This window comes from Leifsonia poae (assembly GCF_020009625.1).
Classification (GTDB): Bacteria; Actinomycetota; Actinomycetes; order Actinomycetales; family Microbacteriaceae; genus Leifsonia; species Leifsonia poae_A.
On the sequence record NZ_JAIHLP010000002.1, the window covers coordinates 3658219 to 3714055 of the forward strand.

Here is a 55837-nt window from a genome sequence, read left to right on the forward strand (position 1 = left end):
GGCCATCGTCGCGACGATCGTGCTGACGCTGCTGGCCGTTCCGCTGTACGGGGTCGCCCAGCGGGCGTTCGGCCGTTGGCTGTATCCGCAGCGCGTGCGCGCCATCGAGGCCTTGCGTCGGCTGCGTCCTCGCGTCGACCGGGGTGAGGCGGAGCCCGAAGCGGTGCAGGCGGTCCTGCGGGCATCCCTGCACGACCGCGACCTGGTCATCGCGTTCCCCCGGCCGGTCGACGGTGCGCTGCTCGACCTGACCGGCGCGGTCGTGGCGGCCACCCCGCTGACCGGGGAGGTGCGTCTTCGCGGCCAGGTGATCGGTGCGATCGTGCCGGGGTCGGCTGCGGTGAGTCGCCCTTCGAGGGCGGTGGCCGACGCTGCCGCCCCGTTCCTCGACGCCGTTCGCCTGCGTGCCGATCTGAAGCACGCCATGGCCGAGGTGGCCGCCTCCCGGGAGCGCATCGTGCGGGCGGGCTATGAGGAGAGGCGGCGGCTCGAACGCGATCTGCACGACGGAGCGCAACAGCGTCTGGTCGCCCTGGGGATGCGGCTGCGAGTGCTCCAGCGCAGCACGCGCGGCGGAACGGAGCTCGTCGAGTCGCTCGACGGCGCCGTCGCCGAACTCGGAACCGCCCTCGCCGAGCTGCGGCAGATCGCACACGGAGTGCGCCCGAGCACGCTGGACGACGGTCTCGCCTCGGCCCTCGCGGGGCTGGCCAGGCTCGCCCCCGCGATGATCGAACTCGACGTGCACGGAGGCGAGGTGCCGGATGCGGTCGGCACGACCGCCTACTTCGTCGTCAGCGAGGCGGTCGTCAACGCGTTGCGGCATGCAGAGGCCTCCCGCATCCGCGTGCAGGTCGGCCGTTGGGGCGAGCTCCTGCGGGTGGCGGTGGCCGACGACGGTGTCGGCGGTGCGGCCATCCGCCCCACCGGTGGCGTGTCTGGGCTCTCCGGACTGGAAGACCGGGTCGCGGCGCTCGGAGGCCGCCTCCGGGTGGTCTCGACGCCGGGTTCCGGCACGGTCGTCGAGGCGGTGCTGCCGTGCGGATCGTGATCGGGGAGGACTCGGCCCTGTTCCGGGAAGGCCTCGCCGCCCTGCTGGCCAGCGCCGGCCACGAGATCGTCGGGCGGGCAGCGACGGCGGCGTCGGCGGTGGCGCAGGTTCGCGCGCACCGTCCGGACATCGTCGTGCTCGACATCCGGATGCCCTCCGACGACGAGGGCGTCGCCGCGGCGCTGGAGATCCGGGAATGGGATCCGCCCACACCGATCCTGCTGCTCTCGCAGCACATCGAGACGCGCCGCACCGTCGAACTCGTCACGGCCGGGGCCATCGGCTATCTGCTGAAAGACCGCGTTCTCGACGTCGACGAGTTCCTCGCCGCCCTCGACCGTGTGGCCGCGGGCGGCACCGCCCTCGACCCGGAGGTGGTCGGCCGTCTGCTGGTCGCCGCACGCGCGACGACGGTGCTCGACGTGCTCACCCCGCGCGAGCACGAGGTTCTCGCTCTCATGGCCGAGGGCTGGTCGAATGCCGCCATCGGTCAGCGGCTGTTCCTCTCCGAGCGCACGGTCGAGACCCACATCAGCAGCATCTTCTCCCGGTTGGGGGTGCACGAGTCTGCCGACGGGCATCGCCGGGTGCGCGCGATCCTGACGTACCTCGAGGTGACGTCGGGTTGGTGACCGGGTGCCGCTATTTGCGGCGCGGTTTGCGAGCGGACCGGTCGTCGCGGGCATTCCAGTCGCCGCGATCGCTGCGGGTTCCTCGGTCATCGCGTTCTCCGCGGTCGTCGCGCCGAGGCGCGCTGCCCCGCTGGTCGGGGCGCAGACCGATGAGCTTGCCGCTGATGCGGGTGCCAGAGAGGCGGTCGAGCACATCCATCGGAAGATCGGCAGGCAATTCGACGAGCGAGAAGTCCGGGAAGATGCGGATGTGGCCGAAATCCTCCCGGCTCAGGCCGCCCTCGTTCGCGAGGGCGCCGACGATCTGACGGGGCTCCACTTTCTGACGTTTGCCGACCTCGAGCCGGTACGACGACATCGGCTGGCCGGCGGGCCGGATGCGGCGCTCGGGCCGGTCGGCACGGTCACTGCGCTCGCCTCGGTCGCCGCGGCCGGAACGGTCGTCACGGTCGAAACGTCCGCCGCGGTCGTCGGCGGTGCGCGCGTCGCGCTCGACCCGCTGCGTCAGCGCATCCTGCGGTGACAGCAGCAGCGGCTCGTCGCCCTGCGCCACGACGGCGAGAGCGGCCGCCACATCGGCCTCGGGCACATCGTGGTGCTCCACGTAGTGGCCGATGATGTCGCGGAAGCGGGAGATGCGGTCCTCCTGGGCGAGCGCCTCGGTGATCGCGTCGTCGAAGCGGGTCAGACGGGTGACATTGACGTCGTCCACCGTCGGCAACTGCATCTGCGTGAGGGGCTGGCGGGTGGCCTTCTCGATGGCGGTGAGCAGGCGCCGCTCACGCGGGGTCACGAAACTGATCGCGGCGCCGCTCCGCCCCGCCCGGCCCGTGCGGCCGATGCGGTGCACATACGACTCCGTGTCGATCGGGATGTCGAAGTTGACCACGTGGCTGATGCGCTCGACGTCGAGGCCGCGAGCAGCCACATCCGTCGCCACCAGGATGTCGAGCTTGCCCGACTTGAGCTGGTCGACGGTCCGCTCGCGCTGGGCCTGGGCGACGTCGCCGTTGATCGCGGCGGCGGAGTATCCGCGGGCTCGCAGCTTCTCGGCGAGCGTCTCGGTCTCGTTCTTCGTGCGCACGAAGATGATCATGCCCTCGAAGTTCTCGACCTCGAGGATGCGGGTGAGCGCATCCACCTTCTGCGGGTACGAGACCATCAGGTAGCGTTGCGTGGTGTTGGCCGAGGTCGTCGTCTTGTTCTTGACGGTGATCTCTTCGGGGTCGTGCAGGTACTTCTTCGAGATCCGTCGGATCTGCGCGGGCATCGTCGCTGAGAACAGCGCGACCTGCTTGTCGTCCGGGGTGTCGGCGAGGATGGTCTCGACATCCTCCGCGAAGCCCATCTTGAGCATCTCATCGGCTTCGTCGAGCACGAGGTACTTCAGTTCGGAGAGGTCGAGGGTGCCTTTGTCGAGGTGGTCCATGATGCGGCCGGGGGTGCCGACCACCACATGGACGCCCCGGCGCAGGGCCGAGAGCTGGATGCCGTAGCCCTGGCCGCCGTACACGGGCAGAACGTGCACCCCGCGCACGTGGGCGGCGTACTTCTCGAACGCCTCGCAGACCTGCAGGGCCAGCTCGCGGGTCGGGGCGAGGACCAGCGCTTGGGGCTTCTTCTGGCTCACGTCGAGGCGGGAGAGGATCGGCAGGGCGAATGCGGCGGTCTTGCCGGTTCCGGTCTGCGCCAGGCCGACGACGTCGCGCCCCTCGAGCAGGAGCGGGATCGTGGCGGCTTGGATGGCCGACGGGGTCTCGTAGCCCACATCTTTGAGGGCTTTGAGCACGGCGGCGTCGAGCCCGAGGTCGGAGAAGGTCTTCGCTTCGCCGGCAGTGTCTGCCTCGCTCGGCGGTGTTTCGGGGGACGTCATGGTGTTAACGGTAGCCCCCTGGCGGCCGGCCGGGGATTCCTGCGGCGCTCGGGACTCGTCGAACTCGTCTGCCGCGCCTGCCGAACTCGTCTGCCGGGCTCGTCGAGCCCGCTCGAACTCCCCAACGGCTCCACTCGAAATCGGCCGAGAACGGTCGAGTATGCGGAGAATCTGCGTACTCGACCGTTTCGGAGAGGCGGGGAAGAGTGGGTCAGGGGGTGAGGATGCTGCCGCGCGGGGGCTCGGTGGAGCCGATCGCGTCGAGGCGGCGGATCGTCTCCGGGTCGAGGTGCACCCGGCCGACGGCAAGGTTCTCGCGCAGATGCTCCGCATCCGCCGTGCCCGGGATCAGCAGCGTGTGCTCGTCGTGCGCCAGCAGCCAGGCCAACCCGACCTGCGCCGGTGTCGCGCCCACTGCTGCCGCGGTGGCGACGACCTCCGGGTGCTCGGCCACCTTGGGCAGTCCGGCGAACGCTGAACCGAGCGGGAAGAAGGGCACCCAGGCGATGCCGGTCTCGCGGCAGAGGTCGAGCACCGGCTCCGCCGACCGGTCGAGCACACTGTAGGCGTTCTGAACGCACACGATCTGCGCCGGCAGCGCGGCCCGTAGCTGGTCGGCATCCACATTGCTCAGCCCGATGTGCCCGATCTTGCCGGCATCGCGGAGGGCGAGGAGCTCGGCGAGCTGGCTGTCCAGGTCGACGGATTGGTCGCCGGAGGCGATGAGCCCGACGCCCGTGTCGCCGCGCCGCAGGTTGACGACGGCGAGGCTGTCGACCCCGAGGGAGGTGAGGTTCGCTTCGACCTCCGCGCGCAGCTGTTCGGGCCGTTGCGCCAAGGCGAGCCGGCCGAGGGATCGGTCATAGGTGGCGCCGACCTTGGTGACGAGCAGGAGCCGGTCGGGGTACGGCGCGAGGGCCCCCTGATCAGGCGATTGCACGTGGCGTCGCCGTAGAAGGCCGCCGTGTCGATGTGGTTCACGCCCTGCTCGAGTGCCGAGCGCAGAAGGGTGGTCCCGGCCTCGCGTCCGGCGGGGGAGCCGGCGGCTCGTTCCAGCTGCATCGCCCCGTAGCCGATCCTGGCCACGGGATGCCCGGCGAGCATCGCGTTTCCGCCCGGTGCTACGCGTGTCGGTTCGTTGTCGTCCGTCATCGTTCGTTCTCCGTTCCGATGCCTGTACAGGTATCCTGGAACCTAAGCGGAGGAACCTCCGGTCACTGATACGCTAGCACAGAAAACGGAGGACCCTCCGGTTGACCGATCTCACAAACGGCCTCCGAGTGGATGCGCAGCGCAACCGCCAGCGCCTCCTCGAGGTCGCTCGTCGGGCTTTCGCCACCGACTCCAAGCCCTCCCTGGAGTCGATCGCGCGCGATGCCGGTGTCGGGATCGGCACGCTCTACCGCAACTTCCCCACCCGCGACGCCCTGGTGGAGGCGATCTACCGCACCGAACTCGACCATCTGAGCGGACAGGCGGCCGAACTGCTCGCCCTGCACGCCCCCGATGTCGCGCTGCGGGCCTGGATGGACAGGTTCGCCGACTATGCCGTCGCTAAGCGGGAGCTGGCGGATGCGCTGCGCTCGATGACGGCGCCCGGCGCCATCACCCACACCACTTCGCGCGATCAGCTCGCGGGCGCCGTGCGGCCGCTGCTCGCGGCGGGAGCCGAGAGCGGGGTGCTGCGCGCAGACGTCGACGGCCTGGACGTAGTCGCGTCGCTGGTCGGTATCTTCCTCGTCGCCGCCGACCCCGCCCAGGCGACCCGGATGCTCGACCTGCTGATGGACGGACTGCGCACTGTGCCCGCCGCGTCGGACGCCCGCTGAGCGTCAGCTTTCGGGGATCGGCTCCTTGGGGAGCTTGCGCACCTTCGCGCGCCGCCGCCGCCGCTCCGGGATCATCGACCGCATCTCTTCGAGCCGGCCGAAACAGAGCAGCCGGTCGCCGGCCTCCAGCTCCACCGCGCCGCGCGGGTTCGGGATGACCGTGGCTCCGCGGTGCAGAGTCAGAACGGTGATGTCGCGGTCGCCGAGGCCGGAGTCCCGCATCTTCTTGCCCACGAGGTCGGCATTGCCGTGCACGACGAGCTCGGCGACGCCGTACCCGGTCGAAACACTGAGCCGCTGCCGCACGTCGATCTCGGGGAACGCCACCTGGTTGTCGATGAAGTCGATGATCGCCCCGGCCACATCCAAACCGGTCGCGGTCTCGATTCCCTCGAGACCGGGGGAGGAGTTGACCTCCATGACCAGCGGACCGTCGTTGCTCTCGAGCATGTCGACGCCGGCGACTCGCAGCCCCATGATCTGCGCCGACCGCACGGCCGCCTGCTCGAAGGCGGGGGTCAGCTCCACCGGCTCGACACTGCCACCGCGGTGCACATTCGACCGGAACTCGTCTCCGCTGGCCACCCGCCGCATCGCCGCGACGACGCGATCGCCCACGACGAGGGCACGGATGTCGCGCCCCTTGCTCTCCCGGATGAAGCTCTGGATGAGCACGTTCTGCTTGGTGGAGTGCAGGGTCTCGATGATCGCCTCGGCGATCTTCGCCTCCGGGGCCAGGATCACCCCGATGCCCTGCGTCCCCTCCAGCAGCTTGATCACGACGGGCGCGCCGCCCACCTTTTCGATCGCCATCCGCACATCCGCGCGGCTGTGAACGAACGCCGTCGCGGGCATCCCGATGTTGTGCCGCGAGAGGATCTGGGTGGCTCGCAGCTTGTCCCGCGAATTCGTGATCCCGTTCGCAGTGTTCGGGGTGTACACGTCCATCTGCTCGAACTGGCGCACGACGGCCGTGCCGAAGTAGGTGATCGAGTTGCCGATGCGGGGGAGCACGGCGTCGTAGTCGGAGAGCAGCTTTCCCCGGTACTGCAGGTCGGGTTCCTCGCCGGAGAGGTCGATCGCGAAGCGCAGTGTGTCGAGAACCTTCACCCGATGCCCACGTTGCTGCGCCGCCGCCCGCAGCCGTTGCGTGGAGTACGCCTGTGGGGCGCGCGACAGAATGGCGAGTTTCATGGGTGGGCCCCTGCAAAGATGGTGGTGTGAACGACGACCACCATTCAAGCACCATCGTGGGCTGGCGCGAATGGGTGAGCCTGCCCGGCGTCGGCATCCCCTGGATCAAAGCCAAACTCGACACCGGAGCCCGCAGTTCTGCGCTCCACGCCTACGACATCGAGGAGCTGCCCGACGATCGCGTGAGCTTTCGCGTGCGGCCGTGGCAGCAGGCCGACGAGGATGTGGTGGTCGAGTGTGCGGTGCACGACCGCCGTCTCGTTCGCAGTTCGTCGGGCCACAGCGAGCAGCGCATCGTCGTGCTCATGGAGGTGCGGCTGTCGGGGAAGACGGTGACGGCCGAGGTCACTCTGAGCAACCGTGACCAGATGGGGTTCCGCATGCTCATCGGTCGTGAGGCGCTGCGTCAGGGGTTCGTCGTCGACCCGGGGTCGTCGTTCCTCAGCGGCCGGGCGCCGCGTGAGGTGCGGCGGAGGAACCGCGGTCGGGTCTAGCGCGAGCGTTGTGGTCGAGGGGCGTCGCTCCGCCTTCAGTCGAGGTGGTCAAGGTATCGCAGGATGATGCCTTCGCGCAGCGCCCACGGGCACACCTCCAGCTGGTCGACCCCGAACGCGCGCATGGCCTCCCGCAGCACGACGCCACGGGCCACGATCTGGAATGTGCGGTCGGGGGTGATCCCGGGGAGCGCGGTGCGCGCCTCCGCCGGAATCTGGGCGAGTCGCGGAACCCAGTCGCTGAGTTCGGACCGCTTGAGCAGGCTGCGCTCGGTGCCGCCCGGTCCGGGAATCGTCGACCCGGCGAGGCGGGCGAGCGAGCGGATGGTCTTGGACGTTCCGATCACATGCTCGTTGCCGGTGCGGTTCGTGAAGGGGCGGACCGCCTCCTCGAGCAGGGTGCGGGCGTGGCTACGCAGCGCATCCACTTGGTCGGAGGTCGGCGGGTCTTCGTGCAGGAAGCCGATCGTGCTGCGGCCGGCGCCGAGCGGCACCGACACTGCTACCTCCGGATACTCGTCCGCCCCGGCGGCGATCTCCAGCGAGCCGCCACCGATGTCGAGCAGCAGGATGCTCCCCGACGACCAGCCCGACCAGCGGCGCACGGCCAGGAAGGTGAGGCGGGCCTCATCCTCGCCCGAGAGCACCTGCAACTCGACGCCGGTCTCGTCGCGGATGCGGTCGAGCACGAGCGCTCCGTTGGTCGCCTCGCGGATCGCGGAGGTGGCGAAGGGCAGGAGCTCGTCGATGCCTTCGGCTTTCGCCACGGTCATCGCCGAGGTGATCGCGGTGAGGATCGCGGTCGTGCCCTCGCCGGTGATCGAGCCGTCCGGGGCGATGTAGCGCATGAGACGCAGCACGGACTTGTGGGTCGCGGTCGGAATGGGGCGGGCGCCGGGGTGCGCATCGACGACGAGGAGGTGGATGGTGTTCGAACCGACGTCGAGAACTCCGAGGCGCATAGGAAAACAGTAGTGCGCGTCGGCCCCAGCGACGCGCTGCGCACCTCAGGGGCAGACGGGACGGGCCGTCACCGTTGCCGGCGACGGCCCGCGTGTGGTCTCACCAGGTCGAGTCGCCGCGCGTGAGGGCGTCGTAGCCGCCGTCGATGAAGATCACCTGTCCGCATAGGCGGCTGTTCTCTTCGCTGCCCAGCCAGGTGAGCAGATCGGCGGCGACCTCGGGGCCGAAGGGGCCGTTGAGGGGCATCGGCACCTGTCGGGTGAGCTGCTCGCGGCCTTCTTCGGTGCGCACGAGGTCGGCGGTCATCGGGGTGAGGACCACGCCCGGGGCGATCGCGTTCAGGGGGATGCCGGAGCCGGCCCAGTCGGCGGTCGGCGCGGTGCGGCGGATCCAGCGTGCCAGGGCGCGTTTGCTCGTCGAGTAGATGAGGAAGCCCGACTCGGGGGTCTCGGCGAGGGCGGCAGCGCGGGTGAGCACGGCCTCCTCGGTGCCGGTCTCGAACAGCTCGAGGAGCTCGTCGTCGTGCGGTTGCAGCGAGGCCATCGAGGCCACGGCCACGGCCCGCGGCGCGGGGGAGTTCAGCAGCAGCGGGCGCAGGCCTTCGAGTGTGGCCAGGGCACCGTAGTAGTTGACGCCGGCGGTGGCGGGGATGGGGGCGCTGAGCCCGGCGATCGCGTAGACCTCGTCGACGGTGCCGCCGGAGAGGCGACCGGCCTCCTCGACGAGCCGCCGGCGACCCTCGGCAGTGGTCAGGTCGACGGTGATGTCGGCGTCGCGCAGGTCGACGCCGATCACGGTGAGTCCGCGCGTGCGCAGCAGTTCGGCGGTCGCTTTGCCGATTCCGCTCGCTGCGCCGGTGACGACGGCTGTTCTGGTCATTTCTTGTCCTCTTTCAGTTCGGGATCGGGATCGGGTTCGGGATCGGGATGAGTCGAGTCGCTCGCGCTTCGAGCGGGCGGCTGGAGGCTCTGGGCGAAGGCGGATGCATCGTCGCGGAAGCGTTCGAGCAGGCTGGTGAACCGGGCGCGTTCGTCGGCCGACCAGTCGCTCAGCAGGTCTGCCATCATGGCGTCGCCGGTGTCGATCAGGGAGGCCACCACGTCTCGTCCGTGCTCCGTGAGTCGCAGGAGCGTCGCGCGGGCGTCATCCGGGTCGGCCGTCTTCTCCACGAGGGTTTCGGCGCCGAGGCGTGCGGCGATCTTGGAGACGGCGGAAGCGCCGACGTGCAGACGCTCCGCCAGGTCGCTCGGGCGTATCGCACCGTCTCGGGCGAGCACGGTGATCGCGACGATGCTGGTCGGGTCGAGGTCGTATCCCACGCGGCGCGCCAGGGAGTTCATGAAGTCGCCGGAACTCCAGAGTGCGAAGACGTCGAGGAGAGCGGCGAGCGGCTCGGACCGGTAGTCCAGCCCGGGTGTCTGCTCATCGTCCTCGGTCATGACACCTCCCAATTACTGTCGTGAAGACAGCATATGACGCCAGGCTGGAAGAGAGATGTGTGTTCGGGAAGGTATGGGCGCTATTCGCAGAGCGAGACACCGGGCGAGGTCAGGATGACCGAGCGATTCTGCTCCGCGAGGGCGTCCGAGTACGAGCCGGACGCATCCGTCTCGCTTTTCCAGCCGCACCAGGAGAAGCCGACGCCTGCCGTCGTCAGCAGGGATGCGGGCACGCTGAGCTGCACGAGCGCTGCCTTCACGGCGTCTGCACGCCGCAGGGAAAGCGCGGTGTCGGCGGTGTTGTCGGTGGCCTGGTCTTTGGACGCGGTGCCCGTGATGGTCACGAGCTGAGCGTTCTGCTCGATCGAGGGGACGAGCTGGGCGAGAACGGCCTGCGCCGCGGTCGGGTCGGCGAAGGTGGCGGTGTCTTTCGTGAACAGGAGGTCGCTGTTCCGGATGACGATCGGGTGGGACCAATCGGTCTTGGTCTGCACGGACTCGACGGGAACGGTGGTGACGGCGGGTAGCCCGGCGGTGGCCGAACCGGAGGCCGGTTCGGGAAGCAGGGAGAGTGTGCCGCCGGCGGCCTTGATGACGGCCGTCCAGATCGCGGCGAGGTTGCTGCGGGCGGGAATGGTCAGCGGCGTCTGGGCGCCGGCGACGTCGCCGAGGCCCGACCAGTAGACGGTGACTCCTGAGAGATCGGCGGGCAGCAGCTTGCGGGTCTGGAGGTCGCTGACGACCTGCGCGGGTTCGGCGTAGAGCAGGCCGCTGGTGGAGAAGTTGAGCGGATCGGTGGTCTGGAGGCCACTGCCCTGCACGAGAACGCCCATCGAGTGGGAGCCGAGGGTGCGGGCTGCCTGGTCGATGGCGTCGAGGAAGTCGACTTCGGGGGAGGACGCCTTGAGAGCATTGATGTATGAGGTGATCTGAGTGAGCTTGTTCCGCTGGTCGCTCTGGCAGACCACCGCATCCTGGGCGGTCGACCCGATCACCGTCGTGCCCATCACCTGCGGTTTGCCCGATGGGACGACGACCGTCACGCTTCCGTTGCTCTCGCCGACGGACTTGAGCTGGGCGATCGCGGAGGCGGCGAGGGCGGTGGTCGGCGCGTTCGCCGTGCTGCCGGCGACGACGCCCAGATTGCGCTTCTGCGATTGGTCGCAGGCTGCGCCGGCAGCGGTGACAGAGGCGCAGGCGGTGAGTCCGGCGGCGAGGGTGAGCACGGTGGCGACGGCCAGGCCGGCGCGAGCGAAGCGGGAGGTCACAGGCTGGTCCTTTCGGGTCGGGCGGCGGTCATTCGGTCAGCCGGCCTGGCGGGATCGCGGGGGTGATCTCGCGGGGGTCGGCGACATGACGGGCTTTCAGCTCCCGGATGATCTGGCTCGTGCTCTCCGGGTCGTGCTCGCGCTGGGCGAGCTTCGTGGCGAGCTGGGCGCGCAGGAGGTCGATGCGGGAGGCGAACGTGATGCGGGTGCCGGTGTAACGGACGGCATCCTCGTGGTCGAGGCGGAGCGCCTGCTGGGTGCCTTCGCGGGCGGCGACGGCTTCGCCGAGGAGTTGGTCGCGGTGCACTCGCAGCCTCTCGACGTGGGCGTGCGCCTTCTCGGTCGCACTGAGCAGCGGACGCGTGGTGAGCCAGGCGACCAGGAAGCTGACGAACCCGGAGGTCGCCAGCACGCCGAGCATCAGGAACGCCATGATCGTATCGGGGGCCGACCAGGAGAATCCGGTCGTCGCAGGTGCGGCCGTCGCGCCGGTGAGCCCGGTCAGGCCGCCGGCGTTCTGGGCGTCGATGCCGGCCTTGATCCGCGCGAGGGTGATCGCCGTGAGCAGCGCGCCCCAGATGACGGTGAGCGCGACGGCCACGATCGACCAGCGCCGCGCCATGACGCCGGCCTGGATGCGTCGCATGAGCACCGCGACGACGTGAGGCAGCGACACGACCGCCAACGAGATCCCCAGGGTGATCACGTACATCTGGAGCCCGATCGAGCCGTACTGGCTGTCATTGCGCAGCAGCAGCGTGAGCGCCTGCGACAGCAGCACGTAGTCGACGGTGATCATCGCGAGCAGCAGCAGATACACGAGGACATGCGCGAACGGCGATAGATGCCCGACCCGCGAACGGATGCGCGGCGGTTTCAGCACGATGTCTCTGGCCATGTCAGTTCCCCTCCCGATCAGGCGTAGGTGCGGAGCTGGGGGTCTTCGCCCAGCAGTTTGGCGTCGAGGCGGTCGGCGGCGAGCTCGGCGCGGCGGATGTCGTCCTCGCTGCGCAGGAGCGCGCGGCGGATGAGTTCTTCCCGGGTCTGCGCCTTCGCGACGCGAGCGGCGGCGATGGCCACATTGCGGGTGCGTTGGCGGTCGATGTCGGCCACGCCCGCCCGCTCGGAGGCGGCCAGTTCGTGCTCGAAGACCTCCAGGGTCTCCACGTCGACGGCGTCGCGCATCCGTCGCAACTGCCGGAGCAGCCGCCGGCGGAGCCCCCGCGTCGCGGGTACGGTGTAGTCGGCCAGTGGCCTGTCACGCTTGGGCATCGGTTCTCCCCTGCCAGAGTTCGAGAAGCTTGGTGTTCTCTTGGGCCGTCAGCCAGTCTGCGCGGCGCAGTGCGGGCGCGCCCCCGCCGGTGCGGTCGGTGGTGCTGGAGCGACGGAAGGCGCCCCAGTAGATGGCGATCTTCTCGTCCGAGTTGTCGTAGTACCGGCTGGCACGCAGCTTGGCGGCGGTGAACCGGGAGTGGATGAGGGCCGAGAGCTCGTCGGCGCGGTGGTGGCCGCGCCTGATCCGGCGCTCGAGCCGGCGGATCTCCTCGAATGCCGGGCCCCTGCCGCCGGCGATGGCTTCCCGGTCGGCGGCGGAGAGCCCGCTGGGGGAGAGGCCGGCGGTCTTGTCTTCATAGGCGTCGACGTCGGCTTCGAGGGCGCGCACGAGCACCCGGTATTCGGTCAGCTCACCGGCAATGTGCGCGAAGAACCGCTGCTCCTCGCGGCGGGCGTAGGCATTGGCGTGGGCTTGGATCGCCTGCACGGTCGGGGTCTCCACCGTTTCGTCATCGAACCGTGACCCGGACGCGCCCCCGGTCGCGCCGACCGCCGCATCCTCGCGGGCCTGCCGCTCGAGGCGCTTGCGGGCCAGCATCCCGACCCGGATCGGGGAGCGCGCGGCGCTGGGCGCACGATGCGACCGAGTCGTCATGAAGGTCCCTTCCGAAAAACACACACGTGTGGCGGAGTAGGGAGCGTACGCACGCGGCCTGGGAGCCGACTAGGGGAATGTCGGACAAACCCCGAGAGCCGGGCCGCCCGATCACACCGGGGCGGTCAGCCTCGCGGGTGCGTCGCGGGCAGGGAACAGGCGGCGATGTCGTGCATCTCCGTCACGGCGGCGAACAGCCAATCGTCGGTGTCGGAGTCGATCCGGGGGTCGAGTGGTGCGTCGAATGCGGAGGTGAGGGCGGAGACGACGAGGGCGGCGCCGAGGCGCGCTCGTTCGGGCGTTGTGCGCCGGGCGGCAAGTTCGGCCAGCTGGTGCCGGATCTCGGTGACGAGCAGGCGCAGTTCGGGCACGATCTCCGGGCGGCGCGCGAGCAGCTCGCGGAACGCCCACCGGTCGGCCTCGTGACGCGTGAGTGAATCGGTGATGCCTTTGAGGAGCCGGCAGAGGTCGCGCACCAGGTTCTGCTCGCCCGTTCCGGCGAGGAACTCTTCGCGCTGAGCGTCCGTGATCTGCACGACGGAGTGCCCGATGATCGCGGCGACCTTCGACGGGAAGTAGTTGAAGAAGGTGCGACTGGAGACGACCGCCTCGGAGCAGATCGCGTCGACCGAGGTGGCAGTGATTCCGTTCTGGGCGACGAGCCGCAGGGCGGCCTGGTGGATTGCGTCGCGTGTCTCCTGCTTCTTGCGCTCGCGCAATCCGGGGGCGGCGGCGGCCGGGGAGGTGGTGAGCGTGTCCGTCGCCATTCTCAACCCTCCCCGGTCGCCGGCCGGATGAAGCGTTCGAGCAGGGCCGCGAACTCCACGACCTCGTGCTCCTCCCACCCGTCGAACGAGTTGCCGAAGCGTTCGCGGTTCGCGGCGCGGATGGCCGCGAACCGCGCTCCGGCTTCGGGGGTGGGGGAGTACAGATCGGCCCGACGATCGTCGGGGTCGGGCTCACTGGTGATGTATCCGGAATCTTTGAGGATGCGCAGCTGCCGGCTCACTGAGCTCTTGTCCATGCCGGTCAGCTCGATGATCACGGCCGGCGCGACCGGGCATTTCGTGTTGACAACGCTCATGATCGCGTACGCGGACGGCTGCAGCTCGGGGTCGAAGGCCGACGCGTTGTCTGCCATCGTCGTGCGCACGGAGCGCATCAGACGGCTGATCGAGTCTTCGACCGATCCGACTGCGTCGCGACGTGCATCCGATTCCACGGATACCAGCGTAAGCCCGCTCATGCTCAGCTCCGATCGGCGGCACCCGCACTGTCGTGGCGGGCCCGCTCCTCCTCCTGCAGGGTTTCGCCGGCGGGGTCGCCAGCGATCTCGGCGGCGCTTGCCACGATGAGGGCCTCGGCCGCCGACTCCTGCTCGGCGATCTGCTCGACCGAGGTCTTCGAGCCCAGCTTCAGATTGGGCAGGAACGAGATGGCGATGATCGAGATGATCGCCAGCGGCACGGCGATCAGGAACACATCTGCGACCGCTTCGCCGTAGGCGGATTCGATCACCGTGCGGATGGGGGCGGGCAGTGTGCTGAGGTTGGGGATCGCGCCGCCCGAGATGCCCGACTTCGAGGGGTCGATGCCGAGTTTGGCCACACCGTCCAGCACCAGCGTTGTGATGCGGGAGCCGAGGACGGCTCCCATCACCGAGACGCCGATGGTGCCGCCGAGGCTGCGGAAGAACGCGACGGACGCGCTCGCTGTGCCGATCTGGCGGGGGTCGACGGCGTTCTGCACGATGAGCACGAGGTTCTGCATCACCATGCCGACGCCGGCGCCCATCACGAACATGTAGACGAAGACGAGCGCGAAGCTGGTGTCGTATCGGATCGTTCCCATGAGGGCGAGTCCGATGGTGAGCAGGATCGAGCCGATCACCATGTAGCGCTTCCACTTGCCGGTGCGGCTGATGACCTGGCCGATCACCACCGATGAGAGCAGCACGCCGGCGATCATCGGGATCGTGAGCAGTCCCGACTCGGTCGGGGTCTTGCCGCGGGCGAGCTGCATGTACTGGCTGAGGAAGACCGAGGTGCCGAACATCGCGACGCCCACCGAGATGCTGGCCACGATCGCCAGCCAGAACGTGCGGTTCTTGAACAGGGTCATCGGGATGATCGGCTCTTTCGCCTTGAGCTCCACCAGCACGGCGAGGGCGAGCAGCAGCACAGCGCCGACGACCATGATGATGCTCGTCGCCGAGCCCCAGTCGAAGTCGTTTCCGGCCAGCGAGACCCAGATGAGCAGCAGCGAGACGCCGCCGGCGATCAGCACGGCGCCGAGGTAGTCGATGGTGACCTTGCGCTTGTGGGTGGGGATGTGGAGCGTCCGCTGCAGCACGATGATCGCGGCGATCGCGAACGGCACGGCGATGTAGAAGTTCCAGCGCCAGCCGACGGAGTCGGTGATCACGCCGCCGAGCAATGGGCCGCCGACGGTCGCGACCGCCATGATCGCGCCGAGCAGGCCCATGTAGCGGCCGCGGTCGCGCGGCGGGATGATGTCGGCCATCACGACCTGCACGAGGGCGGTCAGGCCGCCGGCGCCGAGGCCCTGGAGCACGCGGAAGAAGATCAGCATCTCTGTGGACTGCGAGAGTCCGGCGAGACCGGAGCCGACGACGAAGATGATCAGGGAGAGCTGGATGAGCAGCTTGCGGTTCGTGAGGTCGGCCAGCTTGCCCCAGATGGGCGTGCTCACGGTGGTGGCGAGCAGGGTGGCGGTGATCACCCAGGTGTAGCCGGACTGGCTTCCGCCGAGGTCGGCGATGATCTTCGGCAGTGAGCTCGAGACGACGGTGCTCGCGAGCAGGGCGACGAACATTCCGAGCAGCAGCCCGGAGAGCGGCACGAGGACCTGGCGTTTGGTGGTAGGCGGTGCACTCGGCGCCGTCGTGGTGGTTTCAGTCGTCACAATTCTCCCAATAGTTGATCGCGGTCAACTATAGTCAGGTTAATTGACATTGGTCAACTACTGAGAGAATGCTCAGGGCCAGACGGTGCGGCCGCCCAGAATCGTCTCGGTCACCGGGATGCACGCGACGGCATCCGGCGTCGTCACCGGATCGGCCGCGCGGGGGTCGGCTCCGAGGATCACCAGATCGGCCAGCTTCCCGACTTCGATCGACCCGATCTCATGATCGGAGAACAGTTGGAAGGCGCTGTCGATGGTCTCGGCCCGCAGGGCCGTCTCGACGGTGACGCGCTCCTCGGGCGCGAGGATCCGGCCCGAACGGCTGCGTCGCGAGACCGCGACATCCATGTTGCGCAGCGGCTCTGCCGGGGTGACCGTGCCGTCGTTGTGGAAGGAGATGCGGATGCCGGCCTCGGAGGCTGAGCGGGCCCGCATCCAGGCGGCGCCGTGCTGCGGGCCGAAGAGACCGTCGACGAGCACATCCCCCCAGTAGAAGAGGTGGTCGATCAGCAGGCTCACGGTCACGCCGAGGCGTGCCGCGCGGTCGAACTGCTCGGCGGTCATCGCCCCGACGTGCTCCAGCCGCAGCCGGTGGTCGTCCCGGGGCGACTCGGTCAGGATTCGCTCCCACGCGTCGAGCACCATATCGACCGCCTCGTCACCGTGCACGTGGCACGCCAGCTGCCAGCCGCGGTCGAAATAGGCGCGACTGATCGCCAGCACCTCATCCGGTGTGTAGTTGGCGCGGCCGTGGTGGTGGGAGGGCAGACCGATCGACCGGGTGGCGGGGGTATCCAGGTACTCGAACGAGGTGTCGATGTTCCCCACCCACGGTGAGCCGTCAGCCCACAACTTGATTCCGACCCGGCGGACCAGTTCGTCGCCGTCGCCGGGTCGCGCCGCGCTGATGCGCTCCGGAGTGGACATCTCGTAGAGGCGCAGGCGCGCGGTGAGCGAGCCGGCCTCGCGCGCCGCCTCCAGCAGAGGGTCCAGATGCGGGTCGTAACCGAGCTCGGCCACCGTCGTGATCCCCACGGTGTTCAGCCGACGGGTCGCCGCCCGCATCAGTTCGGCGTACTCCGCGGGACCGACCCGCAGTTTCGGGGCGAACAGCACCGCCACCGCGCCGGCCTCCAGAAGGCTCCCGTCGAGGGCGCCGTCGGCATCCCGCCCGAACGAGGCCCCGACCGGATCGGCGGACTCGCGAGTGATCCCCGCGGCTTCGGCGGCCGCGGTGTTGAAGTAGGCCGAGTGCCCCGAGTTGTGCAGGATCGCAAATGGCTTGTCGGGGGCGAGACCGTTCAGCCAGGCGAGGGTGGGCTCGGGGAGCCCCACCTGCAGCAGCGGATCCCAGCCGTTGAAATACGCGCCCTCGGGGCCGGCCTCATGCACCGCCCGCTCGATCGTGTCGAGAACGTCCGCGGCGCTCGCGACCGTGACCGGGCGGATATCCACGATCCCGGGTCCTTCCAGGATCGCACCGGCCACCGGATGCCCGTGCGCCTCCACGAAACCGGGCAGCAACACGGCCCCGTCCAGCTCGGTCACCACCGTGCCCGGCCCGATGAGGGCGGCCGCCGCATCCCGCTCGCCCACGAACAGGATGCGGTCGCCGCGGGTCGCGACCGCCGACGCGGTCGGCATGCCGTCGTCCATCGTGATCACCGCGCCGAGGAAGACTCGATCGGCGAAGGAGGGCTCGGGCTCGGGTTCGGTCGGCATGAGGCCGATCGTAGCGGTGCGGTGCGGTGCGGTGCGGCGCGGTGCGGCGCCGGTCAGGTGAAAGCCTGCGTTCCCAGCACAGCGAGCAGGGCGAGTTTCTCGGCGCCTTCCGAGCGGGGCGGTGCGGTGAGCACGAGCAGGCACTGCGACTGGTCTTCGGTGAACAGCACCTGGCAGTCCAGCTCGATCGGGCCGAGCTCCGGGTGGATGAGCGTCTTGTGGTCCTCGAACCGTTTGGCGACCTCGTGACGCTCCCACAGTTCGGCGAACTCCGGACTGGCTTTGAGGAGGGCGCGCACCAATTCGCCGGCCCGTGAGTCGGCGCCCAATGTGCTGTACGCCAATCGCAGCGCGGCGACCTGGGCGCGGCCCTGCCGGTCGCGGTCGTCTTCCGGGTAGCGGATGCGCTCGGTCTCGGGATGCACGAACCACCGATAGTACTCGCTGCGCTCCAAGCCGGTGAACCCCGACCGGTCGCCGAGCAGCGCCGCGGAGATCCGGTTCTGCACCAGCGTCTCGCCAAGAGAGGAGAGCACCAGCGCGGGGGAGTCGTCGAGATGGTCGAGCACCCGCTGGAGTGCCGGCGAGACATGGGCCGACCCGCTGAAGCGGCCGGGGACGTTGTGCCCGGCCAGACGGTACAGATAGTCGCGTTCGTCGTCGCTCAGACGCAGGGCCCGCGCGAGCGAGGCGAGCATCTGTTCGCTCGGCTGAGGTCCGCGCTGCTGTTCGAGCCGTGTGTAGTAGTCGGCCGACATCGCGGCGAGCTGGGCCACCTCTTCGCGGCGCAGTCCCGGTGCGCGACGCCGGGCGCCCTGCGGGAGCCCCACATCCGAGGGCTGCAGGGTCTCGCGGCGGGTGCGGAGGAAGTCGGAGAGCGCGGAACGGTCCATGTCCTCATCATGCGCTGCCGAGCCGCCCGCATCCAGGGATTGCGGATCCCCCGATGAACGCTCCTCTCCCGCGCCGCACCGCGCAGACGGACAGTAGGAACATGAACATCTCAGGGAACACCATCTTCATCCCCGGTGCGACGAGCGGAATCGGCCTGGCGCTCGCCCTCGCCCTGCGCGACAAGGGGAACACCGTCATCGTCGGAGGGCGTCGGGCCGAGCTTCTGGAACGGATCGCGGCCGAGCATCCCGGCATCGACACCGTGCGCATCGACACGACCGATGCGGAGAGCATCGCGGCCGCGTCGGCCGAGGTGATCGCCGCGCACCCCGAACTGAATGTGCTCGTCGCGATGGCCGGCATCATGAGGGTCGAAGATTGGCATACCGCGGCTGGTTTCGTGCAGTCGGCCGAATCCGTGATCACCACGAATGTTCTCGGGCCGATCCGTCTGATCGGGGCTTTCATCGAGCAGTTGCAGACACGACCGGATTCGACGATCGTCACGGTCTCCTCCGGTCTCGCGTTCACCCCGCTGCGGGCGACGCCGAGCTACAACGCGGCGAAGGCGGCGATCCACATGCTCAGCGAGAGCATCCGGTTGCAGCTGGCCGACACCAGCGTCCGGATCGTCGAGCTGGTGCCGCCCGCCGTTCGGACCTCCCTGCTCCCCGGACAGGAGAACAGTGAGGCGGCCGTTCCCCTGGATGAGTTCATCGCCGAGGTGGTGTCGCTGTTCGACACGCAGCCGGACGCGAAGGAGATCCTCGTGGAGCGTGTGAAGTTCCTGCGGTTCGGTGAGGCTCGCGGTGACTACGACGAGGTCGTCGCGGCTCTCAACCGGTCGGATCCGCACGGCCGCGACGGGATCAGATCGGCTGTGGTCTGAGGCCGTCGCCGATGACCGCGGCGACAGCGGCGGCCGAGGACCCCCTCCTCGCCGCCGCTGCCGTCGCCGCGGAGAGGAGCGCGAGGAGGTCCTCCAGGCCGAGGTCGGCGCGGATCGTCCCCTCCGCCTGCGCGCGGGTGAGCACTTCGCCGAACCGCTGCCGGAACCGTGTCGACGCCTCGGAGATCTCCTCTGCGGTGGCGTATCCGGCCGCTTCGAGCGCGACGACGAGGTCGTGTTTGCGGCGGGAACCGGCGATGGCCTCCGCCACGAACCGGAGGACGGCGGCGCCGGCGTCCCCGTCATCGACAGTGCCGGTTGCGAGTGCGTCGAGCTGTTGGGCGACGAGCGCGGCGAGCAGCGCGGACTTCGTGGGGAAGTTGCGGTAGAAAGTGCCTGTGCCGATGCCGGCGAGGGCCGCGACCTCGTCGACCGAGAACGCGGCGCCTTTCTGCTCGAAACAGTCGGCGGCGACGTGCAGGAGCCGCTCGCGATTCCTGACAGCGTCGGCGCGGGTCGCCGGTGGGGTGCTCGACAAACGGAACCTACCTTCCGTATTCTGATCGGAACGTCTGTTCCGTTTCCAACCCTAGGAGATTCCGATGTCCGAAGCCACCGAGACAGCACAGCGGTTCCTCGAGCGGACCGTCGCCGATCTGCGCACACTCGCCGACGTCTACGCTGAGCGGGCCGTGATCGAGATGCCGTTCGCTGCGCCCCTGTTCCCCGAGCGGAGAGAAGTGACCCGCGAGGAGCTGCGGGCCGGCTTCTCGCGCACGGGAGGCGCTCGATACACCCGCGTGAGCGGTGTCCGGATACACGAGACCGCCGACCCCGCCACCGCCGTCATCGAGTACCGGCTCCACGGCGTCACCGCACACGATGGGCGGGAATTCGCACTCGACTACGTGATGGTGATCACCACGGAGAACGGTCTGATCGTGCACTCGCGCGACTACTCGAGCGTCGTGCAGGCCGCTCAGGCACTGGGGATGACCGAGCGGCTCGTGGCGGCCATGACCGGCGCCGACTGAATGCCTTACGGGCGGCGAGGCGTCAGGCTGCGAAGACCACTCGCAGCCCGAGCCAGCCGGCCAGGTCGTCGATCTCCGCGCGCACCGCGCCCATCATCGAGCCGTCGAACGGAACGTCTTCGTGGAGGGCGTTCACCGTCAGTGTTCCGGCCATGCGGTCCGCGATCGCATCGAGCTTGCCGACGAGGCGGTCGTCATGCAGGATCGGCAGCGCAAACGAGCCCCAGCGGCGCTTTCCGGCGGGTTTGTACATCTCGAGCAGGTACTCGAAGTCGAAGACCTCGAGCGTTCGGATGCGGTCGTGGATGAGTCGGTCGAACGGGGAGAGCAGGGCCGTTCGCCCGGCGAAGGGGCGATCGAGCGCATCCGGATCGACCCGCCACTCGCGGCTGCTTCCGTCGAGCTGTGCCGGCTCACCGGCCTCGCCGACCATCACGGCCCGGGCGATGCCGAGCGAGCGCAGGCGCCGCTGATCGCGGAGACGTTTCGCCTCCTCCAATGGGAGCGGCTCCACACCGGCGGGATAGACGCGTTCGGCGAGATCGAAGGTGCGCTGGCGACCGATCCGGCCGGCAGTGGCCACCTCGCCACGAGCCACCAGGAACTCGAGCATCCGGGTGACGTTCTGGTTGTGGGTCCAGCCGCTCGACACCCACGGTATCGTGCTGGTGTCCGGGATATGGCGGGAGAGCAGCGGGCCCGCATCCCGAAGCCGGGCGAGCACATCGTTTCGGAACGTCTCGTTGGCCGCCAGCCAGACCCGGGCATCGCGGAACCGCACACCCTGGGCCATCTCGGCGAGGTGGAGCGGCAGATCCGAGATGGGTCGCACCATCGCGATCGCCGGACTGGTCGCCTCGTCTTGCGCCTTGTGCTCCCAGAGGGTTCGATCCTGTTCGATCGCCTTCTGCAGTTCTGCCGGCCGATGCGACGAGCCCAGCCGCGACCAGGCGATCAGATCGGCGCTCGGCGCGATGGTGGCCGTCGGGTCGAGCTGGAGGAAAGTGAGCTGCTGCACGAGCGGCAGCAGCCCGACCGGTCGCGCGGCATCGAGCCGCTGCGCCCGGATCGCGATGCGCCTGGCCTCGGTCTTGTCGAGCCGCAGCGGTGTCATGCTTCAACGCTATTCAGCGGTGTGGGCGGACGCAATGTCGGCTCGGGGAGAGACAGCCGTGGGCCGTTGGCGGGGCGGGCATCGGCGCGTAGTGTCGGGCCATGTCGAACTCCGTCGTGCATTTCGAGATCATCGGCCCGCACCCCGGGGCTCTGCGCAGGTTCTATGCCGACCTCTTCGGCTGGGATGCGCCGCCCGGCGCCCCGGTTGCGCCCGAGGTCTCCGAGGTGACGAGCTACTCGTTCATCGAGGCGCCATCGGAGGCGGAGAGCGGCAACCAGGGCGGGATTCCGGGCGGAATCGGCGGGGGAGACGGCTACGCGGCGCGAGTGGGGTTCTACGTCGGCGTCGCGGATGTCGAAGCGGCACTGGCCGATGCGGAACGTCTCGGTGGCCTGCGCGTGCTCGGACCGGCGGTGAATGCGGCGGGCGGCGTCGTCGTCGGGCACTTCCGCGACCCGGCCGGCAATCTGATCGGCGTCGCGGGGCCGATGTGACGCAGACCGCACGCGGTGCTGCTCCCCGCGCGGGTCAGGCGACCGCGGGGTTGCGGCGGGTCAGCGGGAGAAGCGCGGCCGCGAGCACGGCGACAGCGGACACCGCCAGCGCAACGGTGAAACCGCCGGTGACGATCGTCACAGCGATCGTCCCGAACACCGCCACGCCGAGCCCGTTCCCCAGGGAGAACCCGACCTCCTGAACGGCACCGACCTGCCCGGCCTGGTCGGGCGTCGTCGCGTCGAAGAGGGCGGTGGCGGCGAGCGTCCCGATCACGCCGAAACCGGCGCCGATCATCGCGAGCGGAACCACCATCACGGCCGGGTCGAACGCGAGCCAGGCCAGCCCGGCGGCCTGGAGGATCAGCGCGGACATCATCACCCCACCGCTGCTGAACCAGCGCAGCGCCGCCGGAGCGGCAACACCGCCGACCGCGATCGTGATCGCCTGCGGAAGCAGGATCAGGCCGGCGACCACTGGGCTCTCGCCCCGCACCTCTTGCAGGTGCACGCTCGTGAGATAGACGGTGGCCGCGCTCGCGCCGGTGCTCACCAGGATTCGGGCGTACGCGTCGGTGAACCCGGAGATGGTGAACAGGCGCACATCGATGAGCGGATCGGCCAGGTGCAGCTGCCGACGCACGAACACGACGAGCGCGGCCACACCGACGGCCGCCGCCACGGCTGCGGGAATCGGCGTCGCGATGAGGTGTTGAAGGGCGAAGACGATGCCCGCGAGCGCGACCACCGAGGTCAGTATGCTCGCCGCATCCCAGTGCGGTTGCGTCGGCGTTCGCGACTCCGGCACCAGCCAGAGCGCCAGACCGATCGCGATCACTGCGAGGGGAACGCAGCCGAGCAGGATCCAGCGCCAGCCGGGCCCCTCCGCGAGGAGACCGCCGACCACCGGTCCGAACGCGCTGCCCGCGCCGAATGTGGCCGTCCACAAGCCATAGGCGAGCACCCGTTCGCGGGCCTGGTAGTGCGATCCGATGGTGGCCACGACACTCGCCACGACCATCGCCTCGGCCAGGCCGAGCAGGGCACGGATGACGATGAGCAGCAGGCCGTCGGAGACGAACCCGCCCGCGAGGTTGAGCAGGGCGAAGCCGATCAGGCCGAGCACCATGATGCGCCGCCGGCCGAAGGCGTCGCCGGCGCGGGCGGCGACCACGAGCGTCGCCGCGAGGGCGAGCGGGTAGACGTCGATGATCCAGATGCCTTCGGCCTCGCTGAGCCCGAGATCGATGCGCATCGCCGGGAGGGCTGTCGTCGCCGCGGAGATCGTGAGGCTGCCGATGAGGATGCCGAGCAGCATCGGGATCATCGCCAGCCAGGCGCGCGGGGCACTGCGGGCGTGTGGTGGCGGAGCGGGCACGGTCACAGCGCGCTCACGGGAGGGACGGGAAACGCATCTGTCGGATTCTCCGAGTCGTCGAACGGTGGTTCCTGGAGGGCCCGGAGGACCTGCAGCTAGTCTTCCACGGCCGACCCTCCGCTGTCTGCCGTCCGACGGCCCAGTTCTGCCGGACTCAGGTGCTCGAGCTCGTCGAGGAGGGCGGTTCCGGCGGCGTCGCGGGCGATCGTCGTGCCACCACGGGCGCGCGGCTGCAGTGGAGGAATCACCCGCGCATCCGGGAATAGCCGCACGACACCGTTGTTGAACTTGAGTGAACACGACTCAAGTTTCGAGAATCAGGAGAAATCGTGCCCGAGAACTTCACCCCCGAGCCAGACGCGGGCAACTCGTTCGACGAGTTCCTCGCCCGCTATCTCGCGGGCGAACGTGCGCGCAGCGCGCGTTCCATCGACATCAGCCGCTTCCTGAGCCGGCGCACCCAGGAGATCCTTGCCGAGGCCGGACGTTTCGCGCTCGCCCACGGACACCGCGAACTCGACGCTCTGCACATCCTTCGCGTGATGGTCGAGGAAGAGCCCGCCGTCGACGCCGTGCGCCGGCTCGGCATCGACCCCGCCGCGATCGCGGCCGCCGCCGAGGAGCGGATGCCGCAATCCGGCGCCGTCGTCGACGTCGACTCCGCGTCGGTCACCCCATCCGCGCAGCGGGCGCTGTTCCACGCCTACCAGGTCGCGCGCGCCTCCGGTTCAACGTACATCGACCCGGAGCACCTCTTCTTCGCGCTCGTCATCGTGCAAGACTCCCCGGCCGGGCAGGTTCTGCAGGCGGCCGGTGTCACGGCCGATGCGCTCACCTCGGCCATGCGGCAGTCCGCGACGGTCGGGGCAGGATCCGCAGGGTCTGGGGAGCCCGAGACCGAATCCGGCTCCTCCGAGACGCCGATGCTGGACACCTACGGCACCGACCTGACCCAGCTCGCCCGCGACGGCAAGCTCGACCCGGTGATCGGCCGACTCGACGAGATCGAGCAGACCGTGGAGATCCTCTCGCGCCGCACGAAGAACAACCCGGTGCTGATCGGCGAGGCGGGTGTCGGTAAAACGGCCATCGTCGAAGGGCTGGCTCAGGCGGTCGTCGACGGAGGTGTGCCCGAGCAGCTGCAGGGCAAACGGATCGTCTCCCTCGACCTGGCCGGCATGCTGGCAGGAACCCGCTATCGCGGCGACTTCGAAGAGCGGCTCACCACACTGATGGACGAGATCGGTCAGCGCAAAGACAGCCTCATCGTCTTCATCGACGAACTCCACACGGTGGTCGGGGCGGGCGGTGCCGGTGACGGAGGCGGGATGGATGCGGGGAACATCCTGAAGCCGCGGCTGGCCCGAGGCGAACTGCACCTGGTCGGCGCGACGACGCTCAAGGAGTACCGCCGGATCGAGAAGGATCCGGCCCTGGAGCGCCGGTTCCAGCCGGTGACGGTCGGCGAGCCCAGCGTCGACGACGCGGTGCAGATCCTGTCGGGTCTGCGCTCCGCCTACGAGCAGCACCACGGGGTGCGCTACACCGACGACGCGATCCGCGCGGCCGTCGAACTCTCGGCCCGCTACGTCTCCGACCGGTTCCTGCCCGACAAGGCGATCGACCTGATCGACCAGGCGGGCGCGCGGCTGCGCTTGTCGCTCGGCAAACGCGTCGATGCCGCCGACCTGCTCACCCGCCTGGCGTCGCTGGAGGCCGAGAAGAACTCGGCCGTCACGGCGGAGCACTATGAGGAGGCGTCGCGGCTGCGCGACGAGATCGAGTCGGTGCAGGCCTCGCTCGACTCGCTGAGCGCCAAACCACGCCCGGATGCGGTGGTCGGCGAACCCGAGATCGCTGCGGTGATCTCGCGCGCCACCGGCATCCCCGTCTCCCGCATCGGCGATGCCGATCGTGAGCGTCTGGCACGTCTGGAGGCGGAGCTGCACGAGCGAGTGATCGGGCAGGACGACGCGGTCATCGCCGTGGCCAAGGCGGTGCGGCGAAACCGCACCGGACTCGGCGACGAGCACCGTCCGGTGGGAAGCTTCCTGTTCCTCGGCCCGACCGGCGTGGGGAAGACGGAGCTCGCGAAAACGCTCGCCGCTTCCCTTTTCGGCGACGAGAAGGCGATGCTTCGGTTCGATATGAGCGAGTTCGGCGAACGGCACACGGTCGCGCGTCTCGTCGGCGCCCCTCCGGGATACGTCGGCTACGACGAGGCCGGCCAGCTGACCGAGCGCGTTCGGCGCAACCCGTACTCGGTGGTGCTGTTCGACGAGATCGAGAAGGCGCACCCCGACGTGTTCAACCTGCTGCTGCAGGTGCTGGACGACGGGCGACTGACCGACGGGCAGGGGCGCACGGTCGACTTCCGCAACACGGTCGTCATCATGACATCGAACCTGGGGTCGGAGTTCCTCGCCTCCCGCGGCGGTGCCCTGGGCTTCGTGCCGGTGGGGGCTTCCGCTGATGCAGCCGGCTTCGCGTCGGAGAAGGATCTGCGCGACCGGGTGATGGGCAAGCTTCGCGAGGCGATGCGCCCCGAGTTCCTCAACCGCATCGATGAGATCGTGTTGTTCCGCAAGCTGGACGAAGGGCAGCTGCGCGACATCGTGCGCATGCTGCTCGGAGCGACCGCCGCCCGCCTGAGCGCGCGCGACATCCGTCTCGAACAGACGGACGCCGCGGTGAAGTGGATCGCCGAGAACGGCTATGAGCCCGAGTACGGGGCTCGGCCGTTGCGCCGCGTGATCCAGCGCGAGGTCGACGACCGGATCGCCGATCTGCTGGTGAGCGGTGACCTCGTCGATGGTGGCCTGGTGCGGTTGGATGCGCGGGACGGGAAGCTGACCGTCGGCGCCGAGCGCCCGGCACCCGCCCTCGCGGCCTAGTACCCGCCTCCTGTCTTCAGGAGCCCCGCTTCCTGTTTTCAGGAGCCCAGCTTCCTGTATTCAGGAGCCCCGCTTCCTGTTTTCAGGAGAAGGGGGCGGGGCCGGACCGGTGAGTCCTGAAAACAGGATCGGGCGGCGATCGGGGGCGGAGACGCCTGAGAAAAGGAGCGCCTCCCGGGTCGAGTCTTCGGGCCCGCCACGCAATAGGGGCGGCGCACGAGGGTCGGCAGAGAACGGCGCCGGTGGATCAGTGATCCGCCGGCGCCGTTCCGTTTCAAGCGAGCGCGGATTCAGGCGAGCGCGGATTCAGGCGAGCGCGGAGCCGTTGGAGAGAGCGTGGAACGTGCGGTCATGGAAGACCAGCGGACTTCCGGTCTCGCCGTGCTCGATCTCCAGTACCTCGGCGAGGATCAGGGTGGACCCGCCCACCGTGACCGTTCGGAGCGGGCGGCAGCGCAGCGCGGAGGCGGCGCCGCGCAGCACAGGCTCGCCGGTGTCGAGAGTCGTCCATCCCTGGTCGGGTGTGAAGCGGGGTGCACCCGAGACGGCGAACGCCCGGGCGAGCTCCGCCTGGGTGGAGCGGAGCAGGTTCACCATGAACGTCGGGGCGGACAGCACCGCTCCCGCCGAACCGGCACTGGAGGTGACCGAGAAGGCGAGTGCCGGCGGGTCGGCCGAGACGGAGGCGACGCTGGAGGCCGTGAGTCCGACCGGGCCGGAGGGGGCTTTCGCGGTCACGACCGCGACACCGGCCGGATGGCGGCGGAAGGCGGTCTTGAACCGGGCGACCAACTCGGCGGTCTCGGCTGTCTCGGCGGTCGCGGTCGCGGTCTCGGTCGCGGTCTTGGGGCGGTGGGGGTGTCGTCTGGCACGGATGCTCCTCTGCTGCGGTTCGGGCGGGAGGCGAACCGGGCGACAGCCACGGTAACATCTCAAGTGAACTTCAGATCAAATCGAGGAGGGACCATGGCACACGAGCTCTCCACCGACGACCTGCTGCCGATCGGTCGGGTGGCCCGGCGATCGGGGGTGCCGGTCTCGACGGTGCGGTACTACGACTCGCTCGGTCTGCTGCCCTCGGTGCGGTCGCCGGGGAACACCCGGTTGTTCCCGAGGCACGCGTTGCGCAGGATCGCGTTCATCCAGGTGTCGGTGCGGTACGGACTGTCGCTGGCCGCGGTCGCCGAGCTGTTCGCCGACCTCCCCGACGATCGACCGCCGAGCCGGGAGGCGTGGCGGCGCATCTCGGCGGCGTGGGCCGACGAACTGGCCCGCCGACAGGAGGTTCTGACCCGGATGCAGGACGAGCTCACCGGTTGCCTGGGCTGCGGCTGCCTCTCCCAGGATCGCTGCGTGGTCGTGAACTCGCAGGACAAACTCGGGGAGGACGGCGCCGGGCCGCGCCGCGTGCTCCCGGCTGCAGCCGCGGCGCTCGGGCGGAATTGATCTCAAGTGAGGTTGAGATATTAGGGTGAGGGCATGACCTATGTGATCGCGCTTCCGTGTGTGGATGTGAAGGATCGGGCGTGTATTGATGAGTGTCCGGTTGATTGCATTTATGAGGGGGAGCGGTCGCTGTACATTCATCCGGATGAGTGTGTGGATTGTGGGGCGTGTGAGCCGGTGTGTCCGGTGGAGGCGATCTGTTACGAGGATGATCTTCCGCAGAAGTGGGCGGATTATTATCGGGCGAATGTGGAGTTCTTCGATGATGTGGGGTCGCCTGGTGGTGCGGCGAAGGTCGGCGTGATCGCCAAAGACCACCCCGTGATCGCCGCGCTGCCGCCGCAGGAGGCACCCGCCTGACCGGCGATCGCCCATCCGCGCCGATGTCCGACAGACGCTCGACGGGCGCTCGACCGGAACCGGCCGGGCCGTCAGGACGACGGCGCCGGCCGGCCCGGATGCCTCACATCCAGGTGCCGAACTTCTTGATGAAGAGGTTCTTGCAGAACTGGACGAGCAGGCAGTACGCGGTGAGCGTCGCGATCAGCCAGGGGAAGTACGTCCACGGCAGCGAGACGAGGCCGAGTCCGTGCCCCCACCCGGTGAACGGCAGCACCAGTCCGAACAGGCAGACCGCGCCGGTGGCGAGCAGCACGGGCAGGCTCGCCCGCGACTGCACGAACGGGATGCGGCGGGTGCGGAGCATGTGCACGATCAGCGTCTGCGAGATGATCGACTCGATGAACCAGCCCGACTGGAACAGGGCGGCGTGCGCCGGGCTGTTCGCCTGGAACACGAACCACATCAGGGCGTACGTCGTCAGGTCGAAGATCGACGAGATCGGTCCGATGCGGATCATGAACTGCGAGAGGCTCTTGGTCTCCCACGTGCGCGGCGACTTCAAGTCGGCTTTGTCCGCGCTGTCCCAGGGGAGGGTGAGCATCGACAGATCGTAGGTGAGGTTCTGCACGAGCACGACCAGCGGGATCATCGGGATGAACGGCAGCAGGGCGCTGGCGACGAGTACCGAGAACATGTTGCCGAAGTTCGACGACGCGGTCATCTTGATGTACTTCATGGTGTTGACGAAGGTGCGCCGGCCCTCGATCACGCCCTGTTCGAGCACGGTCAGATCTTTCTCGAGCAGGATGATGTCGGCCGACTCCTTGGCGATGTCGACGGCGGTGTCCACCGAGATCCCCACATCCGCGGTGCGCAGCGCAGGGGCGTCGTTGATGCCGTCGCCGAGGAAGCCGACGGTGTGACCGTGACTGCGCATCGCCTCGACAATGCGCGCTTTCTGCGTGGGGTTGACCTTCGCGAACACCGTCGTGGTCTCGGCGAGGGCGCCCAGCTCTTCCAGCGACAGCTCGTCGATCTGCGGTCCGAGCACGATGGTCCCGACTCCCAGCCCGACTTCGCGCACCACGGTGGCGGCGACGAGCGGGTTGTCGCCCGTGATCACCTTGACGGTCGTCCCGTGCTTGTGCAGCCGCGCGATGGCGGCGGCGGCCGACGCCTTGGGCGGGTCGAGGAAGGCGAGGAAGCCGACGAGCGTCATCGCCGTCTCGTCGTCGCGGGAGTACTCCGCGCTCCCGTCCTCGGCCGGCACCATCGAGCGGATGGCGACGGCGAGCACGCGCATCCCCAGCCCGTTCTGCTCCGCCACGAGCGCGTCGAGCTCAGCGAGACGCCCGGGGGTGAGATCGACCGTCTGACCCTTGACGAGCTCGGTGCTGCACTGGTCGAGCACCTCCTCCACGGCGCCCTTGGTGATGATGAGGTGCGAGAGGCCGTCGTCGACGACCACCGACATGCGCCGCCGCACGAAATCGAACGGCATCTCGTCGACGAGCGTGTACTCGGCCCGGATGCGGGCGAGCTCGTCGGGACCGGCCGCCGTGAGGACGGCGGCGTCGAGCAGGTTGCGCAACCCGGTCTGGAAGTGCGCGTTGGCGGTCGCGTAGCCGAGCGTCGTCTCGCTGGACCGGCCGGCGACGTCGAGGTGTCGTTCGAGGACGATGCGGTCTTCGGTGAGCGTGCCGGTCTTGTCGGTGGCCAGCACATCCATGGCTCCGAGGTTCTGGATGGAGTTCAGCCGCTTGACGATCACCTTGCGCTTCGCCATCTGCTTGGCGCCCTTCGCAAGGTTCGCGGTGACGATCAGAGGAAGCATCTCCGGCGTGAGGCCGACGGCGGTCGTCACCCCGAACAAGAACGCGCTCGTCCAGTCCTTGGTCAGGCCGTTGACGATGAACACGACCGGAACCATCACCAGCATGAACGTGATCAGGGTGAAGCTGACCTTCTTGATCCCCACGTCGAACGCGGTCTCGGGGCGTGCGCCCACGATGGCTGACGACATGCTTCCGAAGTAGCTGCGGCTTCCGGTTCCGACGACCACGGCCGTTCCCGAGCCCGAGACCACCGAGGTGCCCAGGAAGCCGAGGTTGGCGGCCGAAAGGATGTCGGATGCCTCGATGCTCTCGAGCGCCTCGACGCTCTTCTCGGCGGGGAGGGCCTCTCCGGTGAGCATCGCCTGGTTGATCTGCAGATCTTTCGTGCGCACGAAGCGCACATCGGCGGGGATCATGTCGCCCGCGGCGAGCTGCACGACGTCGCCGGGCACCACCTCCTCGATCGGCAGCTCACGGGTGACCGGACGACCGGTCTCGGTGCGGGTGACCGCGGTCGTCGTGCGGACCATCGCCTTCAGCTCCTCGGCGGAGCGGGACGAACGGTACTCCTGCCAGAACCGCAGGGTGGCGCTGACGAGCACCATGATCCCCACCGTCACAACGCCGGTGTAGTCCGGGCCGTCGACCGGGTCGGCGAAGATCACATCGGTGAACAGCATGACGACGACGAGGAAGAGCAGGATGATCACGAACGGGTTGGTGAACGTCTTCAGGAACTGCAGAACGGCGGGGGCCGGCTTGTCGTGGTCGACCTCATTGGTGCCGTAGCGGGAGCGACGCATGGCGACGGCGGCGTCGTTCAGCCCGTTCAAGGTGGTGGCCAGCGACTTGAGCGTTGCCTCCGGAGGAAGCAGCGCGGCATCCCTCAGCAGGTTCTGCTGACCGGAGGCGAGAAGACGGTTCGTGCCGTCGGCGAGACGACGGGCCGTCTTCGCCGTACCGCGCGTGTCGGGGGTGGGCGTAGTGACGTCCGTGACGTCGGTGCGGAATGTGCGCATGGTGGATCCAAACGTTCCGCGGCGAAATACCGCGTTGGAAGAAGAACAGAAAAGCGGATGCGCCCCGCAGAGTGACCGGTCAGAGAGCCGGGCGATACCGGTGACCGTTCGCCCTGCTCGGGCGGGGAGATCGACTATGGTCGTCGCTCATCGACGGTCACCTCCTTCTTCCTCGTTCGCGCAGCTCGACGCACACGGAAGACAGGAAGTCATGAAGGAACTTCTTTGCGCTACCTCCACGTAAGAGCTTTGACACTGCACGACGTGTCCCTTTGAGGGGGAAGCCACTTTGGGTGACCCCTTAAGCCGGGGAAACCTGTCCTAACCTTGGGCGTCTCTCGACGTCGTCAGATCAGTGGCCTGTGTTCGTGCAGGAGCCTCGCCTAACGAAGTGCTGCGTGGTGACCATAGCACACCGATCGCGGACCCGGCGAAGACCGCGGCAAGACCTCGGCCGATGGCCCTAGGGTGGGAGGGTGGGCATCCCCGATCCGGCACCCGACCCGCGCCCGACGCGGAGCCCGCCGCGATGGGCCGCCGAGGCGGCGGGAGCCGTCATCGCACTGGCGATCGCGGCGCTCGTCGTGGCCCGGCTGGCGTCGAGTGATCGATCGTGGCTGCTCTTCTATGACGGCGACTCGCTCGTGAACACTCTGATGTGGCGTTCACTGGTGACGGGTCAGCCGCAGCAGTGGGCGCTCTCGACCGTGCTGTTCGTGCCCGAGTTCGTCGTCTACGCGGTGCTCTCCCTGTTCGGTCTCGGCGTGAAAGCCACACTCACCCTGAACGCCGTCGTCAACCTTGTCGCGCTCTACGCGGCGATCCGCTTCGTCGCCGGCACGGGGGAGCGGGCGCGGCGGCCAGTGACGTTCTCGCTGGCTGCCTTCGCCCTCTTCGGCGTGCTCGCGATGCTGGAGACGTCGGCGAGCCGGGACTCGCTGGAACTGGCCTCCCTGATGACTACCACGACCTACTACAGCGCCACCGTCATCGCTGCGCTCGTGACCGTCGGGCTCGTGCGCCGGATGCTCGACAGAGGTGCCGCGCGACCGAGCCGGGTGGCCCTCGCGGTGCTCGTGGCGGTCATCGCCCTCTCCACGTTCAGCAATCCGATCGTCCTCGCCTGGGCGGTGATCCCGGTCGCGGCCGTGCTCATCGTGCTCGGGGCTCTGCGACGGGCTCCGCTGACCGTTGTGCGGTGGGCGACGCTCGGCATGCTCGCCGGCGCGGTCGTCGGGCTGCTGGCGCGCATCCCGGTTTCGTCGATGATCTCGAACAGCGGTGCGGGGTATGCGGACCCGTCCCGTGCCCTCGAATCGCTCCGCTCCCTCGGGGCGCTGATCGTGGATCGTGTGCATTCCGTCGAGGGCATATTCTCGCTCGGGCTCGTCGCCGTGCTGCTCGCTCTCGGCGTCGCCGCGACCGTGGCGGCCGCGCGAAAGGGCTGGTTGGCCGGCACATTCGTGGCCGCCGCATCCTGGGGGATCCCCGTGCTGGTCGTCGTTGGAGCGGTGGTGCTCGGCACGAACGCCCCCCGCTATCTGGAGCCGCTGTTCTTCGCGCCAGTGCTCGCCGTGACGGTGCTTCCCGGGATTCTTCCGCGGAAGGTGCGCGCGCCGCGGGCGGTGCTGGTCGTCGCCGGGGCGCTCCCGATCGTCGTGGTCGCGGTTGGCGCGCTGGTAGCGGTGCCAGGGCTCGTGACCGAGTCCGCGCGCGTCGACGCGTCGATCCGGTGTGTGGACGACTGGGTGACCGCGAGCGGGCGTGTCGGCGCCGGGCAGTTCTGGACCATCCGTGCCCCGAAGGCATACCTCGCCGATCCGAGCCGGTTGCTGCAGGTGGATGCGAACCTCGACAGATACGCCTGGCTCGTCAACCGGGCCGACTACACCGAGGAAGCGGTCTCGTTCCTGGTGAGCGACGCATCAGGCCCGCCGACCCTGCCGATGACCGTCGAACCCGGCCCGCAGCCGACGACGATCGACTGCGGCCGCTACACCATCACAGACTTCCACACGCCGCGGGTACGGCTCCGCTCCATCCACAGCTGACGGTGCAGGAGTGCACTCAGCGGCGGTGGACGGCCGACTCCGGCTCGAGCTCGGGGAAGGCCAGCAGCACCATCTCGACGAGGCGGTCGAGCGGGCGGGTCAAAGGGTCGGTGGCCGGCATCCCGAGCTCGAGTTCGTGTTCGTCGATCGCGGCGCCGATCTGCTCGTCGGTCAAGTTCTCGTGGTTGATCGTGACCCCGATGACCTCGGTGTCGGCGAACGCTTCGATGAGGGCGATCTCGGAGGCGGCGGAGGGCATGGGCATCGTCGGGTAGTCGTCGAGCATCCGACGGCCCGGCGCATGCTGCAGAATGACGCCGGCAGGCCGGCTGCCGCGCAGGATGTACGCGCTGGTCAGGTAGGCCGGGTGGCTCAGGGCACCCTGGCCTTCGACGATGATCACATCGGGGTGCTCGGTCTCGTCGGCCGCGACGACCTGCGCCTCGACCTCGCCCGAGCAGAACTGCGGAACGGTGGCGTCGAGCGCGACGGCGTATTTGGCGCCCTGGATGAGAGCGGTCTGCCCGGTGCCGACCATCACCGCTGTGATGCCGCGGGCGTTCAGAGCCTGGGTGAGCAGGGTGGCGGTCGTGCGTTTGCCGATCGCGCCATCAGTGCCCAGCACGGCGATGCGGGGGCATGCGACGTCGAAGATGCGGCCGGAGAAGAGCTTCAGATCTTTCTTCTCTTTGGGGCGACGGATATCGGTGATCGTCACGCCCGCGAGCAGCGCGGCGGATGCGAACTCGGCGTCGTCGTTCAGGAACTCGTGCAGGCCGTTGACCAGATTCATCCCCCGGTTGATCCCGTCGAGCAGGGCGTCGCGTTGCGGGGCGGAGAGCAGGCCGTCGGCGGGGGCCATGCCGAAGATCAGGGAGTCGGGAACCCTGCCGGCATAGGCGATGGCTTCGGCGAGATCGGCGAGCACGGGGATGCCGTTAGCGACCCCGTCGAGGTGGCGACCGGCATCCACGCCGGCGCAGGTGCTGTCGATCACGCTGACGATGTCGTACTTCTCGGAGAAGCGCACGAGACCGTTCGCGGTCTTGCCGTCCTGTTTGCCGAACTTGCCCTCGCAATAGACGACGGCCGAATGATGGGTGGGCATGACGCTCCTCTGAATGACTCAGAGGAGGCGACGGGATCGTGGCCGGGCGGGGGGACCCAACGGTCAGCGAGGCGTCTTCCCTGACGCTGGCGATGTGCCAACTCCCGAACCGTAGCAGCCCCGCCTGGGAGCCCCCCGGGCTGCGAGTCGGTGCAGCCGGCCCCGATCACTCCGGGCAGGCGTCGAGCACGGCGTCGGCCACCTCGGCGAGGTGGGCGAGGTCGTCGCGCTGTCGGGTGATCCGGTTGGTGAGATAGCTGAAGACGAGGTCTCGGTCTGGATCCGCCCAGGCGATGCAGCAATTGCTGCCATTGTGACCGAACGTTCGGGGACTGCTGCGGCTGCCCATCGGGCTGATCGACTCCGGGAGATGACGTGGGCCGCCGAGCTGGAAGCCCTCGGACCAGCGGATGGGGGAGTGCGCGAAGCGGTCGATGCGGCCCTCGCTGCTCGGCACGAGGGCCGCCTGCAGAGCGGCGGACGACAGGATGCGTCGGCCGTCGGCCGTGACGCCGCCATTCAGCAGCATCTCGTAGAAGACGGTCACGTCCCGCGCGGTGGTGGAGAAGCCCGCGGAGGGGATGATGGCGGCGCGGGTGGCGCGTCGGTTGACGACGGCGCGCACCGGGCGCGGCGCCGAGAGCGGCACATGCCGGAGCCACTGGTCGTCGGGGAGCCCGAGGTAGGTGTCGTGCACGCCGAGCGGTCCCAGCAGGAGCGACGACATCAGCTCGGGAAGCGGGATCCCGGTGGCACGGCGCGCGACCTCGCCCAGGATGAAGCCGAAGATCACGAATTGATAGGCCGGTGCCGAACCGGGCGGCCAGGTGGGGCGGGCGCGCTCGATGCGGCGCAGGGTGCGGGACCAGCCGGTCATCGCCAACGCGTCACCGACAGCGCTTCCGGCGGTGGCGAAACCGGAGCGGTGACGTAGCACGTGGCGAACGGTGATCGCCTCCTTGCCGTTCGCCGCGAATTCCGGCCAGTAGCGCGCCACCGGGGCGTCGAGGTCGATGACGCCGCTTTCGGCCAGGGCGTGGATGAGCACCACTGTGTAGGGCTTGCCGGCGGAGAATGTCCAGAAGAGGGCGGTCGGTTCGCAGCCGAACGACCGATCGACCACCGTGACACCGTGGCGGCGCACCACGAGTTGGGCTGTCGCTCCACGCGCTCGGACGAGGTCGACCGCGTGCCGCAGGGCGGCGGGGTCGAAGCGGGTGGGCGAGCGGTCGGACGACGGAATCGTCATGCTGCCATCTTCGCTCACCCGGGGGCGGATGCCGAGCCCCGGATGCGGGTATCGACCGACTCGACGAGCTCGGGGATGAAGCGCAGATCGCGCAGCGCGACGCGATCGCGGTCGTGTTCCTTTCAGCGGAGCGGGATTCGGATCGGTTCAGTATCCGAGGAGGCGGCCGACGACGACGAAGACGCAGATCAGGAACAGCGGGAGGTTCACACCGAACACCTGTTTGTACTCCCCGAGCGAGCGGTGGGCGAACGCCGCGCCGATCATGATGATTCCGAGACCGGCGGCGGCGGCCACGGTCAGATACGGGGCGATGCCGGTCGCTTGGGGGAGGATCAGGCCGACGCAGCCGAGGAGTTCGAGGGTGGCGATGGTGCGGATGAACGGCAGCGGGAACGGGGCGACGCCCGTCTGGCCGATCGCGATGAGGCGGTCTTTCGGAAGGGACGCTTTGGCGATGCCGGAGTAGAGGAAGACGACGGCGAGGAGCACCTGGGCTATCCAGAGCGCGATGTTCATGAGTCGATCCTGTTCTCGAATAGAAATGGTTGCCCTACATACCCACTATCGCCCCCGTGCAGCCCGCTGAACCGTCGACATTTGGTGCAAATGTCGGGGCGGGGTCAGTGCGGGGCGGGGCCAGTGCTGGCGCGGATGCGCAGTTGGGGTTCGACGGAGGCCGGCTCGAGGGTGGTGCCGGGGTCGGCGATGTAGCGCAGAAGGTGCTCGACGGCGAGCTCGCCCATCTGGCCGAATGGCTGGGCGACGGTGGTGAGCGAGGGGGAGCAGTATTCGGCGAGGGTGATGTCGTCCACGCCGACCACGGAGATGTCCTCCGGGATGCGGCGACCGAGCTCATGGAACGCGCGGATGACGCCGAACGCCATCTCATCGCTGGAGACGAACACGGCCGTGACGTCGGGGATGCGCCCGAGGATGAGGCCGTTCTGGTAGCCGGAGGCGGGGGACCAGTCGCCCTTGAGCTCGGGCGGCGGGGCGATGCCGGCCGCTTCGAGGGTGGAGCGCCAGCCTTCGCTGCGGCTGACCGCATCCAGCCACTCGCTGGGGCCGGAGACATGCCACACCGTCTCGTGGCCGAGGTCGAGGAGATGCTGGGTGGCGAGCCGGGCGGCGTGGGACTGGTCGACGGCGACGACCTCGGTCGAGGAGGTGCGCGAGCCGTCGATGGTGATGGTGGGGATCGCCCGGGTGAGCTCTTCGATTCCCCGGGTGACGTGGATGAGTGGGAGGGCGAGGATGATGCCTTCGACGCTCTGGTCGGCCAGGCGCGACATCGCCGCTTCGATGGCGGAGGGCTCCAGCGAGGGACTGGTGGCGGCGCTCACGGAGTACCCGGCGTCGCGGGCCGCCTCTTCGACACCGACCGTGACGGCGGTGCGGGAGAAGAAGCTGGTCTGCATCAGCACGATGCCGATGGTGCGGCTGTGCCCGGAGGAGAGGATGCGGGCGGCGTTGTTCTTGCGGTAGCCCAACTGTTCGACGGCGGCGAGCACCTTGGCTCGGGTCTTCTCCTGCACATTGGGGTGGCCGCTGAGGGCTCGTGACACGGTCTGGGCCGAGACTCCCGCCACCCGGGCGACGTCGGTCATGCCCGGCGGCTTCGGTGCCGGGCTGGTGTCGTTGGTCGTCATCGATTCCCCTCCGCTTGCGTTTCGCCTCTCATGATAACGGGCGCATCTGCGCGTTTGCGCATATTTTGGGGAGTTTCAAGCACTTCCAAGGTCCCGAGTTGTTATCGCTATCATTCTGTGCGACACTCGGTGCTCGTACCCGGATACGGGTGTCTGTGATCAAAGGAGAGGCAGTGAAGAAGTCAGGAATCCGCATGGCGGGCGTCGCCGGAGCGGTCGCCCTCGGGCTCGCGCTGACCGGATGTTCGGGCAGCGGCTCCGGGTCGGGCGACTCGGGCCACGCGACGGTCACGTTCTGGGGCTGGGCTCCGGGATACGCCGATGCTGTCAAGGCTTTCAACGCATCGCACAAAGATGTGACGGTCAAATACCAGGAAGTGCAGCCCGGATCCAAGGGCGGCTACCAGAAGATGCTCAACGCTGTGACCGCTAACAATGCGCCGTGTCTTGCGCAGGTCGGCTACGAGACGCTGCCGAGCTTCGCGGCCCAGGGCGCCCTCGAAGACGTGTCGACCTACGCGAACGCCGACAAGGGCGAGTTCCAGCCCGCGGCCTGGAAATCCGTCTCGGTCGGTGACGCCGTGTACGGCGCACCGGTGGACACCGGCCCCATGGGGCTGTTCTACAACAAGCAGCTGTTCGACTCGCTCGGGCTGTCGGCCCCCACCACTTGGGCCGAGTACAAGGCCGACGCAGAGAAGATCCATGCGTCCGACCCCAAGAAATTCATCTCGTCGCCGTATATGGACTACGACTACGCGGGCCTCGCCTGGCAGACCGGCGCCACCTGGTTCGGTGTCGACGGCGACGCCTGGAAGGTGACCCTCGCCTCCGACGCCAACAAGAAGATCGCCGACTACTGGCAGGGCCTCGTCTCCGAGGGTCTCATCAGCAGCGCCCCGATGTACGACCAGGCCTGGTACACCGGTCTGGGTGACGGCGACATCGCGACAGTTGTCGGTGCGGTCTGGCAGGCCGGTGTGATCAAAGGCGGCGCCGCAGACGGCTCCGGCAAATGGGCGGTCGCCCCGATGCCGCAGTGGTCGGCGGGCGACGACCAGGTCGGCAACGCCGGCGGATCGGCCACGGCGGTGCTGAAGGGCTGCAAGACGCCAGAGGCCGCCTGGGAGTTCGCGCATTGGATGAGCACGGACAAGACCACCTACAACAACCTGGTCACGAAGGCCGGACTGTACCCGGCCGCCACCGCGCTCACCGGCCTCCCCGCTCTCGCCGAGGGCGACGCGTACTTCGGCGGGCAGAAGATCTTCGACGTGTTCGCCAAGGCGGCTCCGAAGGTGAACCCCGACTGGACATGGGGGCCGGTGATGACGAAGACCGCCGCCGATCTCGATGACGGGCTCGGCAAGGCCTGGGCCGGTCAGGGCACCATCGCGGATGCCTTGCAGTCCGCTCAGGACAAGACCATCGCCGAGCTGAAGACCCAGGGTCTCACGGTCAGCCAGTAGTTCCGAGCGACGTGTCGGGGCGGACCGGACCGGGGACCGGTCCGCCCCGACACGCGTCGAGAGTAAGGAAGAATTCGTGAGCAACCTCGCCGTCGCGGAGCCCTCCGCGGCCACCGTCGCCCCGCCGCCGGAGCGCCAGAAGAAGCGGCACACCACGCTGGGGTGGCGAGCGCCGCTGCTGTTCCTCGGTCCGTTCGTCGTGCTGTTCGCCGCGATGTACATCGCGCCTATCGTCTACGCCGCGATCAGCAGTCTGTTCGTCGTCAAGCGTTCGGGTCTCGGTCTGACCGCGCCGACGCAGGTGTTCGAGCCTTTCGCCAACTATGCGCAGGCGTTCACCGACAAGGACTTCGTCGCCTCGCTCGGCCGGGTCGCGCTGTTCGGTGTGGTGCAGGTGCCGGTGATGCTCGGCCTGGCGCTGGTCCTCGCGCTGCTGATCGACTCCAAGTCGGCGCGGGGCAAAGGTTTCTTCCGGCTCTCCAGCTTTCTTCCCTACGCCATCCCGGGGGTGAGTGCGGCGCTCGTCTGGTCGTTCATGTACTCCACGCAGTCGAGCCCGATCAACCATCTGCTGGAGCCGCTCGGCATCCAGTTGCCGTTCTTCGACCAGGGCACGGTGCTCTGGTCGGTGGCGAACATCGTCACCTGGAGCTGGACCGGCTACAACATGATCATCATCTACGCGGCGCTGCAGTCCATTCCCGCAGAGGTGCTGGAGGCGGCGAAGATCGACGGCGCTTCGCCGCTGCGGATCGCGTGGAGCGTCAAGATCCCGATGGTGCGCAGCGCGATCGTCCTCACCGCCGTGTTCTCGATCATCGGCTCAGCGCAGCTCTACAACGAACCGACAGTGCTGCAGCCGATCTCCGGAGGTTCCGTGTCGTCCACCTTCACCCCGATCATGTCGGCGCAGGCCGCCGTCGCGGCGGGCAACTATCCGTATGCCGCGGCCCAATCGGTGATCCTCGCCGTGTTCGTCGGCGTGATCTCATTCCTGTTCTTCCGGCTGACCAGCAAAGGGGACAAGGCATGACCGCCACCCTGCAGAACCGGCGTGCCGTGCCGGCCGCCCGCTCCTTCGCGAGGCCCCGCCGCGACACCAGCCCGCTGAGCCGCGCCGTCGTGATGGTGCTGCTCGCCGCCTCGACGATCTACTTCCTCTTTCCGCTCTGGTGGTTGATCGTCTCGGCGACCAAGCCGTTCGGTCAGCAGTTCAGCGGCAATGGGCTCTGGTTCGACGGCTTCGGGCTGTTCGACAACATCGCCCGCCTGAGCGCGCAGAATGACGGCATCTTCTGGCAGTGGATGCTGAACAGCCTTCTCTACTGCGGTGTCGGCGCTCTCGTGGGCACGGTGCTCTCGGCGATGGGCGGATACGCCCTCGCGAAGTACGAGTTCCGGGGGAGGGGAGCGCTGTTCGGCGTGATCCTCGCCGCGGTGCTGGTGCCGAAGATCCTGTTCACCCTGCCGCTGTACCTCATGTTCTCGGGGGTCGGGCTGATCAACAATCCGCTCGCGGTGCTGCTGCCCAGCATCGTCAGCCCGTTCGGGGTCTACCTCGCCCGGGTCTTTGCCGCGCAGTCCGTTCCGGATGAGGTGATCGAGGCCGGTCGGCTCGACGGGGCGAGCGAGTTCCGCATCTTCCGCTCGATCTCGACGAAGATGATGATGCCGGCCCTGGTGACGATCTTCCTGTTCCAGTTCGTGGACATCTGGAACAACTACCTGCTTCCGGCGATGGTGCTCGGCGACGACCACATGCAGCCGGTGACCGTGGGGCTCGTGGGCTGGAACGCCAGCCATGTGGCCGTGCCACCGCCCCTGGTGGTGATCGGATCCCTGGTCTCGGTCATCCCTCTGATCGTCGCCTTCCTCGCACTGCAGCGGTTCTGGCGGGCCGGGATGACCGCGGGAGCGGTGAAGTGACGGTCGCGACCCGCACTGCCCTCCTCGACTACTCGACCGGCACGTTGCGGCGAGACGGGGTGGAGCACAGGGTGCTCTCGGGCTCCGTGCACTACTTCCGTGTGCATCCCGAGCAGTGGCGTGATCGCCTCGAACGGGTGGCGGCGCTCGGACTGAACACGGTCGACACCTACGTGGCATGGAATTTCCACCAGCGTCGGGCCGACGACGCGCCCGACTTCGATGGCTGGCGTGACCTGGAGGCGTTCATCCGCATCGCCGCCGAGGTCGGTCTCGACGTGATCGTGCGGCCGGGCCCGTACATCTGTGCGGAGTGGGACAACGGCGGGTTCCCCGCCTGGCTCACCGCGCGCACCGGAACCCGCACGCGTACCTCGGATCCTGCGTTCTTGCGTGCGGTGTCCGTGTGGTTCGACGAGCTCATCCCGCGGCTGGCGGCGCTGCAGGCCTCCCGGGGCGGACCAATCGTCGCCGTGCAGGTGGAGAACGAATACGGCAGCTACGGCGACGACGCGGACTATCTGCGCTGGCTTCGCGACGCGCTCGTCGAACGGGGCGTGACCGAGCTGCTCTACACGGCAGACGGTCCGACCGACCTCATGCTCGACGGTGGCACCCTTCCCGGAGTGCTCGCCACGGCCACGTTCGGCTCGCGGGCCGCCGAGGCGGCCTCTCTGCTGCGCTCGCGCCGCGACGGCGAACCGTTCCTCTGCGCCGAATACTGGAACGGCTGGTTCGACCACTGGGGCGAGAAGCACCACATGCGCTCCGTGCCGAGCGCCGACGCCACGCTGGCCGAGATCCTCGACGCCGGCGGCTCGGTGAGTCTGTACATGGCGCACGGTGGGACCAACTTCGGATTGGGGGCGGGCGCGAACCACGATGGCGCCCTGCAGCCGACCATCACGAGCTACGACTCGGATGCGGCGATCGCCGAGCACGGCGCCGTCACCCCCAAATTCACCGCCTTCCGTTCCCGGCTGGCCGCTTTCACCGGGATCGAGCCGCGCCCCGTTCCTGCCGACCCGCGCATCCTCGCGCCGTGCACGGTGCCGGTGACCGCCGGTGCCGATCTGCTCCCCGCGCTCGAGGCGGCGGGGCCCGGCGTCGAGGCGCCGCATGCGCTGAGCTTCGAGGAGCTGGGGCTCGCCTCCGGTCTCGTGTTGTATCGCGCGCGGCCCCGCCTACCGCGCGGACGGACGACGCTGACGGTCACCGGCCTGCACGACCGCGCGCAGGTCTTCGTCGATGGTAGCCAGCTCGGTGTGCTCGACCGGGAGAGCGGCGCGCTCGATGTGGTCGGCACCGGGTCGCGGGTCGAGTTGCAGATCCTGGTCGAGAACCAGGGGCGCATCAACTACGGCCCATTGCTCGGCCAGGGCAAAGGGATTCTGGGTGGTGTGCAGATCGGGCGCCGGCTGGTTCACGGCTGGACTGCTCATCCACTGCCCCTCGACGAATGGTCGGGCGCGATGCTGGCGAGCATCGCAGAGGGGACCGGCACGGCCTCCGCGACCGGTACGGCCGGCTTCGCGACGGCGCGCGTCGACATCGTCGAACCGGAAGACGCCTTCCTCGCCCTTCCGGGCTTCGGCAAAGGCTTCGTCTGGGTGAACGACTTCCTGCTCGGCCGCTACTGGGAGATCGGGCCGCAGGTGACGCTGTATGTTCCCGCCCCCCTGTTCACTGCGGGGGAGAACCGGATCACCGTGCTCGAACTGCACCGGCGGGCGGAGACCATCGAGTTCCGCGCGGCGCCCGAACTCGGCCCGACCGAGGAGTACGTGGAGACCTTCGAGTAGCGGGCCGAACGGCCGACGCCCCCGCCGCTCCGCCCCGCACGGAACGGTGCGGCGACCGGGTTGCTCGGCGCGGCCGCCGCCGCGTTGGCGGCCGCACGCTAGCCCCGGCCCCGGCCACCTGCCCCGGCGGCAGAATTCGGGCGGCACAGCACGGCCGTCCGTCACGAATTCTCCGACGTCAGACCTGTGCGCCCAGCTTGAAGCCCGCCGCGATGTCGCCCTCACGGGTGTACGAGAAGCCGTCGGCGCCGATGGTGACCTCCATCTCGGAGTCGTCGGTGCGCGCCGTCAACGGCTGGGGAGCGCCGTCGAGGTCGAGCACCAGAGACGCATCCGTGTACCAGGACGGGACCACCGGGTTGCCCCACCAGTCGCGGCGCTGGTTGTCGTGCACATCCCAGGTGACGACGGGGTTGTCCGGGTCGCCGGTGTAGTAGTCCTGGGTGTAGATCTCGACGCGGTGACCGTCGGGGTCGCGCAGGTAGAGGTAGAAGGCGTTGGAGACGCCGTGACGGCCCGGTCCGCGCTCGATCACGTCGCTGCGGCGCAGGGCGCCCAGTTTGTCGCAGATCGCGATGATGTTGTGCTTCTCGTGCGTCGCGAAGGCGACGTGGTGCATCCGCGGGCCGTCTCCGCCGGTCATGGCCGTGTCGTGCACGGTCGGCTTGCGGCGCATCCAGGCGGCGTAGGTGGTTCCCGCCTCGTCTTGGATGTCCTCGGTGACGCGGAAGCCCAGGTCTTCCATGTACTTCACGGCGCGAGGCACATCCGGGGTGACCTGGTTGAAATGGTCGAGCCGCACAAGCGCGCCGGGGGTGTAGAGGTCGTAGCGCCAGGCGAGACGCTCGACGTGTTCCACGTCGTAGAAGAACTCGTAGGGGAAGCCCAGCGGGTCTTCGACGCGCACACTGTCGCCGATGCCGGTGGTGAAGCCCTCTGCCCGGCGTTCGACCCGGCAGCCGAGCTCGGTGTAGAACGCCACCGCGCGATCGAGGTCTTCAGGGGAGCGCACGCGGTACGAGAAGGCGGCGACCGCGGCCACCGGGCCCGTGCGCAGCACGAGGTTGTGGTGGATGAACTCCTCGAAGCTGCGCAGGTAGACAGCGTTCTCGTCTTCCTCGGTCACGACGAGGCCGAGCACGTCGACATAGAACGCGCGGCTCGCCTCGAGGTCGGTGACCACGAGCTCCATGTAGGCGCAGCGGAGGATGTCCGGCGGGGTCGCGGCCGGCGTGGGGATGGTACTCATGGTTCTTCTCTTTCTCTTCTTCGAGATGGGCTCGTCGGGAGTCGGCGGGGAGGCCGGGTGATCAGTTGGCGCCGAACCGGGCGGTGTGAACCGGGCCCAGCGTGATGTGGACCGCCTGTTGGTCGGTGTAGAAGTCGATCGAACGGTATCCGCCCTCGTGGCCGAGGCCGGAGGCCTTCACCCCACCGAACGGGGTGCGCAGGTCGCGGACATTGTGCGAGTTCAGCCAGACCATGCCGGCCTCGACGTTCTGCGCGAAGGTGTGCGCGCGGGTGAGGTCGGTCGTCCAGATGTAGGCGGCGAGCCCGTAGCGCACGCCGTTGGCGAGGGCGAGGGCCTCTTCGTCGCTGTCGAACGGCGTGATGGCGACGACGGGGCCGAAGATCTCCTCCTGGAAGATGCGCGCATCCGGTGCCACGTCGGCGAACACGGTCGGGGCGACGTAGTTGCCGGTGGCGAGACCCTCCGGGCGTCCGCCGCCGGCGAGCAGGCGGCCCTCGGACTTGCCGATCTCCACGTAGCTCATGACCTTGTCGTAGTGCTCGGGGTGCACAAGGGCGCCCACTTCGGTCTTCGGGTCGTGCGGGTCGCCCACCACGATGTTCTTGGCGCGCGCGGCGTAGCGGGCGCAGAAGTCGTCGTAGATGGAGCGCTCGACGAGGATGCGGCTTCCGGCGGTGCAGCGCTCCCCGTTCAGCGAGAACACGCCGAACAGCGTGGAGTCGATTGCGGCTTCCAGATCGGCGTCGGCGAACACGACGGCGGGGGACTTGCCGCCCAGCTCCATCGAGAGGCCTTTGAGGAACGGCGCCGCGTTCCCGAAGATGAGCTGCCCGGTGCGGCTCTCGCCCGTGAACGAGATGAGCGGAACATCCGGGTGCTTGACGAGCGCGTCGCCCGCCTCCTCGCCGAGACCGTTGACCAGGTTGAATACGCCGTCGGGCAGGCCGGCGTCGCGGAAGATGCCCGCCCACAGGCTGGCCGAGAGCGGGGTGAACTCCGCCGGCTTGAGCACGACAGTGCAGCCGGAGGCGAGGGCCGGGGCGAGCTTCCAGCTCTCCAGCATGAACGGGGTGTTCCAGGGCGTGATGAGCCCGGCGACACCGATCGGCTTCCGGTTCACGTAGTTGATCTGCGAGCCGGGGACCTTGTATGCGTCGTCGGCCTGCGCCACGATCAGGTCCGCGAAGAAGCGGAAGTTCTCTGCGGCGCGCTGGGCCTGGCCGAGGGCCTGAGTGATCGGCAGGCCGGTGTCGAAGGTCTCGAGTTCGGCGAGGCGCGCATCCTGGGCGCTGACTGCGTCGGCGATGCGGTTCAGGATCGCGGCCCGCTCGCGCGGCTTCATTCGGGGCCAGGGCCCCTCTGTGAAGGCGCGGGTGGCGGCCTCGACGGCGAGGTCGATGTCGGCCTTCTGGCCAGCCGCTGCGGTGACATAGGTCTCGTTGGAGACCGGGTCGAGCACGTCGAACGTCTTTCCCGAGACGCTGTCGACGAATTCGCCGCCGATGAAGTGCTGGATCTTGTCGGGCAGGTTCTCGGGGATGTAGTGCTGCGCCATGGACGCGCGCCTCCTTTGGCGGTCGGTGTGGGTATTGGGAGTGTGTGGTGCGGCGGTCGCGATGCCGGTCAGCGCTGCGGGTGCTTGTGCTCGGTCTGGTAGGTGAGGAAGGCGTCGAGCGTGGCGAGCCGGTGCCGGCGGGCAGCGAGCTCGATCTCCAGCGGGTCGGCCTCCGTCTCGATCAGGCGCAGGATCTGCTCGTGCTCGTCGACGGACTCGCGGGCGCGTCCCGGAACGAAGCTGAACGTGGAGTCGCGGAGCACGGTCAGCCGGTTCCACCCGCGGTGCACGAGGTCGAGGATGTGCGGGTTGGGGCACTCCTCGAACAGCACGGAGTGGAAGGTGCGGTTGAGCTCGGTGAACCGGTGGGGGATGAAGTCGTCGAGACAGGCGATCATCTCGTTGTTGATCGCGCGGGCGCGGTAGAGGTGGTCGCCGTTCAGCAGCGGCGCCGACATCTGGGTGGCCGCGCCTTCGACGAGAGCCAGTGTCTGCATCGTGTAGGTGTACTCGGTCTCGTGCAGCAGGGCGACCTGAGCGCCGACGTTCTTCTCGAACGTCACGAGGCCTTCGGCCTCGAGCCGGCGGATCGCCTCGCGCACCGGCACGACGCTCACCTCGAGCTCGCCCGCGATCTGCCCGAGCACGAGCCGGAAGCCGGAGACGTACCGGCCGTCGTCGATGCGCTCCCGGATCCAGTCGTAGGCCAGCTGGGACTTGCTCGGTGTCGGCGCCTTCGCGGTTCCTAGCGCTGTGTCAGCCATGCGCGGTACCTCTCTTTCCACTCGGCGTCCATCGGGAACAGACCGTCGATCTTCTCGCCGTCGGCCACCCGCTCGGCGATGAACTCCTCTTCCTGTTCCTGCTCGATCGCGTCGGCGACGACGGAGGCCACGAGCGCCGGCGGGATGACGATCAGGCCGTCGGCGTCGCCGACGATCACATCGCCCGGCTGCACGGCGGCCCCGCCGCAGGCGACGGTGATATCGGTGTCCCAGGGCACGTGCCGGCGCCCGAGAACGGCCGGGTGCCCACCCGCGTGATAGGTCGGGATGTCGAGGGCGGCCACGATCGCGAGGTCGCGCACACCGCCGTCGGTGACGATGCCGGCGGCGCCGTTCACCTGGGCGCGCAGCGCGAGCACATCGCCGACGGTTCCGCTGCCGCGCTCACCGCGCGCCTCGATCACGAGCACCTCGCCCGCACCGAGCGCGTCGAACGCCCGCTTCTGCGCGTTGTATCCGCCGCCGTGGCTTTCGAAGAGGTCTTCGCGGTTGGGGATGTAGCGCAGGGTCTTCGCACGGCCGATGAGGGGCGTGCCGGGCCGTGTGGAGTGCAGGCCGTCGATCGAGACGTTGTTCAGTCCGCGTTTGCGGAGCTGCGAGCTGAGCGTTGCGGTGGAGACCGAGGTCAGCAGAGTGCGGAGTTCGTCGGTGAGCTCGAACGGTGCCGGGCCGGGCTCTGCCGCCGTGCCGAATGCCTCGGCGCGCTGCAACTCGTCGACCGCCGGCTTGGTGCCGAAGTCGCCGAACGGGGTGGTGCCCTCGGTGATGTGCGTCACGAGACGACCGGAGGTGGGGGATCCGGGTGCGGTGGGCGCATCCACCTCGACTTCGACGATGTCGCCCGGGGCGACGACCGACGATCCTGCCGGGGTGCCGGTGAGAATGAGGTCGCCCGGTTCGAGGGTCATCAGCTGCGACAGGTCGGCGACGAGCTGGCCGAAGGGGAAGAGCAGCCCGTCGGTGGTGTCGCTCTGCACGAGCTCGCCGTTGACCCAGGTGCGCACCCGCAGGGCCTGCGGGTCGATGGCCGTGGTGGGGACGATGTTCGGGCCGACCGGCGTGAAGCCGTCTCCGCCTTTCGAACGCACATTGGAGCCTTTGTCGGCGGCGCGAAGGTCGTAGAGGCCGAAATCGTTGGAGGCGGTGACGCCCGAGACGGCCGCCCAGCCCTCCTCCGGGCTCACCCGCCGGGTCGACCGGCCGATGATGAGGGCGATCTCGCCTTCGAAGGCGAGCAGTTCGGTCCCGGCCGGGCGCTCGAGCGTGCCGCCGGTGGCGGCGACCGACGAAGACGGTTTCAGGAAGTAGGAGGGGGTGGCCGGGGTGCGTCCGCGCTGCGCCGCCCGGGAGCGGTAGTTGAGGTGCACGGCGATGATCTTGCCGGGGATGCTGATGTCGCTCACGGCTGGGGCGCCTCCACGTCGTCGGTCGGGGTCACGGTGGACCATATCTGAAATTGTATACGATCTGGATGCGCGGCGCCACGGGAAAGTGCCGCCATCCTGCGAACACGGTGCACCGAGGATCTCCTTCTCAATAGCTGGTGCGGGCGGCGGAGTCGCCGTCGCCGATGAACGTATCCGCCAGGGCCTCGGATGCGCGCGCCAGAATCGCCACATCTGCACCTACGAGCACGAAGCTTGCGCCTGCGTCCAGGTAGCGCCGGGCGACCGCCGGGTCGAAGGCATTCACTCCGGCCGGCTTGCCGGCGGCGACGCAGGCGCGGATCGCGCCCTCGACCGCCGCGACGACCTCGGGGTGGTTCTGTTGCCCGAGGTGGCCCATCGAGGCCGCCAGGTCGGAGGGGCCGACGAAGAGCCCGTCGACGCCGTCGACCGCGGCGATCTCGGTGACCGCGGCCACCGCATCCGCCGTCTCGATCTGTACGAACAGGGAGACGAGCCCGTCGGCGCGGCCGAGATAGTCGTCGATGCGGTTCCAGCGGGCCGCCCGAGCCAGGGCGCTGCCGACGCCGCGCACGCCGGCCGGTGGGTAGCGCACGGCCGCCACCATCGCGGCCGCCTGCTCGGCGTCGTTGACCATCGGGATCAGGAGGTTCTGGGCGCCGAGGTCGAGCAACTGCTTCACGATCACCGTGTCGCCGATCGGGGCGCGCACCAGCGGGGTGATCGGGTAGGCCGCAACGGCCTGCAGCTGGGCGAGGATCGACTCCAGGCCGTTTGGACTGTGCTCGGCGTCGACGAGCAGCCAGTCGAGCCCGCTTCCGGCGCAGATCTCAGCGACCAGCGGGCTGCCGGAGCACACCCACATCCCCATCCGGGGTCGGGATGCGGTTCGCAGCACGTCCGCGAACGTCGGCGTCGGCTCTAGATGAATCGGCATGTGATGGCTCCCAGCTGTCCGTAGTCGGCGTGGACGGTGTCGCCGCGTTCCACCCACATCGGGCGGGTGAACGATCCGGCGAGGATGATCTCGCCCGCCGCGAGGGTCGTGCCGTGCGCCGAGAGTTTGTTGGCCAGCCAGGCGACCCCCGAGGCCGGGTGGTTCAGCACGGCAGCGGCGACGCCGGATTCTTCGATGGTCTCGTTGCGGTAGAGCAGGGCCGAGACCCAGCGCAGGTCGACCGCATCCACGGCGACCGGCCGGCCACCGACGACCATGCCGCCCATCGCCGCATTGTCGGAGATGGTGTCGACGATAGTGCGCCCGGCCATCTCGATGCGGGAGGAGAGGATCTCCAACGCGGGGACGACGTACTTCGTGGCGTCGAGCACGTCGTAGAGCGTGCAATCGGGGCCTTCCAGGGTCTCGCCGAGGACGAACGCGAGCTCGACCTCGATGCGCACGTTCGAGTAGGTGTCGAAGGGGATGACGGCCCCGGTCTCGAACACCATGTCGTCGAAGATGACCCCGTAGTCGGGCTCGGTGATCCCGGTCGCTTGCTGCATCACTTTGGAGGTGAGCCCGATCTTGTGGCCGACGAGCCGGCGGCCGGCGGCGATGCCACGCTCTTTCCAGACGTTCTGCACGGCGTAGGAGTCCTCGACGGTCATCGCCGGGTGGCGTGCGGTGAGGAGTGGGACAGTGCTGCGGTCGTGTTCGGCGGCCGCCAATTCGTCTGCGATCGCGTGGATTGTCGAGTCTTCGAGCACCGGTCGGTCCCTTCGTCATCGGAGGTTCTGCCCGCGGAGGCAGCCTGGCATAAATCGTATATCATCCCGTACATCTTCGCGATTTCGCGGACCGGTCGAGTCATGGAAGGCTCGTCCCGTCCCGTTTTTCTCCACAGGTTGTATTTCTTGTCAACAACTGTAGAATAACCCCCACGACACGGCGATGTGTCGCCAACCTCGGTTGACGACCCGAGCAGTGACTCCCGAACAGTGACAGCCGTGCCGGGCGCCTGCGCAGCGTGCGTTCAGTTCCACCTCCTGCCTTGCCAACCGAGAGAAGAAGACATGAAGAAAGCAATGATCGCGGTGGCGCTCGCTGCCGTGACCGCGCTTGCGCTGACCGCATGCGGTTCCGGAGGAAGCGACACGAAGCCGACCTCCGACGCCGCCGGCGGCCCGCTCAACATCGGAAACTTCGCCGACGTCACCAGCTGGGATCCCTCCCTGGCCGACATCGGCTTCGACGGACCGTATCTATCGGCTATCTACGACCCGCTGGTCAGCGTCGACGGCGACGGCAAACCGACCCCCGCGCTCGCCACCTCGTGGAAAGTCTCCGACGATTTCCTCACACTCACCATGACCCTCCGCACCGGTGTGAAGTTCAGCGACGGCGAAGCCTTCGACGCGGCAGCAGCGGTGAAGAGCCTCGACTACCTGAAGAAGGGTGCGCGCTCCGGGGAAGCATACGAGAACGTGGCCAAATTCGTCGCCGTCGATCCCGCGACCCTCGAGATCGACATGAGCAAGCGCGACGACACGATGCTCTACCTGATGGGTATCGGCCGCAGCTGGATGATGGCTCCCAAAGCGATCGCCGCGGGCACGCTCGCGAAGACCCCGGTCGGCTCCGGCCCTTACACGCTCGACTCGTCGAGCGTCGCCGGATCGGTCTACCACTTCAAGAAGGTCACGAACCACTGGGACGCCAAGCAGTTCCCGTTCGACCCGCTCTCGATCTCGCCGATCCAAGATGCGACCGCCCGCGACAACGCGATGGCCTCCGGACAGATCAATCTGAACTACGCCGACAACACCGCGCTCCAGCAGGCGAAGACGAACGGATGGAATGTCGCCGCCAAGGTCTCCGGCTGGGTCGGGCTGCAGTTCACCGACCGCGCGGGTGAGAAGTTCAAGCCGCTCGGCGATGTGAAGGTGCGTCAGGCGCTGAACTACGCGTTCGACGGGGCGAGCATCCTCAAGTCCGTCGGCAGCGGCGCAGGGGTGGTCTCCAACCAGGTGTTCCCGGCCGGGACCTCGACCAACGTCACGTCCCTCGATGACACGTACGCGTACAGCCTCAGCAAGGCGAAGTCGCTCCTGGCGGAGGCCGGCTACGCCGACGGGTTCTCGCTGCACATGCCGATGGCCGGACCGTTCCAGGTCTGGCAGCCGGTGGTCGACCAGACCTTCACGCAGCTCGGCATCAAGGTCACCTGGGACGACATGCAGTACCCGGACTACCAGAAGAACGCGCCGACATATCCGATGTTCGTCTCCTTCCTGGCGATGGACTCGAACCCGGTCGCGACTGTGCAGCGCATGATCAACCTGCCCCAGTGGTACAACCCGACCCCGCAGGTCGACCAATTCCCGGATGTGCAGGCGCAGGTCGAGAAGGTGTTGACCGCCGCGCCCAGCGACCAGAACGCAGAGATCGCCGAGCTGAACACCCTCGTGACCGGCAAGGCCTGGTTCGACGTCTGGTACCAGGCGAACAACAGTTACGTCTCCACCTCGAACATCGAGGTCACCCCGGTGACCGGCATGATGTTCCCCACGCTGAGTCAGATCACCGTCAAGGGCTGACCCACCCGGGCGGGCCGCGCGCGAGCGCGGCCCGCCTCCTCGCACCCGGCATCCGGCCCGACAGGACACGACATGATCAGATTCACGGCCAAGAGGCTCATCTCAGGGGTGATCCTCCTCCTCGTCGTGGCGACAGGCACGTTCTTCCTCGCCCACGCCGCGATCGGCGACCCCACCGTCGGGCTCCTCGGCACATCGGCCACCCCGGCGCAGCAGGCGGCGCTCGCGGCGAAGATCGGCACCGATCGCCCGCTGCTGGCCCAGTTCTGGGAGTGGGCGTCGCATGCGATCGTCGGCGACTTCGGCACCTCCTGGCGCAACTTCCAGCCGGTGAACGCACAGATCGCGATCAAGCTCCCCGTCACCCTCTCCGTGGTGACGGCGGCGACGCTCCTTTCGGCGATCCTCGGCGGGGTGTTCGGCGTCGCATCGGGGCTGCGGCCCGGGTCGATCCTCGACAAGGTGATCAAGGCGGCGTCCGTCGTCCTGTTCGCGCTCCCCGGCTTCTGGGTGAGCATCGTGCTCGTGATCTGGTTCGCGGTCGATCTGCACTGGTTCCCCGCGGTCGGTTATGTGCAGCCGTCGCAGAGCGTCGACGGCTGGCTGCGCTCGATCACGCTCCCGGCGATCGCCCTGGCGATCGGCGCGATCGTGATGATCGCCGAGCAACTGCGCAATGCGATCATCGCCGTGAACAACCAGGACTATGTGCGCACGCTCCGCAGCCGGGGGCTCTCGCAGCGGCGCGTGGTCGTGCACCTGATCAGGAACGCGGCCCCCGCCTCCCTCACCGTGCTCGCCCTGATGTTCGTCGGCCTCCTCGGCGGCGCCATCGTGGTGGAGCAGATCTTCTCCCTGCCGGGCATCGGAGCGCTCACCAGCGGCTCCTCGCAGAACGGCGACATCCCCATCCTGCTCGGCATCACCGTCGTGACCGTCATCTTCGTGGTGATCGTGAACTTCCTGCTCGATGTCGCACTCGGCTGGATCAACCCGAAAGCGCGAGTGCGATGACGACTCCGACCGAAGTGATCATCGACCCGAGGGCCGGTCGCCGCGGCTCCACCTTCGTACGTTTCCTTCGCCGGCCGGCCGGAGCGGTCTCCCTCGCCGTGATCGTGCTGGTGCTGCTCGTGGCGGTCTTCGCCCCGCTGCTGGCCCCGCACGATCCCAATTTCGTCGACCTCGCCCTGACGAAGGCACCGCCGAGCCCCGCGCATCCGCTCGGTGGCGACAGCGCGGGCCGGGATGTGCTGAGTCGCCTCATCTGGGGCACCCAGTCCACGCTGTGGGGCGCGTTCGTGACCATCTTCGTCGCGGTGATCGTCGGGGTGCCGGCCGGTCTCGCGGCCGGATACTTCGGCCGCTTCTTCGACCGCGCGGCCAGCTGGGTGAGCGACGCGCTCCAGGCCATCCCCGCCATGATCATCCTGCTCATCGTCGCGGCCGGCACCCGCAACGACTTCACCGTGCTCATGACGACGCTCGGTGTGTTCATGGCGCCGGGCTACTTCCGGCTCACACGCTCGACCGTTCTGGCCGTGCGCAATGAGCCGTACATCGATGCCGCCAAAGTCTCCGGTCTCGGCAACGCGCGGATTCTGTCGAAGCACATCGTCAAGGCCGTCTACGCGCCGGTCATCATCCAGACAGCGTTGACGGCCGGCATGGCGATGGGGATGCAGGCCGGCCTCCAGTTCCTCGGCATCGGCGGCTCCAAGACGCCCGGCTGGGGCGCGATGATGAACGACGGGTTCAGCAATGTGCTGACCAACCCGCTCCTGCTGCTCTGGCCGTCGCTGGCCCTCGGCATCACGATCGCGGCCCTGGCCGTCCTCGGCTCGACCCTCGCCGATGTGGTGAGTGTGCGCACGCCGATCGCGCGGCGACGGAAGACGCGGCGGCGCGGCGCGGAGCCGGAGACGGTCACCTCGTCGACCGGTTCGATCGCGCACAAATCGGCCGACTCCGCCGTTCAGCTGCAGAACCTGCGGGTGAACTACGCGACACAGGACGGGCAGACGGTCGAGGTCGTGCACGGCATCACCCTCGATGTCGCCCCCGGCGAGGTGCTCGGCATCGTCGGCGAGTCCGGCTCGGGCAAGTCGCAGACCGTCTTCTCGATCCTCGACCTGCTCCCGGCCGGCGGCGAATACAGCGCCGACGCCCTGTGGATCGGCGGCAGCGATGTGACGCGGATGGCACACGCGGATCGGCAGAAGTTGCTCGGCCACGAGGTCGGTTACATTCCCCAGGAGCCGATGTCGAACCTCGACCCCTCGTACACCATCGGCTATCAGCTCACCGAGCCGCTGCGGAGCGTGCACCGGTTGTCACAAGCCGCGGCGAAGGCCCGCGCTCTGGCGATGCTCGACAAGGTCGGCATCGTCGACCCCGCCCGCGTGATGAAGTCGTATCCGCACCAGCTCTCCGGCGGCATGGCCCAGCGCGTGCTCATCGCCGGTGCGATCGCAGGCAAGCCTTCGGTGCTCGTCGCCGACGAACCGACGACCGCGCTCGATGTCACGGTGCAGGCCGAGGTGCTGGAGCTGCTGCGGGAGCTGCAACAGGAGTACCGGATGGCCCTCGTCATCGTCACCCACAACTTCGGGGTCGTCGCCGACATCTGCGACCGCGTCGTGGTGATGCGCGACGGAGGCATCGTCGAGGTCGGAACGGTCGATCGCATCTTCTCGCAGCCGGACGACCCGTACACGGCGGAGCTCATCGCCGCCTCCCTCGACGGCGCGGCGAGCCGCTCCGAACTGGATGCAGCGGCGGTGCTGCCGACCGCCGAACCGACCGATCCGCGAAAGGCGGTGCTCGCATGACCGAGCAGACCACCCCGTTGCTGACCGCAGAGAACGTCGTCGTCGACTACGGGACGAGTCGGGGCACGTTCCGTGCCCTGAAAGATGTCTCCCTCGACGTCGGTCCGGGCGAATGCGTCGGGCTGGTCGGGGAGAGCGGCTCCGGCAAGTCGACTCTCGGCAAGGCGATCCTGGGCCTGGTGCCTGTGACCGGCGGCACCATCCGCTTCGACGGCGAGGACATCACGCGCTGGCGGGGCGCCAAACGCCGGGGCCTGGCGTCGAGCATCCAGGTCGTCTTCCAAGACCCCTATGGTTCGCTCAACCCGGCGATGACCATCGGCGACATCCTCGCCGAGCCACTGGCGACGGCCGGTACGAGCCGACGGGATGCGCGGGCCGCGGTCTCCGAGATGCTCGACCGGGTGAAACTCCCGTCGAATGTTGTCGACCGCTATCCGAAGGAGTTTTCCGGCGGTCAGCGTCAGCGCATCGCCATCGCCCGTGCGCTGGTGCGCCGCCCGCGGCTCATCGTCTGCGATGAGCCGGTCAGCGCCCTCGACCTCACGACGCAGGCGACGATCATCGACCTGTTCATCGAGCTGCAGCGCGACACCGGCGTCTCCTATCTCTTCGTCTCGCACGACTTGGGCGTCGTGCGCCGGATCTGCCATCGCGTCGCCGTGATGTACCGCGGCGAGATCGTGGAGACCGGTGAGGGCGAGGAGGTGACGCGCGACCCGCAGCATCCGTACAGCAAACGCCTCCTGATGGCGTCGCCGGTCGCCGACCCGGCCGGGCAGGCCCTGCGCCGCGCGGCCTGGCTGAAGCTGCGCGATCAGGCGGCGTGAACGACGCGAGCGCGAACCGGACAAGCGGCAACGGATCGCCTCGCGCGAGTCGGGGGTACGAGGGTTCGGCGGTGTCGTCGCCGAGGTGTCGAGCGCCTCCGCCCCGGCCGTATGGAGATCGCAGACCCGCACCGGATGGTGGCCGAGAACAGCCCGGTCGCCGTCGACGAGTATCCGGACGACTACTACCTGACCGACGACCTCACGGATCGGGCCATCGGGATGGTTCGCGGGCTGCGGGCGAACAACGCCGAGAAGCCGTTCTTCCTCTACTTCGCGCATCACGTCGTGCACGGCCCGCTGCAGGCGAAGGCCATCGACATCCGGAAGTAGCGGGGCGCCTACGAGCGCGGCTGTGACCACATCCTGTCGGCCCGCTTCGCCCGCCAGGGGTGTGATGGGCTGTTTCCGCCCGGGACGGCGCCCGCGCCGCGCAACGAGGAGCCGCTCGCGCCCGTGCAACGAGGAGCCGCTCGCGCCCGTGGCGGCATGGGACGACCTCAGCGACGAGCAACGCGCATTGTTCGCGTGCTACAGGGAGGTGTACGCGGCCGCGGTCGACAACGTCGACCAGAATCTCGCCCGGCTCCTGGCGGCACTGCTCGCCGGCGGACTCATCGTGAGCCTCACGCGCATCCGGTCGCATCGCGCCTGACCGTTGCGGGGCCGCGGCTCCGCTCAGGCGCGGTCGTGGAGGGTGACCTGGTAGCCGTCGGGATCGGCGAAGGTGAACGTGCGGCCGAAAGGGCCGTCGATCGGTGCGGAGACGATGGTGCGGCCGTCGGCGGCGAGGGCGTCGTGGATGGCCTGGACGTCGGTGGCGTGGAGCCAGATCGCAGCACCGATGCCGGGCTGTGCGACGGCGTCGAGGTCGGTGCCGGGAACGAGATCCCGCAGGGCGAAGGCGATCGGTGTCGTATCGAAGACGACGGCGTGCGGCGGTCCGGACGGGGAGCGGACGAGGCCGAGGTACTGCTCGTAGAACGCCTGGGAAGCGGCGAGGTCGCGGGTTTGCAGGGAGAGGAAGTCGGGTCCGGTGACGGGCATGATGATGCTCCTTCATTTCGTGTCAGATAGCTGACACGACCCAATCTATGTCAGACTACTGACATGAGTCAAGACGGTGTCGGCGTCGATCTGGAGACGTCACTGGGCTACCTGCTGAAAGAGGCCTCGAGTGCCCTCCGCGGTGCCATGGAAGAGGTGCTGCGGCCGCTCGGGATGAGCGTGACGCACTACTCCTGCCTCGAGCTGCTCGCGCAACGACCGGGTCTGTCGAACTCCGAGCTCGCACGCGGCGCGTTCGTGACCCGGCAGACGATGAACGTGCTGCTACAGACCCTGGAACGGGACGGCTTCGTGACCAGGCCCGCGGAGGCGCCGATCGGCAAGGCCCTTCCCGCGCGGCTCACGCCGCGCGGGAGACGGAGCCTGGAGAAGACGACCGTCGCGGTCCGGTCCGTCGAGATCAGAATGCTGGCCGGCATGGCTGAGAGCGAGCAGGCGAGCGCGTTCCGGGCCCTGACGAGCATGATCCGTTCGCTGCGCGGTCAGACCCCGTAGTGCAGCCAGACCGCCTTGGTCTCCGTGTAGGCGTCGATGGCCCACGGACCCATCTCGCGGCCCCAACCGCTGGCCTTGTACCCGCCCCAGGGTGCTGTCATATCGGGGATCGAGGGCATGTTCACGAACACTGCCCCGGCCTTGATCCCGTTGGCGAGC

Annotated in this window: 55 protein-coding genes, 1 pseudogene and 1 riboswitch (2 of these 57 running past the window's edge); of the genes and pseudogenes, 22 read left to right on the plus strand and 34 right to left on the minus strand. The window is 68.5% G+C overall.

Annotated features, from left to right (window positions below; all coding sequences use genetic code 11):
• Together K5L49_RS18080 and K5L49_RS18085 are read left to right on the plus strand one after the other, a co-directional pair.
• A protein-coding gene (locus K5L49_RS18080; protein WP_223694930.1) for a sensor histidine kinase crosses the window boundary here: on the plus strand, positions 1 to 1051 show its 3' portion. It extends 992 nt beyond the left edge of the window; the window shows 1051 of its 2043 coding nt (coding positions 993-2043); its start codon lies beyond the left edge, outside the window; it ends in the stop codon at positions 1049 to 1051.
• A complete protein-coding gene (locus K5L49_RS18085; RefSeq protein ID WP_223694931.1) occupies positions 1039 to 1683 on the plus strand; it encodes a response regulator in 645 nt (214 codons plus the stop codon). The genes K5L49_RS18080 and K5L49_RS18085 overlap by 13 nt, the downstream gene beginning before the upstream one ends.
• A gap of 10 nt (positions 1684 to 1693) precedes the next feature.
• Here K5L49_RS18085 and K5L49_RS18090 read toward each other — a convergent pair whose 3' ends face one another.
• The 3 genes and pseudogenes from K5L49_RS18090 to K5L49_RS20580 form a co-directional block, all read right to left on the minus strand.
• Positions 1694 to 3556 (minus strand): DEAD/DEAH box helicase, encoded by a 1863-nt coding sequence (locus K5L49_RS18090; protein WP_223694932.1) that lies wholly within the window; start codon positions 3554 to 3556, stop codon positions 1694 to 1696.
• Between the two features lie 211 nt (positions 3557 to 3767).
• Positions 3768 to 4496, minus strand: a complete 729-nt coding sequence (locus K5L49_RS18095) for an aldo/keto reductase (RefSeq protein WP_308116562.1) — start codon at positions 4494 to 4496, stop codon at positions 3768 to 3770.
• A 53-nt stretch (positions 4497 to 4549) separates the two neighbouring features.
• Positions 4550 to 4708, minus strand: a pseudogene (locus K5L49_RS20580) (hypothetical protein); the annotation flags it as partial.
• Between the two features lie 101 nt (positions 4709 to 4809).
• Between K5L49_RS20580 and K5L49_RS18100 the strand changes: the two are divergent.
• Positions 4810 to 5385, plus strand: a complete 576-nt coding sequence (locus K5L49_RS18100; protein WP_223694933.1) for a TetR/AcrR family transcriptional regulator — start codon at positions 4810 to 4812, stop codon at positions 5383 to 5385.
• Between the two features lie 3 nt (positions 5386 to 5388).
• Here the strand turns inward: K5L49_RS18100 and rimK are convergent, their stop codons facing one another.
• Positions 5389 to 6579, minus strand: a complete 1191-nt coding sequence (rimK, locus tag K5L49_RS18105) for a 30S ribosomal protein S6--L-glutamate ligase (RefSeq protein ID WP_223694934.1) — start codon at positions 6577 to 6579, stop codon at positions 5389 to 5391.
• Between the two features lie 26 nt (positions 6580 to 6605).
• Here rimK and K5L49_RS18110 point away from each other — a divergent pair, with 26 nt between their 5' ends.
• Complete coding sequence (locus K5L49_RS18110) at positions 6606 to 7073, plus strand: ATP-dependent zinc protease family protein (RefSeq protein WP_223694935.1); 468 nt, start codon at positions 6606 to 6608, stop codon at positions 7071 to 7073.
• Between the two features lie 35 nt (positions 7074 to 7108).
• Here K5L49_RS18110 and K5L49_RS18115 read toward each other — a convergent pair whose 3' ends face one another.
• The 12 genes from K5L49_RS18115 to K5L49_RS18170 form a co-directional block, all read right to left on the minus strand.
• Positions 7109 to 8035, minus strand: a complete 927-nt coding sequence (locus K5L49_RS18115) for a Ppx/GppA phosphatase family protein (protein WP_223694936.1) — start codon at positions 8033 to 8035, stop codon at positions 7109 to 7111.
• 100 nt (positions 8036 to 8135) lie between these two features.
• Positions 8136 to 8915, minus strand: a complete 780-nt coding sequence (locus tag K5L49_RS18120; RefSeq protein ID WP_223694937.1) for an SDR family oxidoreductase — start codon at positions 8913 to 8915, stop codon at positions 8136 to 8138.
• The gene (locus tag K5L49_RS18125; RefSeq protein ID WP_223694938.1) at positions 8912 to 9475 is read right to left on the minus strand and encodes a MarR family winged helix-turn-helix transcriptional regulator; all 564 of its coding nucleotides are present in this window, start codon (positions 9473 to 9475) and stop codon (positions 8912 to 8914) included. Before K5L49_RS18125 ends, K5L49_RS18120 begins: the two co-directional genes overlap by 4 nt.
• A gap of 80 nt (positions 9476 to 9555) precedes the next feature.
• Complete coding sequence (locus K5L49_RS18130; protein ID WP_223694939.1) at positions 9556 to 10743, minus strand: OmpA family protein; 1188 nt, start codon at positions 10741 to 10743, stop codon at positions 9556 to 9558.
• 28 nt (positions 10744 to 10771) lie between these two features.
• Positions 10772 to 11641, minus strand: coding sequence for a hypothetical protein (locus K5L49_RS18135; protein ID WP_223694940.1), 870 nt, complete (start codon positions 11639 to 11641; stop codon positions 10772 to 10774).
• A 17-nt stretch (positions 11642 to 11658) separates the two neighbouring features.
• On the minus strand, positions 11659 to 12015 hold the full coding sequence (locus K5L49_RS18140) for a hypothetical protein (RefSeq protein WP_223694941.1): 357 nt from the start codon (positions 12013 to 12015) through the stop codon (positions 11659 to 11661).
• On the minus strand, positions 12002 to 12673 hold the full coding sequence (locus K5L49_RS18145; protein WP_223694942.1) for a hypothetical protein: 672 nt from the start codon (positions 12671 to 12673) through the stop codon (positions 12002 to 12004). The genes K5L49_RS18140 and K5L49_RS18145 overlap by 14 nt, the downstream gene beginning before the upstream one ends.
• 125 nt (positions 12674 to 12798) lie before the next feature.
• A complete protein-coding gene (locus K5L49_RS18150; protein WP_223694943.1) occupies positions 12799 to 13440 on the minus strand; it encodes a TetR/AcrR family transcriptional regulator in 642 nt (213 codons plus the stop codon).
• A 2-nt stretch (positions 13441 to 13442) separates the two neighbouring features.
• Entirely contained in the window at positions 13443 to 13919 is a 477-nt protein-coding gene (locus tag K5L49_RS18155; protein ID WP_223694944.1) for a MarR family winged helix-turn-helix transcriptional regulator, read from the minus strand.
• 2 nt (positions 13920 to 13921) lie between these two features.
• Entirely contained in the window at positions 13922 to 15598 is a 1677-nt protein-coding gene (locus K5L49_RS18160) for an MDR family MFS transporter (RefSeq protein WP_223694945.1), read from the minus strand.
• Between the two features lie 72 nt (positions 15599 to 15670).
• A complete protein-coding gene (locus tag K5L49_RS18165; protein ID WP_223694946.1) occupies positions 15671 to 17320 on the minus strand; it encodes an amidohydrolase in 1650 nt (549 codons plus the stop codon).
• A 53-nt stretch (positions 17321 to 17373) separates the two neighbouring features.
• Positions 17374 to 18213, minus strand: coding sequence for a helix-turn-helix transcriptional regulator (locus K5L49_RS18170; RefSeq protein ID WP_223694947.1), 840 nt, complete (start codon positions 18211 to 18213; stop codon positions 17374 to 17376).
• 101 nt (positions 18214 to 18314) lie between these two features.
• Between K5L49_RS18170 and K5L49_RS18175 the strand changes: the two genes are divergently transcribed.
• Positions 18315 to 19103, plus strand: coding sequence for an SDR family oxidoreductase (locus K5L49_RS18175; protein ID WP_223694948.1), 789 nt, complete (start codon positions 18315 to 18317; stop codon positions 19101 to 19103).
• On the opposite strand, the gene K5L49_RS18180 is transcribed toward K5L49_RS18175, so the two are convergent.
• Positions 19084 to 19641, minus strand: a complete 558-nt coding sequence (locus K5L49_RS18180) for a TetR/AcrR family transcriptional regulator (RefSeq protein WP_223694949.1) — start codon at positions 19639 to 19641, stop codon at positions 19084 to 19086. The two genes, K5L49_RS18175 and K5L49_RS18180, sit on opposite strands and share 20 nt — an antisense overlap.
• 64 nt (positions 19642 to 19705) lie before the next feature.
• Here K5L49_RS18180 and K5L49_RS18185 point away from each other — a divergent pair, with 64 nt between their 5' ends.
• Complete coding sequence (locus K5L49_RS18185) at positions 19706 to 20137, plus strand: nuclear transport factor 2 family protein (RefSeq protein ID WP_223694950.1); 432 nt, start codon at positions 19706 to 19708, stop codon at positions 20135 to 20137.
• 22 nt (positions 20138 to 20159) lie between these two features.
• On the opposite strand, the gene K5L49_RS18190 is transcribed toward K5L49_RS18185, so the two are convergent.
• Positions 20160 to 21251 (minus strand): DNA glycosylase AlkZ-like family protein, encoded by a 1092-nt coding sequence (locus K5L49_RS18190; protein WP_223694951.1) that lies wholly within the window; start codon positions 21249 to 21251, stop codon positions 20160 to 20162.
• 101 nt (positions 21252 to 21352) lie between these two features.
• Between K5L49_RS18190 and K5L49_RS18195 the strand changes: the two genes are divergently transcribed.
• Entirely contained in the window at positions 21353 to 21748 is a 396-nt protein-coding gene (locus tag K5L49_RS18195) for a VOC family protein (protein WP_223694952.1), read from the plus strand.
• Between the two features lie 34 nt (positions 21749 to 21782).
• Here the strand turns inward: K5L49_RS18195 and K5L49_RS18200 are convergent, their stop codons facing one another.
• Both K5L49_RS18200 and K5L49_RS18205 read right to left on the minus strand, forming a co-directional pair.
• Positions 21783 to 23132, minus strand: coding sequence for an MFS transporter (locus K5L49_RS18200; RefSeq protein ID WP_223694953.1), 1350 nt, complete (start codon positions 23130 to 23132; stop codon positions 21783 to 21785).
• An 89-nt stretch (positions 23133 to 23221) separates the two neighbouring features.
• Positions 23222 to 23398, minus strand: a complete 177-nt coding sequence (locus tag K5L49_RS18205; protein ID WP_223694954.1) for a hypothetical protein — start codon at positions 23396 to 23398, stop codon at positions 23222 to 23224.
• Positions 23399 to 23455: 57 nt separating this feature from the next.
• On the opposite strand from K5L49_RS18205, the gene K5L49_RS18210 reads away from it, so the two are divergent.
• Positions 23456 to 26020, plus strand: coding sequence for an ATP-dependent Clp protease ATP-binding subunit (locus K5L49_RS18210; RefSeq protein WP_308116563.1), 2565 nt, complete (start codon positions 23456 to 23458; stop codon positions 26018 to 26020).
• Positions 26021 to 26326: 306 nt separating this feature from the next.
• Here the strand turns inward: K5L49_RS18210 and K5L49_RS18215 are convergent, their stop codons facing one another.
• Entirely contained in the window at positions 26327 to 26956 is a 630-nt protein-coding gene (locus tag K5L49_RS18215; protein WP_308116564.1) for a flavin reductase family protein, read from the minus strand.
• 30 nt (positions 26957 to 26986) lie between these two features.
• Here K5L49_RS18215 and soxR point away from each other — a divergent pair, with 30 nt between their 5' ends.
• Together soxR and fdxA are read left to right on the plus strand one after the other, a co-directional pair.
• Positions 26987 to 27466: a redox-sensitive transcriptional activator SoxR gene (gene soxR / locus K5L49_RS18220; RefSeq protein ID WP_223694955.1), complete on the plus strand. Its 480-nt coding sequence runs from the start codon at positions 26987 to 26989 to the stop codon at positions 27464 to 27466.
• A 33-nt stretch (positions 27467 to 27499) separates the two neighbouring features.
• Positions 27500 to 27826: a ferredoxin gene (gene fdxA / locus K5L49_RS18225; protein ID WP_223694956.1), complete on the plus strand. Its 327-nt coding sequence runs from the start codon at positions 27500 to 27502 to the stop codon at positions 27824 to 27826.
• A gap of 103 nt (positions 27827 to 27929) precedes the next feature.
• Here the strand turns inward: fdxA and mgtA are convergent, their stop codons facing one another.
• Positions 27930 to 30662, minus strand: coding sequence for a magnesium-translocating P-type ATPase (gene mgtA / locus K5L49_RS18230; RefSeq protein WP_223694957.1), 2733 nt, complete (start codon positions 30660 to 30662; stop codon positions 27930 to 27932).
• A 227-nt stretch (positions 30663 to 30889) separates the two neighbouring features.
• A riboswitch (M-box (ykoK) riboswitch) is annotated at positions 30890 to 31060 on the minus strand.
• A 78-nt stretch (positions 31061 to 31138) separates the two neighbouring features.
• Between mgtA and K5L49_RS18235 the strand changes: the two genes are divergently transcribed.
• Positions 31139 to 32713, plus strand: coding sequence for a hypothetical protein (locus K5L49_RS18235; protein WP_223694958.1), 1575 nt, complete (start codon positions 31139 to 31141; stop codon positions 32711 to 32713).
• Positions 32714 to 32729: 16 nt separating this feature from the next.
• Here K5L49_RS18235 and K5L49_RS18240 read toward each other — a convergent pair whose 3' ends face one another.
• From K5L49_RS18240 to K5L49_RS18255, 4 genes are all read right to left on the minus strand, one after another.
• Positions 32730 to 33821 carry a DUF1611 domain-containing protein gene (locus K5L49_RS18240; protein WP_223694959.1) on the minus strand — a complete coding sequence of 364 codons (1092 nt, stop codon included), beginning with the start codon at positions 33819 to 33821 and terminating at the stop codon, positions 32730 to 32732.
• 166 nt (positions 33822 to 33987) lie between these two features.
• Positions 33988 to 35070: a serine hydrolase domain-containing protein gene (locus K5L49_RS18245; RefSeq protein ID WP_223694960.1), complete on the minus strand. Its 1083-nt coding sequence runs from the start codon at positions 35068 to 35070 to the stop codon at positions 33988 to 33990.
• Positions 35071 to 35217: 147 nt separating this feature from the next.
• Positions 35218 to 35589 carry a DoxX family protein gene (locus K5L49_RS18250; RefSeq protein WP_223694961.1) on the minus strand — a complete coding sequence of 124 codons (372 nt, stop codon included), beginning with the start codon at positions 35587 to 35589 and terminating at the stop codon, positions 35218 to 35220.
• Positions 35590 to 35693: 104 nt separating this feature from the next.
• The gene (locus tag K5L49_RS18255; RefSeq protein ID WP_223694962.1) at positions 35694 to 36722 is read right to left on the minus strand and encodes a LacI family DNA-binding transcriptional regulator; all 1029 of its coding nucleotides are present in this window, start codon (positions 36720 to 36722) and stop codon (positions 35694 to 35696) included.
• A 173-nt stretch (positions 36723 to 36895) separates the two neighbouring features.
• On the opposite strand from K5L49_RS18255, the gene K5L49_RS18260 reads away from it, so the two are divergent.
• The 4 genes from K5L49_RS18260 (at position 36896) to K5L49_RS18275 (ending at position 41919) form a co-directional block, all read left to right on the plus strand.
• The gene (locus K5L49_RS18260) at positions 36896 to 38191 is read left to right on the plus strand and encodes an ABC transporter substrate-binding protein (RefSeq protein WP_223694963.1); all 1296 of its coding nucleotides are present in this window, start codon (positions 36896 to 36898) and stop codon (positions 38189 to 38191) included.
• A gap of 76 nt (positions 38192 to 38267) precedes the next feature.
• Entirely contained in the window at positions 38268 to 39224 is a 957-nt protein-coding gene (locus K5L49_RS18265; RefSeq protein WP_223694964.1) for a carbohydrate ABC transporter permease, read from the plus strand.
• Positions 39221 to 40117 carry a carbohydrate ABC transporter permease gene (locus K5L49_RS18270; protein WP_223694965.1) on the plus strand — a complete coding sequence of 299 codons (897 nt, stop codon included), beginning with the start codon at positions 39221 to 39223 and terminating at the stop codon, positions 40115 to 40117. Before K5L49_RS18265 ends, K5L49_RS18270 begins: the two co-directional genes overlap by 4 nt.
• Positions 40114 to 41919, plus strand: coding sequence for a glycoside hydrolase family 35 protein (locus tag K5L49_RS18275; protein WP_223694966.1), 1806 nt, complete (start codon positions 40114 to 40116; stop codon positions 41917 to 41919). The genes K5L49_RS18270 and K5L49_RS18275 overlap by 4 nt, the downstream gene beginning before the upstream one ends.
• A gap of 178 nt (positions 41920 to 42097) precedes the next feature.
• On the opposite strand, the gene hpaD is transcribed toward K5L49_RS18275, so the two are convergent.
• The 6 genes from hpaD to hpaH form a co-directional block, all read right to left on the minus strand.
• A complete protein-coding gene (gene hpaD, locus K5L49_RS18280; RefSeq protein ID WP_223694967.1) occupies positions 42098 to 43168 on the minus strand; it encodes a 3,4-dihydroxyphenylacetate 2,3-dioxygenase in 1071 nt (356 codons plus the stop codon).
• A 61-nt stretch (positions 43169 to 43229) separates the two neighbouring features.
• A complete protein-coding gene (hpaE, locus tag K5L49_RS18285; protein WP_223694968.1) occupies positions 43230 to 44726 on the minus strand; it encodes a 5-carboxymethyl-2-hydroxymuconate semialdehyde dehydrogenase in 1497 nt (498 codons plus the stop codon).
• A 68-nt stretch (positions 44727 to 44794) separates the two neighbouring features.
• Entirely contained in the window at positions 44795 to 45490 is a 696-nt protein-coding gene (locus K5L49_RS18290) for a GntR family transcriptional regulator (protein ID WP_223694969.1), read from the minus strand.
• On the minus strand, positions 45472 to 46914 hold the full coding sequence (locus K5L49_RS18295; RefSeq protein ID WP_223694970.1) for a fumarylacetoacetate hydrolase family protein: 1443 nt from the start codon (positions 46912 to 46914) through the stop codon (positions 45472 to 45474). The genes K5L49_RS18290 and K5L49_RS18295 overlap by 19 nt, the downstream gene beginning before the upstream one ends.
• Positions 46915 to 47044: 130 nt before the next feature.
• Positions 47045 to 47854, minus strand: coding sequence for an aldolase/citrate lyase family protein (locus K5L49_RS18300; protein WP_223694971.1), 810 nt, complete (start codon positions 47852 to 47854; stop codon positions 47045 to 47047).
• Positions 47839 to 48624, minus strand: coding sequence for a 2-oxo-hept-4-ene-1,7-dioate hydratase (gene hpaH, locus K5L49_RS18305; protein WP_223694972.1), 786 nt, complete (start codon positions 48622 to 48624; stop codon positions 47839 to 47841). The genes K5L49_RS18300 and hpaH overlap by 16 nt, the downstream gene beginning before the upstream one ends.
• 306 nt (positions 48625 to 48930) lie before the next feature.
• On the opposite strand from hpaH, the gene K5L49_RS18310 reads away from it, so the two are divergent.
• The 6 genes from K5L49_RS18310 to K5L49_RS18335 all read left to right on the plus strand — a co-directional run bounded on the left by K5L49_RS18310 (position 48931) and on the right by K5L49_RS18335 (position 54770).
• Positions 48931 to 50454: an ABC transporter substrate-binding protein gene (locus K5L49_RS18310; protein WP_223694973.1), complete on the plus strand. Its 1524-nt coding sequence runs from the start codon at positions 48931 to 48933 to the stop codon at positions 50452 to 50454.
• Positions 50455 to 50526: 72 nt separating this feature from the next.
• Positions 50527 to 51468 (plus strand): ABC transporter permease, encoded by a 942-nt coding sequence (locus tag K5L49_RS18315; protein ID WP_223694974.1) that lies wholly within the window; start codon positions 50527 to 50529, stop codon positions 51466 to 51468.
• Positions 51465 to 53285 carry a dipeptide/oligopeptide/nickel ABC transporter permease/ATP-binding protein gene (locus K5L49_RS18320; protein ID WP_223694975.1) on the plus strand — a complete coding sequence of 607 codons (1821 nt, stop codon included), beginning with the start codon at positions 51465 to 51467 and terminating at the stop codon, positions 53283 to 53285. The genes K5L49_RS18315 and K5L49_RS18320 overlap by 4 nt, the downstream gene beginning before the upstream one ends.
• Complete coding sequence (locus K5L49_RS18325) at positions 53282 to 54115, plus strand: ABC transporter ATP-binding protein (protein WP_223694976.1); 834 nt, start codon at positions 53282 to 53284, stop codon at positions 54113 to 54115. Before K5L49_RS18320 ends, K5L49_RS18325 begins: the two co-directional genes overlap by 4 nt.
• Positions 54116 to 54226: 111 nt before the next feature.
• Complete coding sequence (locus K5L49_RS18330; protein ID WP_223694977.1) at positions 54227 to 54448, plus strand: sulfatase-like hydrolase/transferase; 222 nt, start codon at positions 54227 to 54229, stop codon at positions 54446 to 54448.
• Between the two features lie 148 nt (positions 54449 to 54596).
• Positions 54597 to 54770, plus strand: coding sequence for a hypothetical protein (locus K5L49_RS18335; RefSeq protein ID WP_223694978.1), 174 nt, complete (start codon positions 54597 to 54599; stop codon positions 54768 to 54770).
• 23 nt (positions 54771 to 54793) lie between these two features.
• Here the strand turns inward: K5L49_RS18335 and K5L49_RS18340 are convergent, their stop codons facing one another.
• Positions 54794 to 55162: a VOC family protein gene (locus tag K5L49_RS18340; RefSeq protein ID WP_223694979.1), complete on the minus strand. Its 369-nt coding sequence runs from the start codon at positions 55160 to 55162 to the stop codon at positions 54794 to 54796.
• Positions 55163 to 55225: 63 nt separating this feature from the next.
• Between K5L49_RS18340 and K5L49_RS18345 the strand changes: the two genes are divergently transcribed.
• Complete coding sequence (locus K5L49_RS18345) at positions 55226 to 55678, plus strand: MarR family winged helix-turn-helix transcriptional regulator (RefSeq protein ID WP_223694980.1); 453 nt, start codon at positions 55226 to 55228, stop codon at positions 55676 to 55678.
• Here the strand turns inward: K5L49_RS18345 and K5L49_RS18350 are convergent.
• Positions 55666 to 55837, minus strand: the end of a protein-coding gene (locus tag K5L49_RS18350) for an aldehyde dehydrogenase family protein (protein WP_223694981.1). 1475 nt of this gene lie beyond the right edge of the window; only the last 172 of its 1647 coding nucleotides appear in the window; the start codon falls outside the window, past its right edge; the stop codon is at positions 55666 to 55668. The two genes, K5L49_RS18345 and K5L49_RS18350, sit on opposite strands and share 13 nt — an antisense overlap.

Excerpts from the sequence above, each read along its gene's own strand:
- K5L49_RS18090 (WP_223694932.1), bottom strand. The coding sequence starts at position 3,556 with ATGACGTCCCCCGAAACACCGCCGAGCGAGGCAGACACTGCCGGCGAA.
- rimK (WP_223694934.1), bottom strand. The coding sequence starts at position 6,579 with ATGAAACTCGCCATTCTGTCGCGCGCCCCACAGGCGTACTCCACGCAA.
- K5L49_RS18115 (WP_223694936.1), bottom strand. The coding sequence starts at position 8,035 with ATGCGCCTCGGAGTTCTCGACGTCGGTTCGAACACCATCCACCTCCTC.
- K5L49_RS18120 (WP_223694937.1), bottom strand. The coding sequence starts at position 8,915 with ATGACCAGAACAGCCGTCGTCACCGGCGCAGCGAGCGGAATCGGCAAA.
- K5L49_RS18125 (WP_223694938.1), bottom strand. The coding sequence starts at position 9,475 with ATGACCGAGGACGATGAGCAGACACCCGGGCTGGACTACCGGTCCGAG.
- K5L49_RS18135 (WP_223694940.1), bottom strand. The coding sequence starts at position 11,641 with ATGGCCAGAGACATCGTGCTGAAACCGCCGCGCATCCGTTCGCGGGTC.
- K5L49_RS18140 (WP_223694941.1), bottom strand. The coding sequence starts at position 12,015 with ATGCCCAAGCGTGACAGGCCACTGGCCGACTACACCGTACCCGCGACG.
- K5L49_RS18145 (WP_223694942.1), bottom strand. The coding sequence starts at position 12,673 with ATGACGACTCGGTCGCATCGTGCGCCCAGCGCCGCGCGCTCCCCGATC.
- K5L49_RS18150 (WP_223694943.1), bottom strand. The coding sequence starts at position 13,440 with ATGGCGACGGACACGCTCACCACCTCCCCGGCCGCCGCCGCCCCCGGA.
- K5L49_RS18155 (WP_223694944.1), bottom strand. The coding sequence starts at position 13,919 with ATGAGCGGGCTTACGCTGGTATCCGTGGAATCGGATGCACGTCGCGAC.
- K5L49_RS18165 (WP_223694946.1), bottom strand. The coding sequence starts at position 17,320 with ATGCCGACCGAACCCGAGCCCGAGCCCTCCTTCGCCGATCGAGTCTTC.
- K5L49_RS18170 (WP_223694947.1), bottom strand. The coding sequence starts at position 18,213 with ATGGACCGTTCCGCGCTCTCCGACTTCCTCCGCACCCGCCGCGAGACC.
- K5L49_RS18175 (WP_223694948.1), top strand. The coding sequence starts at position 18,315 with ATGAACATCTCAGGGAACACCATCTTCATCCCCGGTGCGACGAGCGGA.
- K5L49_RS18185 (WP_223694950.1), top strand. The coding sequence starts at position 19,706 with ATGTCCGAAGCCACCGAGACAGCACAGCGGTTCCTCGAGCGGACCGTC.
- K5L49_RS18190 (WP_223694951.1), bottom strand. The coding sequence starts at position 21,251 with ATGACACCGCTGCGGCTCGACAAGACCGAGGCCAGGCGCATCGCGATC.
- K5L49_RS18195 (WP_223694952.1), top strand. The coding sequence starts at position 21,353 with ATGTCGAACTCCGTCGTGCATTTCGAGATCATCGGCCCGCACCCCGGG.
- soxR (WP_223694955.1), top strand. The coding sequence starts at position 26,987 with ATGGCACACGAGCTCTCCACCGACGACCTGCTGCCGATCGGTCGGGTG.
- fdxA (WP_223694956.1), top strand. The coding sequence starts at position 27,500 with ATGACCTATGTGATCGCGCTTCCGTGTGTGGATGTGAAGGATCGGGCG.
- mgtA (WP_223694957.1), bottom strand. The coding sequence starts at position 30,662 with ATGCGCACATTCCGCACCGACGTCACGGACGTCACTACGCCCACCCCC.
- K5L49_RS18240 (WP_223694959.1), bottom strand. The coding sequence starts at position 33,821 with ATGCCCACCCATCATTCGGCCGTCGTCTATTGCGAGGGCAAGTTCGGC.
- K5L49_RS18245 (WP_223694960.1), bottom strand. The coding sequence starts at position 35,070 with ATGACGATTCCGTCGTCCGACCGCTCGCCCACCCGCTTCGACCCCGCC.
- K5L49_RS18250 (WP_223694961.1), bottom strand. The coding sequence starts at position 35,589 with ATGAACATCGCGCTCTGGATAGCCCAGGTGCTCCTCGCCGTCGTCTTC.
- K5L49_RS18255 (WP_223694962.1), bottom strand. The coding sequence starts at position 36,722 with ATGACGACCAACGACACCAGCCCGGCACCGAAGCCGCCGGGCATGACC.
- K5L49_RS18270 (WP_223694965.1), top strand. The coding sequence starts at position 39,221 with ATGACCGCCACCCTGCAGAACCGGCGTGCCGTGCCGGCCGCCCGCTCC.
- hpaD (WP_223694967.1), bottom strand. The coding sequence starts at position 43,168 with ATGAGTACCATCCCCACGCCGGCCGCGACCCCGCCGGACATCCTCCGC.
- hpaE (WP_223694968.1), bottom strand. The coding sequence starts at position 44,726 with ATGGCGCAGCACTACATCCCCGAGAACCTGCCCGACAAGATCCAGCAC.
- K5L49_RS18290 (WP_223694969.1), bottom strand. The coding sequence starts at position 45,490 with ATGGCTGACACAGCGCTAGGAACCGCGAAGGCGCCGACACCGAGCAAG.
- K5L49_RS18300 (WP_223694971.1), bottom strand. The coding sequence starts at position 47,854 with ATGCCGATTCATCTAGAGCCGACGCCGACGTTCGCGGACGTGCTGCGA.
- K5L49_RS18310 (WP_223694973.1), top strand. The coding sequence starts at position 48,931 with ATGAAGAAAGCAATGATCGCGGTGGCGCTCGCTGCCGTGACCGCGCTT.
- K5L49_RS18315 (WP_223694974.1), top strand. The coding sequence starts at position 50,527 with ATGATCAGATTCACGGCCAAGAGGCTCATCTCAGGGGTGATCCTCCTC.
- K5L49_RS18320 (WP_223694975.1), top strand. The coding sequence starts at position 51,465 with ATGACGACTCCGACCGAAGTGATCATCGACCCGAGGGCCGGTCGCCGC.
- K5L49_RS18325 (WP_223694976.1), top strand. The coding sequence starts at position 53,282 with ATGACCGAGCAGACCACCCCGTTGCTGACCGCAGAGAACGTCGTCGTC.
- K5L49_RS18330 (WP_223694977.1), top strand. The coding sequence starts at position 54,227 with ATGGAGATCGCAGACCCGCACCGGATGGTGGCCGAGAACAGCCCGGTC.
- K5L49_RS18340 (WP_223694979.1), bottom strand. The coding sequence starts at position 55,162 with ATGCCCGTCACCGGACCCGACTTCCTCTCCCTGCAAACCCGCGACCTC.
- K5L49_RS18345 (WP_223694980.1), top strand. The coding sequence starts at position 55,226 with ATGAGTCAAGACGGTGTCGGCGTCGATCTGGAGACGTCACTGGGCTAC.